The organism is Pseudonocardia sp., assembly GCF_035305885.1.
Taxonomy (GTDB): Bacteria; Actinomycetota; Actinomycetes; order Mycobacteriales; family Pseudonocardiaceae; genus Pseudonocardia.
This window is the reverse complement of record NZ_DATGOP010000058.1, coordinates 1-56,700: the sequence shown is the minus strand read 5'-3', so window position 1 is coordinate 56,700 and position 56,700 is coordinate 1. Positions and strand designations below refer to the sequence as shown.

The window sequence follows — 56,700 nt, the reverse complement described above, 5'->3', positions numbered from 1 at the left end:
GGTGCTCGGCCTGGGCCTGCTGGGAGTCCGCGGCGGGGCGCCCGCGGTAGTAGCGCGCGATCTGCACGTGGACCCGCAGGTCGTCGTAGGAATCGATCAGGTACGGGTTGCGGCACGGGACGACGGTGAGCCGGTGGAACTGCGCGTCGAGCTGGTTGAAGCTCACGATGTCGAGCTCGGGCGCGGCCGCGATCCCGTCGAGCTTCGCGAGCACCTGCCGGATCTCGTCGATGTCGGATGCGGTCGCGAGGCGCACGCTGCGCTCGAGCGCCCCGAGCTCGATGACCCGGCGGGCCTCCAGCAGCTGGCGCAGGCTCTCGGCGTCGAGGAGGGGGGTGACGCGGAAGCCCTTGTAGGGCTCCAGCGTGACGAGCTTCTCCGACACGAGGCGGTTCAGCGCCTCCCGCACCGGCGTGTGGCTGACCCCGAGCTCTTTGCTGAGGCGGTCGATCTGGAGCCGCTCTGCGGGCGCGAGCTGTCCGTCGAGGATGCGTTCGCGGAGGGTCTCGTACGAACGGTCGGTCAGACCGTCGCGGGGGACGCCGGAGCCAGTCATGTTTTATATATCTTCCATAATCCATGATCGGATGCAACCGGTTCGCGCTGGTTGATCGATCGGTGGCCTCGTGCGACGATCCAGTCCGCTTGGCGGTCAAGTGTCCGAACAGTGGACACCATGGCGCGACCGCCGGCCGAGGTGGACGCGGGAGGCAACGTGGCGGCGGTCCGGACGGGGTTGTGGCAGAAGGTCGCGCTCTTCGGCCCGGGGCTCGCGCTCGCGGCGACGAGCGTCGGGGCGGGCGACCTGGTCAGCGCGCTGGAGGGCGCCGGGTCCTTCGGGATGGGCCTGGTGTGGGTGGCGGTCGTGGGCGTCGTCATCAAATACGTGCTCACCGAGGCCAGCGGCCGGCTGCAGCTCAGCGGCCCCACCACGCTGATGGCGAAGATCGCCTCGATCCACGTCGGCTTCGCGTGGCTGTTCACGGTCGCCGTGGCGATCATGACGACGCTCTACGGCGCCGGGCTCGGCTCGGTCGCGGCGCTCGCGCTGGAGATGATGATCCCCGGGCTGCCCGCCGTCCCGACGACCATCGCGATCATCCTGGTCGCCGGGGCGATCGTCTACGCGGGCAGGTACGACTTCTTCGAGAAGTACATGGTCGGCTTCTCGATCGTCATGTTCCTCGGGGTCGTCGTGATCGCGGTGCTGGCGGCGGGCGCGATGGAGGAGCCGGCCACGATCGTCGAGACGCTCACGATCTCGATCCCGGGCGGGTCGCTCCCCGCCGCCCTCGCGATGATCGGCGGCGTCGGCGGGTCCGCGACGATCGCGATCTACGCCTACTGGGTGCGCGACAAGGGGTGGACCGACCTCGGACACCTCGCGGAGATGCGCAAGGACGCCGCGGTGAGCTACGGCGCGATCCTGGTCTTCGTGCTCTCCCTGAGCGTGGTGGGCACCGCGCTGGTCCACGGCACGGGCGTCACGATCTCCGACAGCGCCGAGCTGGAGGCGCTGGGCGGCCCGCTCGCGGCGATGTTCGGCCAGCTCGTGCGCATCGGGTTCTTCGTGACGTTCTTCGTGGTGGTGTTCTCCTCGATCGCCGGCGGGTTCAACGGCTTCTGCTACATGCTCGCCGACTGCATCCGGGTGGTGCGGCGCATCCCGGACTCCCAGGCGGACGCGTTCATCGCGCCGCGGCGGCCGCTCTTCACCGCCGTGCTCGCGTTCCAGGTGGTGGCGCCACTGGTCATCATGTTCACCGGACGGCCGGTCCAGCTGGTGCTGGCCTACGCGATCTCGGGGGCGTTCTTCCTGCCGCTGCTGGTCGTGGCGTTCCTCGTCCTGCTCAGCGGCCGGCGGGTCGCGCCCGAGCTGCGCAACCGGTGGCCGGTCACGGTGGTGCTCGTGCTGTCGCTGGTCCTGTTCGGGGCGCTGGCGATCAGCGAGACCGTGCGCCGGTTCGGGGGGTGAGTCCGGCAGGCGGCGGGCCGGATCCGGCCCCTCGGGGCGACTGCACAGGCCGTGGGTGTGCTTCACACACCGCCGGCGCCGTGCGAGGTGCACTCCGGGTGGGCGAGGTCGCTCGTGCGAAGTGCAGCGCCGGGGCCGCCGGACGGATGTCCGCCCAGCGGCTCCGGTCGCTCGCCGCCGCTACGCCGTGGCCGGGGCGCCGCGCCGCAGCGAGGCGCCGTAGGGGTCGGGCGACAGCAGCGCCGTCACGATCGTGATCATCACCATCGCCGACATGTAGAGGGCGATGAGGTGGTAGCCGCCGGTGGCGCTGAACAGCGCGGTCGCGATCACCGGGGCCAGGCCGCCCGCGAACACGCTGGCCGCCTGCGCCCCGATCGACGCCCCGCTGTAGCGCACCTCCGGCTCGAACAGCTCGGAGAAGTACGCCGGCTGTGGCCCGTAGACCCCGCTGTTGCCGACGTTCACCGCCACCACGGTGGCCAGCACGATGAGCGGCAGCGAGCGGGTCTCGATCGCCCAGAAGTACGGCCAGCTCATCGCGAGCAGCACCAACGACCCCCACAGCACGACCGGCCTGCGGCCGAACTTGTCGGAGGCCCAGCCGTAGAACGGGAGGCTGATCAGCCCGACCGCGGACGAGACGATCACCGCGAGCAGCAGCTGGTCACGCTCCATCCCGAGCGTGGTGCCGTAGGTCAGCACGAACGTGGTGTGGATGTAGAACGTGCTGTTCTCGGCGAACCGCAGGCCGGCCGCGCGCAGCACGTTCACCGGCTGGCGCCGCAGCACCGCGAGCACCGGCAACCGCTCGATCCGGCCCGCCGCCCGCGCCGCCTCGAACACCGGCGACTCGTGCACCTTGAGCCGGATCACGATGCCGACGACGACCAGCACGATCGAGGCGAGGAACGGCAGCCGCCAGCCCCAGGACAGGAACGCCTCCTCCGGCATGCTGCGCGACATCACGAGCATCGCCAGGTTCGCGGTGAGCATGCCCGCAGGCACCCCGACCTGGGGCCAGCTGCCGAAGAACCCGCGCCGGTGCGGGGGCGCGTGCTCGACGGCCATGACCGCCGCCGCGCCCCACTCGCCGCCGATGCCGATGCCCTGGACGATGCGCAGCAGGACGAGCAGGATCGGCGCCGCCGCCCCGATCGTCTCGGCCGACGGCAGCAGGCCGACGGCGAACGTGCCGCCGCCCATCAGCAGCACCGACAGCACCAGCATCGACTTGCGCCCGATCCGGTCGCCGAAGTGCGCGAACACGACTCCGCCCAGCGGTCGGGCGACGAAGCCGACGCCGAACGTCGACAGCGCGAGCAGCGTGCCGGTGAGCGGGCTCGCCGACGGGAAGAACAGCTTGCCGAACACGAGCGCGGCGGCCGCGCCGTAGATGAAGAAGTCGTACCACTCGATGGACGTGCCGATCAGCGTGGCCAGCGCGACCCGACGGGTGTGGACGGGGTTGGTCTCGGACACGGACGGAGCAGGATGCATCGGTGAACCCCCGGCGTTCCGCAGTGCGGAAATCTCCGATCATTTCCGGAAAGTCGCAGCGTAAGTGCGATCCGGTGGGTAGGGGCAGCCCGCTGCGCCATTCCCGGGACAAATGTCTCTGTGCGCCCCGCCGTCGCCGCCGCGCGAATCGTCGGAATCGCGCGATGTTCGCTTTCCGGACAGCCCTCGGCTGCGGCGGGCCGCCACCCGGCGGGGATGATGCCCGTCGACGCGCCACGGGAGAGGAGCCGACGTGACCGCTCGGGTGCCGGTCGACGCCGTGGTGCGGCTGCTGGAGGCGGCGGCCGCTGAGCACGGCGACCGGGAGGGCGGGCTGCGCGCGGTGCTCGCGGGCCTCGACCTGCCCGACGCGGACGCCGCGCGGCTCGGCGCCGCGGCGCGCCAGCTGCACGCGAGCTCCGAGCGGTGGCGGCGGCGCGGGCGCGAGCTCGCCGCGCTGTTCTCCAGCGCCCGCGAGCTCGCGCAGCTGCGCGACGTCGACCAGCTGCTGGACCGGCTCGTGGAACGCGCCCACGACCTGGTCGGCACCGACGTCACCTACCTGTCGGAGTTCGACGCCGACACCCACGAGCTGCGGGTGCGGACCACCCTCGGCACCGTCGCGCCCTCGTTCCGCGGGCTGCGGGTGCCGCGCGGGAAGGGGCTCGCGAGCCTCGTGGTGGAAAGCCGCAGCCCGCGGTGGACGCCCCACTACGGCGCGATGACGCAGGCCCCGCACGACGAGGCCATCGACGCCGCCGTCGCCGCGGAGGGCCTCGTGTCGCTGCTCGGGGTCCCGCTGCTGGCCGGGGACGAGGTGATCGGCGCGCTGTTCGCCGCGAACCGGTTCGAGCACGTGTTCTCCCCGGAGGAGATCTCGCTGCTGTCGGCGTTCGCCGACCACGCCGCGATCGTGCTGCAGACCGCGCGGCTGCTGGCCCGCAGCCGGGAGGCCGCGGAGGAGGCGAGCCGGGCCTACGCCGAGCTGGCGCGCCACGTCGAGGCGATGGAACGCGCGAGCGACGTGCACAACGACCTCACCGCGCTCGTGCTGGAGGGCGGCGGCGCCCCCGACGTCGCCGCCGCCCTCGGGCGGGCGCTGCAGTGCCGGGTCACGATCCTCGACGAGGGCCTGCGCCCCACCGGCGGTGCCGAGGCCGACCCGCCGGACGGGCAGCGCGACGCGTTGCGCGCCGCGGTCGAGGAGAGCCGCCGCAGCGGCCGCTGCGTCCCGTTGCCCGGCCCGCGGCGCGGCGTCGTCGTCGCCGTGGTCGCCGGGCAGACGTTCCTCGGCGCGCTGGTGCTGGAGCAGGGCGGCGTCGAGTTCGGGCCGGTGGAGCAGCGCACCGCCGAGCGGGCCGCCCAGATCACCGCGCTGCTCAGCCTCAAGCAGGACGCGCTGATCGAGGCCGAGCAGCGCGTGCGCGGCGACCTGCTCGCCGACCTGCTCTCCGGCGACCCCCAGCGCACCGCCCGCGTGGCCGAGCGGGCGAGGGCCCGCGGGGTCCGGGTCAACGAGCTGCACGCGCTGGTGGTGCTCGCGGTGCCGGCCGAACAGCGGCGCCGCGCGATCCGGTCCGCCACCCGGGCGGTGGCGCCGGGCGGCCTCGTCGGCGAGCACGCCGACCACGTGGTCGCCCTCTGCGCGCAGCGCGACCCGGCCGCCGCCGCCGAGTCGGTCCGCGCCGCGGTGCGCCGCGAGCTCGGCCCGCCGGTGCTCGCGGTGGCCGCCCCGCTGGACCACGGGCCCGGCGACGTGCCCGCCCGGGTCGAGGCGGCGGTCGCGTGCATCCGGGTGCTCCCGGCGATCGGGCTGGCCGACGTGGCCGCGACCACCGACGAGTACCTGCCCTACACCGCCCTGTTCGGCCCGGGCGAGCCCCGGGTGGGCGCGTTCGTCCGCGCGGTGCTCGGCCCGGTCCTCGACCACGACGCCGACCGCGGCGGCACGCTCGTCGAGACGCTCGCGGCCTACCTGGACCACCGGATGAGCCCGGTGGCCACCGCCCGCGCGCTGCACGTGCACAAGAACACGGTCCTGCAGCGGTTGGAGAAGATCTCCGAGGCGCTGGGGCCGGGCTGGCAGGAGCCGGACCGGCTGTTCCGGCTCGGCGTCGCCGTCCGGCTGGCCCGCCTCGGCGCTGTTGGGCGGTCCGCTGGGCGATCGGCACAGTGACCATGCCCAGCAGTGGACCGTCCGTCCATCCCGTCCGGCCTGCCCCGTCGCTACGGTGCCGACGCAACGCAAGCCAGGCTGATGTCAGACCACAGCGACGTGGAAGGGGAACTGTGTCGCCCACGAGTCGTATCCCCGGTCTCCGGGACCGCCCGGTGGAGGCCCGGCGCGCGGTCGTCGCCGAGAGCGCCGGGCTCGACCCGCAGCGCCTCGCGGCGTTCGACCCGCACCAGGGCCTCGACCCGGGGCAGGCCGACCACATGATCGAGAACGTGGTCGGGGTGCTGGGCGTCCCGCTCGGGATCGCCACGAACTTCGTGGTCAACGGCCGCGAGGTGCTGGTGCCGATGGCCACCGAGGAGCCGTCGGTCGTCGCCGCGGCGTCGAACGCGGCGAAGGTCGCCCGCGAGCGCGGCGGCTTCACCACGTCCTCGACCGACCCGATCATGCAGGCCCAGGTGCAGATCGTCGGGGTCGGTGACCCCGAGGCGGGCCGCGTGCGGCTGCTCGAGGCGCGCCGGGAGCTCATCGAGCTCGCCAACGCCCAGGACCCCCGGCTGGTCGAGGTCGGCGGCGGGGTCCGCGACATCGCGGTGCGCGTCGTCGGCTCCCGTGCGGGCACCTACGTCGTGGCGCACCTGCAGGTCGACGTCCGCGACGCGATGGGCGCCAACGCGGTCAACACGATGGCCGAGGCCGTGGCCGACCGGGCCGGGCAGATCGCGGGCGGGCGGCCGCTGCTGCGGATCCTCACCAACAAGGCCGACCTGCGGCTGTCGCGGGCGCGCGCCGTGTTCGCCGCCGACGCGCTCGGCGGGGAGGCGGTGGTGGACGACATCGTGCACGCGGCCGCGCTGGCCGAGGCCGACCCGTACCGGGCGGCCACCCACAACAAGGGGATCATGAACGGCATCTCCGCCGTCGTGCTCGCCACCGGCAACGACACACGGGCGGTCGAGGCCGGGGCGCACTCGCACGCGGTCTCCGCCGAGGGCCGCTACACCTCGCTCTCCCGGTTCGAGAAGGACGCCGCGGGCGACCTCGTCGGCACGCTCGAGCTGCCGATGCCGGTGGGCCTCGTCGGCGGCGCCACCACGGTGCACCCGGCCGCGCAGGCCGCGGTCGCGCTGCTCGGCGTCGGCACCGCCGCCGAGCTCGCCGAGATCATCACGGCGGTCGGGCTCGCGCAGAACTTCGCCGCCGTGCGCGCGCTCGCGACCGAGGGCATCCAGCGCGGCCACATGTCGCTGCACGCGCGCAACATCGCCACCACCGTGGGCGCGACCGCCGAGGAGCTGCCCGCCGTGGTGGCCCGGCTGGTGGCCGACCGGAAGGTGCGCGTCGACCACGCCGAGCGCGTCCTCGCCGAGCTGCGGACCGGGGGTGCGACGTGAGCGGGCGGCGCGAGCAGCTCGCCGAGGTCTGGGGCGACGTCGTCGACGTGGCCCACCTGTGGTGGTCGGTGGTGCTGGGCTGCGCGCTCGGCCTGCCGGCGTACCTGCTCGCCGGGCAGCTGTTCGCGCGTTTCACCGAGCCTCAGCTCGCGCGGACCTACGCGCTGCTGGTCGGGCTCGTCGCGTGCCTGGTCGCCGGGGCGATCTGTGCGCGCCTGTTCGCCCCGAAGCGCGACCTCGTCGAGCAGCAGGTCGACGACGCCGCCCGCGGCGAGGCGGTGGCCGAGCTGGTCGCCGAGTCCGGCGTGCTCGGCGACCTCGCCGACCTGCCCGAGGCGACCCGCCGCGAGCTGCGGGAGCTGGGGATCGACGGGCTGTTCACCGACCAGCGCCCGGGCGAGCCCGTGCCCGAGGCGGAACAGGCGGTGCGGAGATGATCTCGACGATCCTGCTCGCGCTCGGGATGGGGCTGCTCGGGGCGGTCGTGTTCTCGGCGATCGGCCTGGTGTCGGGCACCGACGAGACCGCCACGCTGGCCCCGCTCACGCTGCTGGTCGTGCTGGTCGGGGTGCCGCCGGCGGGGGTGCTGGCGTTCTTCCTCGCCGGCGCCGTCGCCAAGCACATGACGCACATGGTCCCCACCACGCTGCTCGGCATCCCCGGCGACACGATGGCGGTGCCGCTGCTGCGCGAGGCGGACCTGCTGCGCCGGCTCGGGGTGCCGCACATCGCGCTGCACAAGGCGCTCTCCGGGGCCGCGATCTCGGCGCTCATCGCCGTCCCCGTCGCGGTCGGCGCCGCGGCGCTGATCGCGCCGTTCGCCGACCAGGTCACCGCGGTCGCGCCGTACGTGTTCCCGGTGGCCGCGGCCGTCATCGCCTACTTCTCGCGGGGCCGGTGGGCCGCGGTCGCGGGCCTGGTGCCGATGGTGCTGGTCATCGCCGCGCTGCAGGCGTTCGTGAAGCCGATCAACGGCTCGGCGCTGTCGATCAGCTTCTTCCTCGGCATCGCGATCGGGCCGCTGGTCGCGGATCTGTTCCGCATCTCGTCCCCGCTCGCGAGCGGGTCGATGCGCCAGCAGACCCGCCGCTCGTTCTTCCTGGCCCCGGACGTCAAGAGCTGGCAGGGCTGGTTCCCCAACCCGCTGTCGGTGCTCGACCGGTCGCAGAAGGCCGCGACCGGCGCGGGCGCCGTCGTATCGAGCCTGACCTTCGTGCTCAGCCCGGTGGCGATGACGGTGCTGGTCGGCGAGGCGGTCGGGGCGCGGATCAAGCACGCCTACCACCGGCTGACGTCGGTGATCGCGGTGAAGAACGGCGTCACGGAGTCGACCTACATCGCCGAGACGCTCATCCCGCTCGTCGCGATCGGGCTCCCGCTGAGCCCGGTGGCGGCCGGGCCGGCGGCGCCGCTGTTCAACGCGCCTCCGGTGTTCACCGTCGACGCGGGCGGGGGCGGGACGCACAACCTGCACGACCTGCTGTCGACGGGGGAGTTCCTCGGCTACGGGCTGCTCGCCGTCGTGCTCGGGGTGGTCGTCGCCTACCCGTTCGCGATGAACTACGCGCGCCCGGCCGCCGCGTGGGTGGTCCGCAAGCTGAGCCAGGAGGCCGTGATCGGGACCTTCGCGGGCCTCATCCTCGTCATCTCCGTCTACGAGGGAGGCCTGCTCGGCCTGCTCGTGGCGGTGACCATCGGGATCTTCGGCGGGCTCATGAACCGGCTGCTCGGCATGCACGCCGGCGTGCAGTTCATGGCCTACTACACCGCGGCCCTGTTCATCCCGACGCTTCTGGGCTGAGTCCCTCGCGGGCGCGGAAGGCCGCGTCCACCGCGGCGGCGAACGCCTCCATCGAGGGGTATTCGGCGCCGTAGGAGAACTCGCCGCCCGGCTGGGGGGTGGCACCCCAGCCGGGCCGGTCGTGCCTGCGGTTGATCCAGACCGAGTCGAGCCCGTGCCTGCGGGCGGGCACGTGGTCGTGGAACAGGCTCTGGGCCACGTGCAGCAGCTGCTCGGGGGTCGCGCCCAGCCCGGGCAGCGCCCGCTTCAGCGCCTCGAAGTGGTTGTCGGCCGGCTTGTACGCGCCGACGTCCTCCGCGGTGATCACCGCCGCGAAGTCGCCCTGCAGCTGCGTGTTGCTGCCGGCGAACCCGGCACGGTGCACGTTGGAGACGATCACGAGGTGGTAGCGGCGCGCCAACGCCGCGAGCGCGTCCCGCGAGTCCGGGAACGCGGGCCAGCTCGGCACCGACTCCCCGAGCCGGGTGGCCCACTCCGGCGAGACCGGGCGCCCGAGCGACTCCCCGACGGCCCGGAAGGCGGCGGCGAGCACGTCGGGGTAGGGCGCGGTCGGCCGGGTGCGCGCGACCTCGGCCTCGGCGTCGGCGTACGCGACGAGCAGCTGATCGTCGTCGAGGGCGAGCCCCTGCTCCTGCGCCCACGGCCGCAGGACGGCGGCGATCCCGCTCTCCCAGTCGATGAGCGTGCCGTAGACGTCGAAGCTGAGCACGCGGTACTCGGTCAGGTCACGCACGAATGCCACTCCTTCCGCAACGTTCGTTGCAGTCTGTTACGCGTCGGGGTCGGGGAACAGCCCGTACCGGTCCCACAGCGCCTGGATGCCGTCGCTCGCCCGCCGTGCGGCGGCGGGGTCGAGCGCGACCACGGCGGCGACCACCGCCTGCACCACGGTCGTCGCGGCCACCACGGAGGGGAACATGCCGGCGCCCTCGCTGGGCACCTGAACCAGCTCGGTGGCCAGGTGCGAGAACGGCTCGCCCGCGCGGTCGCTCACGACGACGACGCGGGCGCCGCGCTCGCGGGCCACCCCCAGGGCGTCGAGGACCTCCCGCGGCGTGCGCCACAGGAGCATGGCCACCACGCAGTCGCCCTCGCGCAGCAGCGAGACCGCGTTGAGCAGGCCGGTGCCTCCGACCTGCTGCAGGCGCACGTCGTGGCCGAGCGTCTGGGCGAGGTGGGCGAGCTGCAGGCCGGGCGCGGCGAAGCTGCCGGAGCCGAGCACCAGCGTCACCCGGGCGTCGACCAGCAGCCGGGCCGCGCGACCGATCTGCTCCTCGTCGAGCACCGCGGACAGGTCCCGCAGGTTCGCCAGCTCCCGGCGCAGCGTCGCGCGCGCCGGGCCGTCGTCGGTGGCGTGCTCGGTGAGCACCTGCGACGCCGAGAGGCCCGCCAGGTAGCGGGAGCGGATCTCGGCCCGCAGCGCGGGCCAGCCCGAGAAGCCGAGCAGCTGCGCGGCGCGCACCACCGTCGCGACGTTGACCTGCGCCGCCCGCGCGGCGGCCGCGGTGCTCGCGTACGACATCCGGCGCGGGTCCGCGGCGAGCGCCCGCAGCACCTTCGCCACGCCCCGGCCCGGCTCCCGCCCGGCCAGGCGCCGCTCGACCCAGGCCGGCACCCTTGCGCCCTCGTCGCCCACGCCGCGAGTATTGCAACGAACGTTGCGATCGGTGAGAGGGGCGGCGGATGGCCGACGGGCGGTCGGGTGCGCTGGTCGTGCGGGGCGGCACCGTGGTCGACGTCGAGGCGGGCGTCGCGCGCCGCGGTGACGTGCTCGTGGTGGACGGGCGGATCGCGGAGGTGGCCGAGCGGGTCGCGGCCCCGGGCGGTGCGGCCGAGCTCGACGCGAGCGGCCGGTACGTGGTGCCGGGCCTCATCGACTGCCACGTCCACGTCACCGCGGGCAGCGCCGACCTCGGCGCGGTGGCCGAGAGCTCGCCGTACTACGTCGCGGCGCAGGCGAGCGCGGTGCTGCGCGGGATGCTGCGGCGCGGCTTCACCACCGTCCGCGACGTCGGCGGGGCCGACTTCGGGGTGGCCGCGGCGGTCGAGGACGGCCTGTGGGAGGGCCCGCGGGTCGTGTTCGGCGGCAAGGCGCTGTCCCCGACGGGCGGGCACGCCGACCTGCGCGGCCCGGGCCGCACCGCCCTGGACCAGCACGCCTGCTGCCCGGGCCTCGGCCGCGTCTGCGACGGGGTCGACGAGGTGCGCCGGGCGGCCCGCGACCAGCTGCGGACCGGCGCCCACCACGTGAAGGTCATGCTGTCGGGCGGCGTCGCCTCGCCGACCGACCGCATCGACTCCCTCCAGTTCTCCGCCGACGAGGTCGCCGCCGTCGTCGAGGAGGCGACGAACGCGAACCGGTACGCCACCGGGCACGCGTACACGGCGGCGGCGGTCAACCGCGGCCTCGCGCTCGGCGTGCGGTGCATCGAGCACGGCAACCTCATCGACGACTCCAGCGTGGCGCTGTTCGTCGAGAAGGGCGCCTACCTCGTGCCGACGCTGGTCACCTACGAGTACCTGCGCCGCGAGGGCGCCGCGGCGGGCCTGCCCAAGGCGAGCCAGGACAAGGTCGGCGTCGTGCTCGACGCCGGGCTCGAGGCGCTCGAGCGCGCCTGGAAGGGCGGGGTGAAGATCGCGTTCGGTACGGACCTGCTCGGGTCCATGCACCGCCACCAGAGCGACGAGTTCCGGATCCGGGCCGAGGTGCAGCCGCCCGCGGAGATCCTGCGCTCGGCCACGTTGGTGGGCGCCGAGCTGATCGGCCGCGCCGGCGAGCTCGGCACGATCGCTCCCGGCGCCGTCGGCGACCTCCTGCTCGTCGACGGCGACCCGCTCACCGACGCCACCGTCCTCGCCGAGCCCGACCGCCACCTGCGCGCGGTGGTCACGGCCGGCCGCGTGGCGTGGGCCGGCTGATCGCGTAGCCGGCCGCCGCTTCCGCCACGGCCGGGCGCTCGGCGCCGCACCCGGGCTCCCACCTGCGCCGGAGTGCGACCGGGACCCTCGATTGACCCTTCGGCATACCTATGTATACAGTCGCACACCGTTGTTCCCGACAACGGAGATGGGATCCGATGCCGACCACCGCCAAGCCCGCGCACTCCCGCTCGATGACCCGGCGCGTCATCACCGCGTCGTTCGTCGGCACCGCCGTCGAGTGGTACGACTTCTACCTCTACGGCACCGCATCGGCGCTGGTGTTCGGCACGCTGTTCTTCCCCGACTTCGACCCGCTGGTGGGCACCCTCGCCGCGTTCGGCACGTTCGCCGCCGGGTTCCTCGCCCGCCCGATCGGCGGCGTCGTCTTCAGCCACTTCGGCGACCGCGTCGGGCGCAAGACCATGCTCGTCTACAGCCTCCTCGGCATGGGCGTCGCGACGTTCCTCATCGGGCTGCTCCCGACCTACGACCAGGTCGGCGTGCTCGCGCCGGCGCTGCTCCTGCTGCTGCGGCTGGCCCAGGGGTTCGCCGTCGGGGGCGAGTGGGGCGGCGCGGTCCTGATGTCCGTCGAGCACGAGCAGCACGGGCGCCGCGGCCTCGCCGGCAGCTGGACCCAGGCCGGTTCGCCCGCCGGCCTGGTGCTCTCGACCGTCGCCTTCGCGCTCACCGCCCTCATGCCCGCCGACCAGTTCGCGGCGTGGGGCTGGCGGATCCCGTTCCTGTTCAGCGCCGTGCTCGTGGCGCTTGGCCTGTTCATCCGGCTGCGCGTGATCGAAAGCCCCGAGTTCGAGCAGGTCAAGAGCTCGGGCGCGACGGCGTCGGTCCCGGTGCTCGAGGCGATCCGGGAGCACCCGCTCAACATCTTCCTCGCGGTCGCCACCTGCCTCGCACCGTTCGTGAACTTCTACCTGTTCGCCACGTTCGTGCTCACCTGGGCGACGCAGTCGCTGGGGATGCCCCGGGGCGCGGTGCTCACCATCGTCGCGGTCGCGGGCGTCGTCGAGCTCGTCACGATCCCGCTCGCCGCGGCGCTGTCGGACCGGGTCGGACGGCGCCGGGTGTTCCTCACCGGGGCCCTGCTGTTCGCGCTCTACGCCTACCCGTTCTTCCTCGTCAACGCCGCGCTGCCGGGGACGGCCACCCTCGCCGTCACGACGGTCGTCGGCCTCGGCCTGATCCACCCGCTCATGTACGGGCCGATGGCCACGCTCTTCGCCGAGCTGTTCCCGCCGCGCGTGCGCTACAGCGGTGCGTCGCTCGGCTACCAGGTCGGCGCGATCCTCGGCGGCGGGTTCGCCCCGCTCATCCTCACCTCGCTGCTCGCCGCCGGGTCGGCCGTGGTGACGATCCCGCCGTACATGATCCTCGTCTCGGTGCTGACCTTCGGCGCCGTCTGGTGGGCGACGCAGCCGGGGCGCCGGTTCGAGGACGAGGGCCTCGCCCCCGCCACGAGCCGGGGTGGGACCGCGTGACGGTGACCGCGACCACCGGCCTGGCCGCCCTGAGCGGCCGCGTCGACGAGTGGCTGCAGACCGCCCGCGAGGACGCGCAGCTGCGGGCGTTCGCCCGGTCCGCGGACGTGCGGCTCGGGTTCGACGACGGGGCCACCCGGGTCTGCGTCGAGGTGCGCGACGGCGACCTGCGCCCCGGCGCCGAACCCGAGTGCGTCCTGGTCGCACCGGAGCGCGCGTGGGCGGACCTGCTCTCGAGCGACCCAGCGCCGACCACGCACCACTTCCTGGCCATGCGGATGCGGGTGGCGGGCACGCGCGTCGACGGCGACGAGGTGCGCTTCGCCCAGCACGCGCACGTCGTGCGCCGCCTGCTCGAGATCGCGCGGGCCGTCGTCAGCGGGCCGGTGCGGCGCGCCCCCGACCCGGTGCTGGACCGGCCCGCGATCACCGGCCGCTACGTGCCGGTCGAGCTGCGGGGCGCGCGCCTCGACCTGTACGTGGAGTCGGCGGGCGCGGGCAGGCCGCTCCTGGTCCTGCACACCGCGGGCGCCGACTCGCGGCAGGCGCACCCGCTGATGGCCGACCCCGAGCTCACCGCCGGGTACCGGGTCGTCGCGTTCGACCTGCCCGGGCACGGCCGGTCCGACGCGCTCCCCGGGCCGCTGGGCTCCTGGTCGCTCGACGGCGGGCTCTACGGCGACGCGATCCTCGCGGTGGTCGACGCGCTCGCGCTCGACCGCCCGATCCTGCTCGGGGCGTCGATGGCCGGCGAGGCCTGCCTGTTGATGGCGCACCGCGCCCCCGACCGGCTCGGCGGCGTCATCGCCTGCGAAGCGGCCGACCACGTGCCCGGCCGGGTGACCCCGTGGGCGGGTCACCCGCGGGTCAACGAGGCCACGTTCGTGCCGGAGTGGATCGAGGGCCTGATCGGGCCGCGCGCCCCGCAGGCCGCGCACGACGCCATCTGGCGCACCTACTCCCAGGGCGGGCACCGCACGTTCGCCGGGGACATCGACTTCTACAGCGGCGGCTGGGACGGCCGCGACGTCGTCGGTGAGATCGACACCGCCCGCTGCCCGGTCGTGATGATGACCGGCGAGTACGACTACTCGTGCACCCCGGCGATGAGCGAGGCCACCGCGCGCCGCATCCCGGGCGCCACCTTCTGGACGATGCCCGGCCTCGGCCACTTCCCGATCTGCGAGCACCCCGACGCGTTCCGGCCCCACCTGCAGCGAGCCCTCTCGATCATTGGAGCAGCCCGTGCCTGACCGCACCGCCGTCCCGGTCGTCCCGGACCCGCGGATGCTCATCGGCGACGAGCGGCCGGCCGTCGCCGGCGACCGCCGCATCCGCGTCACCAGCCCCATCGACGGGCGGCACCTCACCGACGTCGCCGACGCCTCCCCGCAGCAGGTCCGCGACGCGATCACGGCCGCGGAGTCCGCGTTCGCCGCGTGGCGGCGCACCAGCGGGCTCGAGCGTGCGCGGCTGATGCACCGGCTCGCCGACCTCATCGAGCGCGACGCGGACGACCTGGCCCTGCTGGAGACGACCGACAACGGCAAGCTGCTGCGCGAGACCGCGAGCCAGGCCCGGTTCGCCGCGCGCAACTACCGGTTCTTCGCGGGCCTGGCCGACAAGATCTACGGCCGCACGATCCCGCTCGACGCGTGGGACACCTTCGACTACACCCGACGCGAGCCGGTCGGCGTGGCCGCGCTGATCACGGCGTGGAACTCGCCGATGCAGCTGCTCGCCAACAAGCTCGCGCCCGCGCTCGCCGCCGGCTGCACCGTGGTCGTCAAGCCGAGCGAGATCGCGCCGCTCACCACGCTGCGGCTGGCCGACCTGGTCGCCGAGGCCGGGTTCCCGCCCGGCGTGGTCAACATCGTGACCGGCGGGCGGGAGGCGGGCGTCGCGCTCACCACCGACCCGCGGCTCGGCCGCATCAGCTTCACCGGGTCCGTCCCCACCGGCCAGGCGATCGCGCGCGCCGCCGCCGACACCCTCGTGCCGGTGACCCTGGAGCTCGGCGGCAAGAGCGCCAACATCGTGTTCGCCGACGCCGACCTCGACCGGGCCGTGCCGGGCGCCGTCGCCGGCATCTTCGCCGCCGGGGGCCAGACCTGTATCGCCGGCAGCCGGCTGCTGGTGGAGGACCGCGTGGCCGACGAGATGGTCGGGCGGATCGCCGAGATCGCGCGGGGGATCGTCGTGGGTGACCCGCGGGACGCCGCCACCCAGATGGGTCCGGTCGCCTCCGAGGCGCAGCGCACCCGGATCCTCTCCATGGTCGACGCCGCCGCGCGCGACGGGGCGACGCTCGTCGCCGGGGGCACCGACGTGCCGGCGTCGGCGCTGCCCGGTGGCTCCTACCTCGCCCCGACGGTGTTCACCGACGTCGACCCCGCCTCGCCGCTGGCCCGCGACGAGGTGTTCGGCCCCGTCCTCGCGATCACCCGGTTCTCCGGCGAGGAGGAGGCGATCGCGCTCGCCAACGGCACGGAGTACGGGCTCGCCGCGGGGGTGTGGACCCGCGACGTCGCGCGCGCCCACCGCGTCGCCCGCGAGCTCGTCGCCGGGACGGTCTGGGTGAACACCTACCGCTACAGCGCCGCGCAGGCGCCGTTCGGCGGCGTGAAGAAGTCCGGCTACGGCCGCGAGCGCGGCATCGAGGCGATCGACGAGTACCTGCGCACCAAGAACGTGCTCGTGGACCTGTCCGACGAGGTCCGCGACCCGTTCACGATCAAGTCCTGATCGACGTCCGAGGGAGATCCGTGGAAGCCACCACCGTCGGCCTGGTCGGGCTCGGCCAGATGGGCCTGCCCATCGCGGGCAGGCTCGCCACCGCGTTCGACGTCGTCGCGTTCGACGTCTCCGCCGAGCGCCGCGCGCTGGCCGCCGAGCACGACCGCGTCACCGTCACCGACGAGCTCGCCGGCCTCGCCGGCTGCCGCGTCGTCGTCCTCTCGCTGCCGACGCCCCCGATCTCGCGTTCGGTCGTGCTCGAGCTGGGGCCGCGGCTGGCCGAGGGCGCGATCGTCGTCGAGACCAGCACCGTGCTGCCCACCGACGTCCGGGAGGCGGCGCAGGCGCTGGCGCCGCACGGGGTCCGCATCGTCGACGCGGCCGTGCTGTCGGGTGTCGCACAGATGGACAACGGCGCGGCCACCCTCCTCGTCGGCGGCAGCCCCGACGACGTGGACGACGTCGCCGACGTGCTGCGCGTGATCGGCGCGGCCGGGGTGACGCGGTTCGGCGGGCTCGGCAGCGGCATGGCCGCGAAGGTGGTCAACAACGGCGTCGCCCACGCGGTCATGGTGGTGCTCGTCGAGGCGATGGCGATGGCCCGCGCCGAAGGGCTGGACCTGGCCGAGATCACGCGGATGCTCGAGCGCCCCGACGGCGGGCTCATCCGCCCGCTGACCCACCGCGTCGCCGAGCGCGTCGCGCGGGGCGACTTCGACGGCGGGATGCCGCTGGACGCGGCGCGCAAGGACTCGACGCTCGCCCTGGCCATGGCGCAGCGCAGCGGGGTGCCGCTGTTCGCCACCCAGGCGGCGCAGACCGTGTACGACATCGCGGTGGCTGCCGGGCGCGGCCGCGCCGACTACTCGGTGATCGCCGCGCTGTGGGAGGGGTGGACCGGCCAGGAGCTGCGGTTCGACGCGGGGGAGCGGTCGTGACCGCCCGCGGCGTCCACGCCCTGCGCTACGCCTACCGCACCGAGTCGGTCAAGGGCGAGCACTTCTACGGCCACCCCGAGGACTGCACGGCCCCGTGGCCGATCCACTACTTCACCTGGGTGGTGGTCGACGAGGACGCGGTCACGGTCGTCGACGCCGGCTTCACCCGCGAGGAGGCGCAGCGCCGCGGCGCCCGCACCTACCTCGGCTCGCCCGTCGAGCTGCTCGGCGAGCTCGGCGTCGACCCCGCCGACGTGGACCACCTGGTGCTCACGCACCTGCACTACGACCACACGGGGCACCTGGGCGACTACCCGAACGCCCGGCTGTGGGTGCAGCGCCGGGAGCTCGACTTCTGGAACGGCCCGTTCGCCCACCGCGGCGCGAACGCACACCTGCGGCCGCACGAGGACCTGGAACGGCTCGGCGCGCTGGTCGACGCGGGCCGGGTCACCCTGCTCGACGGGGACGCGGCGATCACCGGGCGGGTGGGCGTGCACCTCGTCGGCGGGCACACGGCCGGGATGCAGGTCGTGCGCGTCGACGGACCCGACGGGGTCGTCGTGCTCGCTTCCGACGCGAGCCACTTCTACGCGAACCACGAGCAGGACCGGCCGTACGCGATCGCCCACGACGTCCCGGCCATGCACGCCGCTTTCGACCGGCTGAGCGAGCTCGCGGGCGCCGACGGCGTCGTCGTGCCGGGCCACGACCCGCTCGTCGGCGAGCGGCACGAGCCGGTGCCCGGCAGCGGCGATCGCATCATCCGGCTGCGGCCCCGGGAACGACAGGAAGGCAGGGCATGACCAGGACGGACGCGGCCGACGTGGTCGTGGTCGGCGGCGGCAACGCGGGCTTCTCGGCCGCGCACGCCGCGGCCGAGCGCGGGCGGAGGGTGGTGCTGCTCGAGCGCGGCACCGCCGACACGGCCGGCGGGAACAGCTACTACACGGCGGGCGCCACCCGCATCGCGCACGGCGGGCTGGACGACCTGCGCGACCTCGTCGACCCCGACGAGCGGCACGCGCGGACCGAGGTCCCGCCGTACCCGGAGGAGGAGTACCTCGCCGACCTGGTGAAGGTCACCGAGGGCCGCACCGACCGGGCGATGGCGGAGGTGCTCGTGCGCGAATCGCACGCCGCCGTCCGCTGGCTGCACGGGCTCGGGCTGCGGTACCGGCTGATGTACGAGCGCCAGGCCTACCGGCGGCCCGACGGCTCCTACCTGTTCTGGGGCGGGCTGCACGTGGGCAACACCGGCGGGGGAGAGGGGCTGATCGCCGACCACACCGCCGTCGCCGCGCGGCTCGGCACCGAGGTCCGCTACGGCGCGCGGGCCACCGGCCTGCTCACCGACGGCGGCCGGATCACCGGCGTGCGCTACGAGACGGCCGACGGCGAGCACGAGATCACCGCCGACTCGGTGGTGCTCGCCGCGGGCGGGTTCGAGGCCAACCCGCGGTGGCGGCGCGAATACCTGGGCGAGGGCTGGGACCGCGCGGTGGTGCGCGGCACGCCCCACAACCAGGGCGACATGATCGCGGCCGCGTTGGAGCTCGGCGCGGCGCGCGGCGGCGACTGGTCCACCTGCCACAGCGTCCAGTGGGACGCGGCCTACCCGGACAACGAGAGCAACCGGGAGCTCACCAACCGCCTGACGCGCCAGAGCTACCCGCTGGGGATCATCGTCAACGCCGAGGGGCGGCGGTTCCTCGACGAGGGCGCCGATTTCCGCAACTACACCTACGCCAAGTACGGGCGGGAGATCCTGCGCCAGCCGGGCGCGATCGCCCACCAGGTCTTCGACGCCACCCTGCGTCCCCTGTTGCGGCCCGAGGAGTACGACATGCCGGGCATCGCGCCGGTGGTCGCCGACACCCTCGAGGACCTCGCCGACGGCATGGGCGTCGACCGCGACGCGTTCGTGAAGACGGTGGCGGAGTTCAACGGGTCCATCGCCACCGACCGCGCCTTCGACCCGACGGTGAAGGACGGCCGGGCGGCCCGCGTCGACCCGCCGAAGAGCAACTGGGCGGTGGCGATCGAGACGCCCCCGTTCTACGCGTACGCGGTGACCTGCGGGATCACGTTCACGTTCGGCGGGCTCAAGGGCGACCTCGACGGGCGGGTGCTCGACCGGTCGGGCCGGCCGATCCCCGGCCTCTTCGCCTGCGGCGAGATGCTCGCGGGCCTGTTCAGCGGCAACTACCCGGGAGGGGCCGGGCTCGCGGCCGGGTGCGTGTTCGGCCGGCGGGTCGGACGCGCCGCCTGAGGGTGGCGTAGGTCACACCGCTGCGGGCCAACCCGAACCGCGGGCCGCCGCGTCCAAGGGCCATGAGGCTGCTCCGATCGTCACTGCTCGCCCTCGCCGGCCTCCTCGCGCTGGTGCTCGCCGCCGGGACCGCGCTGGCCGGAACCGGCGACGCCGACCCGGGCGGGGGTCTCGTCGGCCGGTGGCTTCCGGCCGACGGCGCGGCCGCGGGACGCGCGTTCGTCGAGTTCGCCGCCGACGGCACGTGGACCGGCTCCGACGGCTGCAACCGCACGCGGGGCACCTGGGAGCTCGGCCCGGACGGTGGCTTCGCGGCCACCGCCGGGCCCAGCACCATGATCGGCTGCGAGAACGTGCCGATCGCCCGCTGGCTCGCCGACGCCGCGCGCGCCGAGTTCGACGGCGCCACCCTGGTCCTGCGGGACGCGGGCGGAGCGGAGACGGGCCGGCTCGTCCGCGCCCCGTGAGCGTCAGGCGCGCACGACCGGCTGCTGCAGCTCGGTGACCCAGTCGGTCTGGGGCTCCGGCTCGGAGCGCAGGTAGAGCTCCCGGCACGGGCCCGAGGGGGTGTAGCCGCGCGCGACGATCTCGGCGTGCAGCGCCTGCCAGGTCTCGGCGATGCGGTCCATCGCGCCCAGGTGCACGCCGCACATCGCGGTCTGCACCGCGGGCAGCTCCACGATCTCGAACCCGTCGCGGGCGGGCCCGTCGTAGGGGAAGCCCGCGACGAGGTGCATCCCGGACTCGCCGACGTCGTACTGGGCCACCGCGGGCGCCTTGCCGAGGTCGGGGCCGAGGGCGGCGGCGACGCGGCCGTAGATCGGGCCGATCACGTCGGACACCTGCTCCTGGTCGGCGACGGTGGCCGCCCCGGCGGCCAACCGCACGGCGGGCAGGGGCTTCTCGACGATCTCGATGCCGGACATGGACTTCCCCTTCTCGATGAGGCGGAGCCTCCGCTCCACGTCGACGAGCCGCGCGGCCGCGACGCGGTAGTCGCGTTCGACCTCGGCCCGGCGCGCGCGCAGCATCCGCGCGATCCGGTCGGCGTCGACGCCGTCGTCGAGGAAGGCGGCGATGTCGTCGAGGCCGAACCCGAGCTGCCTCAGCGCGACGATCCGGTGCAGCCGTTCCAGCTGCGACGGGTCGTAGGAGCGGTAGCCGCTGGCCTCGTCGACGCGGGCGGGCACGAGCAGGCCGGCCGCGTCCCAGTGCCGCAGCATGCGGTGGGAGACCCGGCCGATCCGCGCGAAGGCTCCGATGGACAACACCGCACCGTTCTCCCGCCTGCCACCGTGTCAGGGTCAAGTCCTCGCGCGGGATTCTGCTTGCCAACGGCGACGGGCACCGGCGGGGAGCCCGCCGGTGCCCGTCCGATCACCTCGTCCGCCCGCTACTCGGCGAGCACGAACCCCTCGTAGCCGTTGCGCGCGACCTCGTCGCACTTCTTGCGGTACTCCCCGACGCCGCCGGCGTACGGCATGAACACCCGCGGCTTGCCGGGGACGTTCGCGCCCATGTACCAGGAGTTGGCCTTCGGGTAGAGGGTGTGGCTCGCGATCTCGTTGACGTGGTCGACCCAGGCGTCCTGGGCCTCGGGGCTGGGTTCGATCGTGGTGAGGCCCCGCTCCTGCAGGTGGGCGATGGCGTCGCACACCCAGTCCACGTGCTGCTCGATCGACACCATCATGTTCGACAGCACCGACGGGCTGCCCGGTGCGGTGATCATGAACAGGTTCGGGAACCCGGCCGTGCCGATGCCCAGGTAGGTCCGCGGGCCCGCGCTCCAGGTCTCGGCGAGCGAGGCCCCGCCCCGGCCGCGGATGTCGACGTTCGTGAGCGCCCCGGTCATGGCGTCGAAGCCGGTGGCGTAGACGATCACGTCGAACTCGTACTCGCGGGCCTCGGTGCGGATCCCGCGCGCGGTGATCTCGACGAGCGGCTCGCGGCGCAGGTTGACCAGCGTGACGTTGTCGCGGTTGTAGGTCTCGTAGTAGCCGGTGTCCAGGCACGGCCGCTTCGTGCCCACCGGGTAGTCCGGGCAGAGGTCGTCGGCGGTCTGCGGGTCGGCGACGATCGAGCGGATCTTGTCGTGGATCCAGCGCTTGGCGAGGTCGTTGGCCTCCTGGTTGGTGGCGAAGTCGGTGAACGTGGTCAGCAGGTTGACCAGGCTCCCGCTCTCCCAGGCCTCCTCGAACGCCGCGTTGCGCTCCTCCTCGGTGGCCTCCAGCGCCGACTTCGTGGGGATCTTGGTGGGGATGCCGAAGCCGGACTCCTGCTGCGCCTTCCGGTAGGCCCGGTAGCGGGCCTTCATACCGGCGATCTCGTCGACGGTGAGCTTGCGGTTGCGCGCCGGCAGGCTGTAGGCGGGCGTCCGCTGGAACACGGTGAGGTGGTCGGCCTGCGCGGCGATGACCGGGATCGACTGGACCCCCGAGGAACCGGTGCCGATGATCCCGACCCGCTTGCCGGTGAAGTCGACGCCCTCGTGCGGCCAGTGCGCCGTGTGGTAGGTGTCGCCCTCGAACGCGTCGATGCCGGGGATCTCCGGCAGCTTCGCCGCCGACAGGCAGCCGGTCGCCATGACCAGGTACCGCGTGGTCACCGTGTCGCCGCGGTCGGTGCGGACCGTCCACGACCGCTTCGCCTCGTCGTAGTGGGCCGCGGTGGTGCGGGTGCCGAAGACGATGTCGCGGCGCAGGTCGAACCGGTCGGCGACGTGGCGGGCGTAGGCGAGGATCTCCGGCTGGGTGGGGTAGCGCTCCTGCCACTCGAAGCGCTGCTCCAGGTCGGGGTCGAACGAGTAGGAGTAGGCGAGGCTCTCGACGTCCACGCGGGCGCCGGGGTAGCGGTTCCAGTACCAGGTGCCGCCCACGTCGTCGCCGGCCTCGAACACGACGGCGGACATCCCCGCGTTGCGGAGCTTGTGCAGCAGGTACATGCCGGAGAAGCCGGCCCCGACGACCACGGCGTCGACGGTCTTCGGCACGTCGCGGCGCTCGGCGCGGGTGGGTTCCGAGCTGATCGATGGGGTGATCGACATCTTTCGTCCTCCTCAGGCCCGGCTCGCGGCGAGCTCGTCGATGGCGGCCACGACGTGGTCGATCCCCGCGGCGCTGCCCGGCAGGAGGTTGACCATCGTGAAGAAGCCGTGCATCTGCCCGTCGAACCGGCGGTGCTGCACCGGAACCCCGGCCCAGGCCAGCCGGCGCGCGTAGGCCTCTCCCTCCTCGCGCAGGACGTCGTGCTCGGCGGTGAGGACGACGGCCGGGGGCAGGCCGGCCAGGTCGGGCGCCTTGATGGGGGAGGCGTCGGGCTCGGCGCGCACGGCCGGGTCGGGCGCGTAGTGGTCCCAGAACCAGATCATCGCGTCCCGGGTCAGCATGAGTTGGTTCGCCGGCTCGAGGTAGGTCTCGTTGTCGAAGTCGGCGTCGGTGACCGGGTAGACGAGCACCTGCAGGTCGATCGCGGGCCCGCCCGCGGCCTTCGCGCGCAGGGCCATGACCGCGCTGATGTTGCCGCCCGCGCTGTCGCCGCAGACCACCAGCGGTCCGGACGGCGCGAGCTCGGCCCGGTTCGCGGCCACCCACTGCAGCGCCGCCCACGAATCGTCGACGGCGGTGGGGTAGCGGTGCTCGGGGGCGAGCCGGTAGTCGATGAGAACGGTGGTCATGCCGGTGCGCTCGGCGAGGACCCGACCGAGGGTGTCGAACTCGTCGATCGCGCCGATCACCCACCCGCCACCGTGGTAGTAGACGAGCACGCCGCGCGGGCTCTCGGTCGGGGTGAGCACCCGGACGGCGATGTCGCCGCCGTCGACCGGGACCCGCAGGTCGCGCACCTGCTTCATCTGCGGGCCCGGGCCGTACAGGCCGCGCAGCGTCTCCCCCAGGCCGCGGGCCTCCGCGGGGGTCATCTCGTGCAGCGGCTTCGCGCCGGATTCGGCCATCTGGGCCAGGAAAGCGGTGGTGGCGTCGTCCAGTGCCATGCACATCACCTCGGTGTGAGTGGGCGGAGGGAACCGAGCCGCCGCACCAGGCGGCGGGTCGGGAAACGCGGCCCGCGGGGGGCGGGGCCGGTGTGGGGGACGGACCGAGCATCACCCGGCGCCGTGGCGGGGGTCACCGTTCATCTGGCTCGCTTCCGAGCCAAATGGCGCACCGCGCCACCTTCTCGACGGCCCTCGCGCGTGCGAGGCTGACGACCTCGGGTCGGCGCGGACGCGGTGGGAGGGCGCACATGACGACATCCGACCTGCCGGTCGGGCGGGTCGAGGTGCTGCGCCTCCTCGACGACCTGCTGGTGCGCCACCCGCCGCTGGAGCAGGCGGTCGGTGAGGTCGCGCGCCGGGCGGGTCGCGTCGTCGCGGTCAAGGCGACCGAGGCCAGGACCGTGGTCGCCGACCCGGGCGGCGGGACGTCGACGCGGTGGCCGGACGACGTGGTCGCCGAGGGCGCCCCGCGCGGGGTGGCGGTGGCCCTGGGCGCCCCGACCACGCCGGACGACCCGCTGCTGCTGGAGCGCCTCGCCGTGCTCGCGGTCGTGCTGCTGGACCGGGAGGCCCTGACGGTTCCCGGCCGGTCGGAGTCGGAGCAGGTGGCCGTGCTGATCGACCGGGCGGCCAACCCGGCGCTGCGCAACCAGGCCCTGCTCGCCCTCGGGCTGCGCCCGACGACCCCGGTGCGCGCGTTCACCGCCGCCGGCCACGGCTCGGCGCTCGCGGCGTTCGTCGCCCACCTGGCGGCCACCGGCACCCGCGTCCTGTCCACCACCCGCGCGCGGACCACGGTGTTGCTGCGCGTGGGCGACGCGGACGACGTCGGCCGGCTGGACGTGCCGCGCGGGCTGCAGGTCTCGGTGAGCCGCCTGCACCCGGCCGGTGAGGCGGTGCAGGCGTGCCGGGAGGCCGACGGCGCGTTCCGGTTCACCCAGCCCAGCCCCCGCGACCGCGGCCCGTACCCGCTGGAGGAGGGGGTGCTGGTCCCCACCGAGGCGGTGAACGGCTACGACATCCTCGCCGACGCGCTCACCCCGGAGCAGATCTCGTGCATCGGCGACGTCCAGGCGCTCGACCAGGTACTCGCGGTCGGGGGACCGGACATGCTGGCGACCCTGGACGTCGTCGCCACCGGGTCGATCCGGCGGGCCGCTCGCGCCCTGCGGGTGCACCACAACTCGGTGCTGCACCGCGTCGCCCAGGCCGAGCGGCTGTTCGGCTTCGGGCTGAACGACGCCTACGGCCGCAACCGGCTGTTCCTGGCGCTGACCCTGCGCCGAATCCGGCAGACCCACGGCATGGTCTGAAGACGCGAGGCGCGGCCGCCCGCGGCCGGCACGTGCGCGCCGGCCGCGGGCGGCCGCCGTCACACGCGCGCGGGCTCGTCCTGCGGGCTGAGCTCGAATCCCGCGTAGCCCGCCTCGGCGACCTCCGCGAGCTTCTGCCGGTAGGCGCTGTGCCCGGCCATGTAGAACATGACCGCGTTCTTCTTCCCCGGGATGTTCGCCCCGAAGATCCACGACTCGGCCTTCGGGAACAGCGTCGCGTTCGCGATCTCCCGGCAGGTCTGCGTCCAGCCGTCCTCGGCTTCCTGCGTCGGCTCGACCGTGCGCAGGCCGTCGCGCTCGGCGGTGGCGATGAGCCCGCTGATCCAGTCGACCTGGGCCTCGATGCTGGGCGGCAGGTTGGTGAACGGGCCGTTCGGGCCGAGGATCATGAACATGTTGGGGAACCCGGCCTTCGACAGCCCCAGGTAGCTGGTGGGGCCGTCGGTCCAGTGGTCGTTGATGTGCCGCCCGCCGCGCCCGCGCAGGTCCATCGCCCGGTAGTTGCCGTCGACGGCGTCGAAGCCCGTGGCGAGGACCAGGATGTCGAGTTCGTGCTCGACCCCGTCGGCGGTGCGCACGCCGGCCGGGGTGATCCGTTCGATCGGGTTCTCCTTGATCGACACCAGCTCGACGTTGTCGCGGTTGAAGGTCTCGTAGTAGCCCTCGTTGCACAGCGGGCGCTTGGCGTACAGGTCGGTCGGGGTGAGCTTGCGCGCCGTCTCCGGGTCCTCGACGATCTCGGCGATCTTCGATCGGATGAACGCCGCGGCCGCCGCGTTGGCCTCCGGGTTGGTGGCGATGTCGCAGAACGTGCCGAACATGAACCGGAAGCCGTTGCCCTTGTCCCAGTTCTCCTGGAACACCCGCCTGCGCTCCTCCTCCGAGACGCTCATCGCCTCGACGGTGCTCTCCTCGAACCCGAACGCGACCACCGAGCCGCGGACCTGCTCCCAGATCGCGTCGAAGTTCCGCTTCACCTCCTCGACCTCGGAGCGGTCGACGGGCCGGTTGCCCGACGGCACGACGTACTGCGGCGTGCGTTGGAAGACCGTCAGGTGGCGTACCACCTTCGCGGCGGCGACGATGAACTGGGTGCCGGTCGAGCCGGTGCCGATCACCCCGACCCGCTTGCCGGTGATGTCGAGGTCCTGCGGCCACTCGTTGGTGTGCACGAGCGTGCCTGCGAAGTCGTCGAGCCCGGGGATGTCGGGGATGTTGGTCTTCGCGAGCAGGCCGAGCGCGGTGACGAGGTAGCGGCAGGTGAGCCGCTCGCCGCCGGCCGTGCTCACCGTCCACAACGCGGCGTCCTCGTCGAACGCCGCGCCGGTGACCTCGGTGTTCAGCCGGATGTCGCGCGCGAGGTCGTAGCGGTCGACGACGTGCTCGAGGTAGGCGAGCACGTCGGGCTGGTCGAGGTAGCGCGTGTGCCAGTCCCACTCCTGCAGCAGGTCCCGGTCGAAGGAGTAGCGGTAGACGAAGCCCTCGGTGTCGGACTTGGCGCCGGGGTAGCGGTTGAAGTACCAGGTGCCGCCGACGCCGCCGCCCTTCTCGAAGGCCTTCACGGTGAGGCCGAGCTCGTCGCGCAGCTTGTGCAGCATGTAGATGCCGCCGAACCCGGCGCCGATGACGATCGCGTCGAGGTCCGGGGTGCGGGTGGTGCTCATGGGTGTCTCCCGTGGTGTCGATGGGGTGGACGGGGTCAGGCGCGGTACCAGGCCGCGATCGCGGCGATCTCCGCGTCGGCCTCGGGCGCGTTGCCCGCCATGAACGGGAAGACGTGCTGCATGCCGTCGACGACCGAGAGCGTCACGTCGACCCCGGCCGCCCGGGCCCGGTCCGCGAGCCGGGTGGCGTCCGACAGCAGTGACTCCAGCGCGCCCGCGTTGACGTAGAGCCGCGGGAAGCCGGTGAAGTCGGCGTGCAGGGGGTTGGCGAGCGGCGTCCTCGGGTCGATCCGCCCGTCGGCGAGCACCCCGGCGATCATGCCCTCGAGCAGGGGAACGCTGACCAGCGCGTCCGTGGCGGCGTTGGTCACCAGCGTCTCGCCGGTGTTCTCCATGTCCAGCCACGGCGAGAACGCGATCACGCGGCCGGGCAGCGGCGTGCCCTGCTCGCGCAGCGCCAGCGGGATCGCCACGGCCAGGTTGCCCCCGGCGGAGTCGCCGATCGTGGTGATGTCGCCGGCCGCGATGCCGCGGTCGAGGAGCGCGGTGAACGCGGCGACCCCGTCCTCGACCTGCGCGGGGTGCGGGTGCTCCGGGGCGCGGCGGTAGTCGAGCACGAACGCGGTCACCCCGAGCGCCTTGGCCACGTGCGCGGCGAGCTTGCGGTGGCTCGCCGCCGACCCGACGGCGAAGCCGCCGCCGTGGGTGTAGAGCAGCACCTCGCCGGTGTTCGCGCCGATGGGCAGCGCCCAGATCCCCGGGACCCCGCCGAGGGTCTCCTCCCGGTAGGTCACGTCCTCCGGCTCGCGGGTGGGCTGGTGCCACTCGTCGAAGATGCTGCGGAACAGCCGCATCGTCAGGTTCGGCGTGGTGGCGATGATGTTCGCCCAGTCCGCGTAGAGCGCGCGCAGGGCGTCGGACTCCGCCGACAGTTCCGCGGGCCGAGTCGATGGCGCCGTCGTCATCCCCCGTGCCTCCTTGAGTGCTCTGGGTTGATGTGATCCAGGCCTCACTGTGCGGGGTGGCGGGGAGCCGCAGGTGTTCCGATCTGGAACAGCCCGGACGCGGCCCCGCTGCGGAACTCGACCGGACGCGGTACACATCTTCGCAGGCGGCGCCGCGCAACGCCGGGGAGAGCGCGCCGCCCGGGACGGACCGTGGGGCGACGATGCGCAACGAGATCCGGACTCGGCCGGCGCTGTCACCGGCCGAGCGCGCCCGCATCCGCAGGTGCCGAGAGGCGCTCGTGGAGGGCGGGTTGCTCAGCGCGCCCCCGGGCGCGACCGGCGTCCCGGAGCACATCGAGCAGAGCTGGCGCCGCTGCGTCGGCAACGACGTGCCCGCCGCGGGCGGCGAGATCGCCTACCGGGAACCGGTCGACGTGCTCCCGGAGCTGCGCCGGGCCGCCGAGCCGGTGCTCGACCGGCTCAAGGACAGCTTCGCGGACGTGCCGGTCGCCATGGTGCTCTCCGACGCGTCCGGGCGCATCGTGCTCCGCCACGCCGCCGTCCGCAGGCAGCGGGTGCTGATGGACCGGGCCTGCGCCGCGGAGGGGTTCGACTTCTCCGAGCGGTCGATCGGCACCAACGGGCTCGGCACGGTCCTCGTCGAACGCAGGCCCATGCTGGTCCGCGGCCCCGAGCACTACAACACCCTGCTCGAGGGGCTCACCTGCGCGGGCACCCCGATCGTCGAGCCGTTCACCGGGCGGCTGCTCGGCAGCTTCTCGCTGGCCTGCGCCGTGCAGGACGTGCACCCGCTCATGAGCGTCATGACCGGCGACATCGGGCGGCAGATCGAGGCGCGCCTGCTCGACCAGGCGGGGGAGCGGCGCCGCCGGCTCGTGCAGGCCTACCTGTCGCTGCACCGGGCGAGCTCCGCGGCGCTCGTCGTCGACGCCGAGACGGTGCTCGCCAACCGCCCCGGGCTCGTCCACACCGGACCCGAGCTGCATGCGCTGCTGTGGCGGTTCCTGCGCGAGCACGGGCCGGCCGGCCCGCAGCAGATGCGGGTGCCGCTGTCCGACGGCCCGCACGAGGCCGTCGTCGAGCCGATCGACGACGGCGGCGCGGTCGCCTACAGCGTGCGCCTGCTGCCGAGCCGCCCCGCCCGCCGCCGCGAGCGCGCCGCGCGCCCGGCGCGCCGCCGGACCGCTCCCCGCCGATCACCGGCCGCGGCACCCGCGCCCCTGCACGTGCTGGACCACGTCGCCGAGCAGCTCGAGACGGCGCTGCGCCACGGCGAGACCGTGGCCCTCACCGGGGGCGCGGGCACCGGGAAGCTGCGGACGGCGTTGCGCCTGCTCGCCCGCCGGGGCGCCGACGACCCGCTGGTGGTCGAGCCGGGCCGCGACCCGTCGTGGCTCCCCGCGGCGCAGGCCGCCGTGACCGGCGGCCGCGGGCTGGTGCTGCGCCGGCTGCACACCGCGGGTGCGTCCGTGCTCGACCCGGTGCCGGAGCTCCTCGACGCCGGCGCGCCAACCGCGTTGACGGTCGACCTCGACGCCGCCGACGACGCCGTGGTGGGGCTCGTGCGCCAGGTCGCCACCACCGTGCGGCTGCCCGCGCTCGCCCGGTACCGCCAGCACCTGCCCGCGCTGGTCCAGGAGCTGCTCGCGCAGCTCCCACCGCCCCGGTCGGCCACCCGGTTCTCGCCCGCGGCGTGGAACCACCTGCTGGCCTGGCACTGGCCCGGCAACCTCGCCGAGCTGCGCAACACCGTCACCCTGCTGGCCCGCCGGGCCGACGGCGGGATCGTCGGGGCCGACGACCTCCCGGACGAACTGCGCACCCCGCGCCGCGCCGGCGGGCTGCTGGAGAACGCGGAGCGCGAGGCGGTGGCCGAGGCGCTGCGCGCCGCGGGCGGCAACCGCAGCCGGGCCGCGGCCGCGCTCGGGATCGGCCGCAACACGCTGTACCGGAAGATGCGCGAGTTCGGGCTCGGTTGACCGCCCCGCCCGGATGGTGGCGCCGCGCAACCGCGCGCGGTATCACCGAGTGAGATGACGGACCGTCGGGTAGATCGTTCTGTCCGATCGGTCGTGGGGACGGGAGGGCGGTAGATGCGACACGAGTTCCGCAACGGCGAACGCGACACGCCGTCCGCTCAGCCACCGCGCCGGGCCACCGACACGCCGTGGCGCACCGAGGGCGTCCGGGACGGCGAGGGGTCGGGGGCGCCCCAGCGGGGGCCGTGGTGGCGCCTCGCGCTGTGGGTGCTGTTCGGCTACCTCGTCGCCTTCGGGCTGCTGAGCCTCCAGGACGGCTTGGTCGCCCCGCCGCAGGTGCCCTACACGGAGTTCACCGACCAGGTCGAGGCCGGCAACGTGAGCGAGGTCTTCGCCCGGGGCGACTCCATCCAGGGCACGCTGCGGCAGCCGCAGCCGCTGCCCGGGCAGCCGCCGGAGCGGACCTACCAGCAGTTCACCACCGAGCGGCCCACGTTCGCCCAGGACGACCTGCTCGCCGAGCTCGAGCGCACCGGGGTGACGGTGCGGGCCACGCCGGTGGTCGAGCAGCGAGGGCTGCTGTCGAACCTGCTCATCTCGTTCGCCCCGGTGCTGCTGCTCATCGCGTTCTGGATCTGGCTCTTCCGCCGCCAGCAGAACCTGCTCGGCGGGGGAGGGCTGCTCGGCGGCGCGCGGAAGAAGCCGGTCGACCCGGAGACCGTCCGCGTCACCTTCGACGACGTCGCCGGCATCGACGAGGTCGAACGCGAGATCTCCGAGATCGTGGACTTCCTCAAGGACCCGGAGAAGTACCGGCGGCTCGGCGCGCGCGTGCCCAAGGGCGTGCTGCTGGCCGGCCCGCCCGGCACCGGCAAGACGCTGCTCGCCCGGGCCACCGCGGGCGAGGCCGGGGTGCCGTTCTTCTCCGCCAGCGCGTCGGAGTTCATCGAGATGATCGTCGGCGTCGGGGCCCAGCGGGTGCGCGAGCTGTTCGCCGAGGCCCGCAAGCGGGCGCCCGCGATCATCTTCATCGACGAGCTCGACACCATCGGCCGGGCCCGAGGCGGCGTCCGCACCGTCGGCGGGCACGACGAGCGGGAGCAGACGCTCAACCAGATCCTCACCGAGATGGACGGGTTCTCCGGCTCCGAGGGCGTGGTCGTGCTGGCCGCGACCAACCGGCCGGACGTGTTGGACCCGGCGCTGCAGCGGCCGGGCCGGTTCGACCGCACGATCATGGTCCACCCGCCCGACCAGGAGGGCCGGGCGGCGATCCTGCGGGTGCACACCCGCGACGTCCCGCTCGCCCCCGACGTCGACCTCGAGCAGATCGCCCGCACCACGCCCGGTATGACCGGCGCGGATCTGGCCAACCTCGTCAACGAGGCGGCGATCCTGGCCGCGCGCCGCGGCCTCGAGATCGTGGGCACGCGCGAGTTCGGCGACGCGCTGGAGAAGGTCCAGCTCGGCACGGCCCGCAGCGTCGTCCTGCCCGAGGCGGAGCGGCGCCGCACCGCCTACCACGAGGCCGGGCACGCCCTGCTCGGGATGCTGCAGCCGGGCGCCGACCCCGTCCGCAAGGTCTCGATCATCCCCCGCGGCCGGTCCCTGGGTGCCACGGTGTCCACCCCGGAGTCCGACCGCTACGGCTACGACGAGCGCTACCTGCGCGGGCGGATCATCGGTGCGCTCGGTGGGATGGCCGCCGAGGAGCTCGTGTTCGGCGTGGTCACGACCGGGTCGGAGCACGACCTGGAGACCGCGACCCGCACCGCGCGCGCGATGGTGGGCCGCTGGGGCATGTCCGAACGCATCGGGCCGGTGTCGGTGCTGCCGCAGGAGGGCGACCCGCGGGCCGTCGCCTCCGACTCGATGCTCGCCGCGGTGGACGACGAGGTCCGGCGGATGATCGAGGAGTGCTACAGCGCGGCGCGCGACCTGCTGCGCGAGGAGCGCGCCCGCCTCGACGCCATCGCCGAGCGGCTGCTGGAGCGCGAGACCCTCGACGAGGCGGAGGTGTACGCCGCGGCCGGGCTCCCGACCGCAGGCCGGGAGGAACCGGCCGTCACCTCCTGACCGGGGTCGCGGTCACGCGATCCCGGCCAGCCGGGCCGCCTGGTCGACGTAGCCGTCCTGCACCTCGACCGCGTACCGGTCCGCCTGCACGTCGCGGCCGCCGGCGAATCCGCGGCGCCCGCGCGCGACCCGGTGGACGACGGCGCCGAACGCGGCGCCCCAGAGGGCGCCGATCACCGGGCTGGCGACCAGCACGGCGGGCCAGGCGGGGCCGAGGCCGGCCAGGCCCAGCAGGACGGTGACGAGCAGCGCGAACCAGGCGCCCGCGATCGCACCCGCGCCGGCGGCGCGGCGGCCCGTCATCCGGTCGGCGCCCTGCTCGACCACCCGGATGCCGGTGCCGACGATGCGGACCCGCTCGACGGGGAACCCGGCGTCGGCGAGCCGGTCCACGAGGGCCTGGGCCTCGTCGTAGGAGTCGAACTCGCGCAGGGTGCGGCTGTTGTCGGTGGCGGGGGTGAGGGTGCTGGTCACCGATCTCCTCCTGGCTGTCGCACTTTGGTTGGTCCACTCAAACCAACTAGCCATGTGGTTGGTTTGTTCCAACCAACGGTGTGAGTAGGATCGCCGCATGGACGAGGCGCGACGGGGCGAGGGGACCGACGACGGGACCCGCAGGATCCAGACCGCGGTGACCCGGATCGTGCGCTGGGCCGGGCGCAGCGACGTGCGACGGCGCCTGCTCGGGCCGGCCGGGGCCGAACTGTCGGTGGTGGACGTCAACCTGCTGCGCACCGTCACCGCCTCCGGGCCGCTGCGGATCTCCGAGCTCGCCGAGCGGCACGGCGTGGACAAGTCGACGATGACCACGCAGGTGCGCAGGTTGGAGGAGCGCGGCCTGGTCGAGCGCCGCCCGGACCCGAAGGACGGGCGCGGCGTGCTCGTGCGCGCCACCGCCCGCGGCCGCCGCGCGCGCAGCCGGATGGACGCGGCGGGCACGGCCGTCTTCACCGAGCTGCTGCAGGACTGGTCCGATGCGGACCGGGCGGCCCTCGTCGAGCTGATCGAACGGTTCGCGCTCCAGCTCGACGAGCGGCCGGTCGGTCACGCCCCGCCCGGGGGCGACTCCGCGGCGTGAGCGCCGCCGCCGGACCAGGTGTGCCGGGTCCGGTCGGCCTCCGGCGCGTACCTACAGTGGCCGGTCGTCGTCCCGACCGGAGAAGGAGTTGCATGCCCTCCAGCGAGCGCGCCGCTCACGAGCCCGAGAGCACCGTGGTCGCCGCGGACCCGTACCACCTCGACCCCGAGGGCGTCCGCGAGCCGCCCACGACGTGGGCCGGGTCGGTCCGCTTCTTCGGCCCCGGCCTCATCGTGTCGGCATCGATCGTCGGTGCCGGTGAGCTGATCACCGCGACGGCGCTCGGCGCGCAGGCCGGGTTCGTGCTGCTGTGGCTGGTGATCTTCTCCACGCTGGTGAAGGTCGCCGTGCAGGTCGAGCTCGCGCGCTACTCCATCGTCACCGGCCTGGGCGGCATGGAGGGCTTCACCCGGGTGCCGCCGCGGGTGGGCAACATCGGATGGGTCTTCGTGCTGTGGGCCCTGCTCGCGATCTCCAAGCTCGTGCAGACCGGCGGCCTGATCGGCGGGCTCGCGGCGGCGCTCAGCATCATGCTGCCGCTCGGGTCGGCGCCCCTGGAGCCGACGTCGCTCACGATCTGGGCGGTCATCGTCACCGCGCTCGCCGTCGTGACGCTCTACTCCAACCGCTACGGCCTCATCGAGAAGGTCGCGGTCTTCCTCACGATGGTCTTCGTCGTCGTCACGGTCGTGATCGCGCTCGGCCTGCCGATGACCGACTACGCGTACTCCGCGGGCGACCTCGCCTCCGGCCTGTCGTTCTCCCTGCCGGTCGGCGCCATCGGCGTCGCGATCGCGATGTTCGGCCTCACCGGGGTGGGGGCCGAGGAGATCACCGCCTACACCTACTGGTGCCTGGAGAAGGGCTATGCCCGCTGGTCGGGCCCCAACGACGGCTCCGCCGAGTACCGCCGCCGCGCCCGGGGCTGGATCGCCGTCATGCAGAAGGACGCGATGGCCTCGTGGGTCGTCTACACGCTCGCCACCATGTCGTTCTACGTGATGGGCGCCGCCGTGCTGCACCCGCAGGGCCTCGTGCCCCAGGGCAACGACATGATCCTCGTGCTGTCGGAGACCTACGCCAGCGTCATGGGCGACTGGAGCCGCTACCTCTACCTCGTCGGCGCCGTCGCCGCGCTCGGGTCGACGATCTGGGCGGCCGTCCCGTCGTGGTCGCGGTCCTGGGCGAACGCCCTGAGCATCGTCGGGGTCTTCGACTGGGCCGACGCGCGCAGGCGCAACGGGTGGATGCGCTTCTTCATCGTGGCGTTGCCCGTGCTGTGGCTCGCGACCTACCTGTGGATCGCCTCGCCGTTCATCATGATCCTCATCGGCGGGGTGGCGGGCGGCATCTTCCTCGCGGCCGTCGCCGTCGCCGCCTGGTACCTGCGCTACCGCTACGTCGAGCCGGAGCTGCGCGGCGGGTGGTTCGCCTCGATCGCGCTGGGGGTGAGCGCGGTGGCGATCCTCCTGCTCGGCGTCTACTCGGCGCTGAGCTCCGCCGGGATCATCGACGTCGGCTGAGCGCGCTCAGCCCTTCACCGCGCCCGCCGTGAGCCCCGCGACGATGTGCCGGCTCGCGAACGCGAACAGCACCATCGTGGGCAGGATGGTGAGCACCGCGGCCGCCGACATCGAGCCCCAGTCGATGTTGAAGCTGGAGATGAAGCCGTTGAGCGCGGTCGGCACCGTCTTGTTGCGGTCGCTGTTCATCAGCGTCACCGACAGGAACAGCTCGTTCCAGCAGTTGACGAAGTTGAAGATGAACGCGGCCACGATGCCGGGGCGCATCACCGGCAGCAGCACCCGGAACAGCGCCCCGAGCCGGGTCAGCCCGTCGATCATCGCCGCCTCCTCGAGCGCCTCGGGGACGTTGGCGAAGAAGCCGCGCAGCATGACCGTGCAGAACGGGATGCACATCGCGATGTAGACCAGGGCGAGCCCGAGCCGGTTGTCGACCAGGCTCAGGTCGGTCATGAGCAGGTAGAGCGGCCCGAGCGCGATGAAGGCCGGGATCATCTGCGTGACCAGGGCGGCCATCAGCACCGCCGACTTCGAGCGGAACTCGAAGCGGGCGAGCACGTATCCCGACAGCATGGAGATCACCGTCGCCGTCGCGGCGGCCACGGTGGAGACCACCAGGCTGTTGGCGAGGTAGACGCCGAAGTCGGCCTTGTCGAACAGGCCGCGGTAGTTCTCCAGGGAGAACGTCTCCGGCCAGTACGCGATGGGGTAGGCGAACACGTCGCCGGGCGCCTTGACCGAGGTGATCGCGATCCAGAACAGCGGGAACGCGGTGAACAGCAGCCACAGGCCCAGGAACGCGAACTTCGTCGTCCGGCCCGCCGTGGTCTCCTTGCCGATCACGGGCGCACCTCCCGCCGGTCCCGGGTGGCCATCAGGAAGAACACCGCGAACAGCGCGAGCCCGCCGACCACCAGCAGGCCGATGGCCGAGGCGCGGCCGTAGTCGCCCTGCTGCGTGATCTCGATCATCCACGTGGTCACGATGTGGGTCTGGTCGTCGGGGCCGCCGCCGGTCATCCCGAAGATCAGGTCGGGGAAGTTGAACGTCCAGATCACGCGCAGCAGCACGGTCAGCACCAGCGTGGTGCGGATGTAGGGGATGACGATCTGGAACAGCGTGCGCACCTTGCCCGCCCCGTCGAGCGCGGCGGCCTCGTACAGCTCGTCGGGGATGGACTGGAGCGCGGCCAGGATCATGATCGCGAAGAACGTGACGCCGTACCAGACGTTGGCGATCACGACGGCGACCATCGCCGTGCCGGGGGAGGCGAGCCACGGGATCGGCGCGTCGATCAGGCCCGCCTTCTGGAGCAGGTCGTTGACCGCGCCGAACTCGCTGTTGAACAGCCAGCGGAACAGGATGCCGATGAGGAAGCCGGAGACGGCCCAGGGGAAGAACACCAGCGCCTGGTAGAGGCCGCGGAGGCGGAACCGGCGGCGCAGCCACAGCGCGAGCGCGAAGCCGATCACCAGCTGGGGCACGATCGAGCCGACCACCCACACGACGGTGTTGGCGAGCACCGTGCCCCACGCCGGGTCGGCGAACACGTCGCGGAAGTTCCCCAAGCCCACCCACGAGGTGTCGGTGAGGTCGGTGAGCTTCCAGTTGCGGAAGGCCATCTGGCTGCCCGCGACCACCGGGTAGTAGGTGAAGATCGCGACGAAGACCGCGGCCGGGGCGAGGAACGCGGTGATGACGAGGCCGCGACGGGCGGTGAACTCCCGCCGGCGGCCCGGCGGCGGGCCGCCCGGCCGCGCCGGGGTCGCCCCCGCGCGCCCGGTGCGGCCCGCCACCGGTTCGGTCGGTGCCGTGGCGTGCACGCCTAGTTCTCCTGCTGCCACTTCTGGGTCCAGAAGGCGTCCCACTCGGCGAGCAGCTCGCTCGGCGCCATCTCGCCGAGCAACACCTTCTGCACGTCGGCATCGGCCTTCTGCTCCCACTCGGTCCACCAGGCGACGCCGCGCGGCTGCGTGACGACGAGGTAGGTGTCCGGGTTCTCGGTCATCGTCACGTAGCTCGCCCACGGGCCGGTCGTGTAGAACTCGTCCTCGCCCGCCGCGGTCAGCGTCGGCACGAGGCTGTTCTCCTTGGCGAAGGTCGCCGCCGCCTCGCCGCCGGCGAGGAACCGCACCAGCTCGACCGCCTCCGCCTTGTGCGGGCTCGAGGCCGCGACGCCCCAGCCGGCGCTGGCCAGCGGCTGCACGGTCTTGCCGCTCGGGCCGGTCGGCAGCGGGGCCGTGGTCCACTGGTCCTGCGAGATCGCCTGCGACTCGCGGACCGCGGCGATCACCTCGGGGTCCTGCAGCAGGAACGCGGTCGAGCCGTTGGAGAAGGCCTCGACCATCTCCGGGTAGCCCCAGGAGATCGACGACTCCGCCGACGCCTGGCGGAACAGCGCGAAGTAGGTCTCGACGGCCTGCTGCGCCGCGGGGGCGGCGAAGATCGTGCGCCCGTCGCGCAGCCGGAACCCGTTGTCGACGTCGATCTCGTCGGCGACGTAGGCGGAGATGGCGGCGGTGACGTTGCTGCTGCCGCGGGCGCCGCCGCGGAAGGCGTAGCCGTAGCGGCGCTGGGCCGGGTCGTGGATCGCCGAGGCCTGCTGCAGCAGCTCCTCCCACGTGGCGGGCGGAGTGCTGAAGCCGGCCTGGGCGATCAGATCCGTCCGGTAGAACAGGCTGAGCCCGTAGAAGCCGTACGGCACGTAGAAGACGCGGTCCTCGCTGTCGTGGGCGGCCTGCACGGCGTTCTCGGTCATGGCCTGCCAGCCGTCCCAGCCCTCCAGGTCGGCCTTCATGTTGTGCAGCCAGCCGTTGGTGGAGAACGGGCCGACGGTGATGTCGCGGACCTCGAGCACGTCGATGCCGCTGCCCGACATGAGCATCTGCTGCAGCTTCTGGTCGGCCTGCTCGGTGGGCGGCGAGACCAGGTTGACGTCGATGTTCGGGTGCTGCCCTTCGAAGTCGTCGATGAGGCGCTCGAGCAGCTGCGTGCGGGAGGGGTTGGTGAGGCTCTCCACCATGGTGAGCGTCACCGTGCCGCTGTCCCCGCCGCTGAAGGCGGAGCACGCGGGCAGGAGCATCGCAGCGGCCGCGCCGAGCGCGAGCGCTGCCGTCGTTCGTCTCGTCAACTGACCTTCTCCACTGGTTGAGCGGCCGCGCGTGCCCATTCGGCGAGGACGGGGACGCACGCCCTGGCGAACTGCTCGTACTCGGCGGCGGTGTTGTAGACGTGCGCGGACAGCCGCAGGTAGGCGGTGCCGCCGAAGCTGGTGAACGCCGCCTCGACGCCGAGCTCGGCCGCGACCCGGTCGCGCAGCCGGTCCGCCGCCTCCCGGCTGTCGGCGAGGCCCGAGGGCAACCGCACCAGCCGCATGCCGGGCACCGGCATGCCCACGTCGACGGGCCCCCGCTCGCCGGTGTGCTCGGCGACCGCGGCCCCGATGACCCGCTCGGCGTAGTCGGCGAGCTCGGCCATGTAGCGGCGGGCCCGCTCCCAGCCCCAGGTGCGCTCGACGAACGCGAGCGCCTCGGGTGCCGCCAGGTAGCTCGTGGCGTCGACGGTGCCCTGGTGGTCGAAGCGGTCGGGATAGGGCTCGGTGGCGCCCCACGAGTCGATCAGCGGGTACAGCTCGTCGCGCAGCGGACCGCGGGCGACGAGGGCGGCGGTGCCGCGCGGCGCGCACGCCCACTTGTGCAGGTTGCCGACCCAGAAGTCGCACGGCAGGTCGGCCAGCGGGGCGGCGATGAGGCCGGGGGCGTGCGCGCCGTCGACGAGCAGCGGGATGCCGCGGCGGCGGGCCTCGGCGCCGATCCGCTCCACCGGCAACCGGCGCGCGGTCGCCGAGGTGATCTGGTCGACCACGACCAGGTCGGTGGCGTCGGTGAGCTCGGCGGCCACCGCCTCGTAGGCCCGCTGCGCGTCGGCGTCGAGCGGGACGTGGGCGGTGCGGACCCGCCCGCCCCAGCGGCGCGCGAGCCGCTGCGCGCCCATCGTGACGGCGCCGTACCCGTGGTCGGTGACGACGATCTCGCCGCCGCGGCGCCTGCGGAGCGCGGCGTAGACGGCGCTGATGCCCGCGCTGGCGTTCGGGACCAGGGCCAGCTCGCCGGGCTCCACCTGAAGGAAGGCGGCGATCTCGACCCGCGCGGCCGCGATCCGCTCCGGCAGCTGCGGGAACCACACCACCGGCGCGCGCTCCATCTCCGCCCGCAGCAGGTTCTGCCGCTCCTGCGCCGGGAGCGGGACCGCGCCGAACGAGCCGTGGTTCAGGTGGGCGATGGCGGGATCGAGCGACCACGCGGCGGCGGCCGGCCTGCCGTCGGCCAGCCGCATCGGGCGCGGGGCGGTGCGGCCCTCGGGGGTGTTCACCTGGCTCCACTTCTCGTCGATGTCATCAGATGACTCTTCGGCAGCGTGGGATGACTTGGCACGATTGCAGCTGATCGGGTGGTTCGCAAGGGGGCGCAACGAGAAAGTCATCCAATGACTTTGTGCCTCGCCGATCGAGAGTGTCGATGACTCGCTACAGTGCTCGGGTCCGCCGGGGTCCACCCCGCCGGCCAGGAAGGGATCGGATGTCGGCTGTCGAGAAGGCGTTCCACGGCCTGCGCCGGATGATCGCGGGCGGTCGGCTCGGCGCGGGCGACCGCCTGCCGCCCGAGGGCGACCTGTGCGCGGAGCTGGGCGTGTCGCGCGGGTCGCTGCGCGAGGCGGTGCGGATGCTGGCGGCCCTCGGCGTGCTGGAGCCCCGGCACGGCTCGGGCACCTACGTCTCGCCGCTGCGGCCCGAGGACGTGATCGGCGGCCTGTCGCTGACCTTCGAGCTCCTGCCGCTGTCCGGGCTGCTGGAGATGTACGAGATCCGGCGGGTGCTGGAGGCGCACGCCGCGGCCATGGCCGCCGCCCGGCGGGACCAGGAGACCGTGGACACGCTGTTCGGGCTCATCGAGGCGATGGAGGCCACCGACGACCCCGCGGAGGCCTCGGAGCTCGATCACCGCTTCCACTCCGAGATCGCCCGCAGCGGCGGGAACGCCGCCCTCGCCTCCCTGCTCGCGGTCTTCCGCTCCCGCTCCCGCAAGTACCAGATCTTCACCCTGCCCGAGGGGCCGGACCTGCGGCGCCGCAGCGACGCCGACCACCGGGTGCTCGCCACCGCGATCGCCGACCGGGACCCGGGCGCGGCCGCGAGCGCGGCCGAGGCGCACGTGGCGCAGACCGAGCGGTGGCTGCGCGCCCTCATGCCGGCGGTGGAGGACGACCAGCGACCCGCCTGACGGGGCGCGGTGCGTGGGATGGGTCGTCGTCCTCAACCGCTCGGCCGGTCTCTGGGCGGGCGTCGCGCTCGTGCCGGGGGTCGTGGTCGCAGCGCGCTCCGCCGTCGATCCCGCGGCGTGGCTCGCCGTCGGCACCGCTGTCTTCCTCGCGATCGACGTCCGGGTTGAGCTCAACCCGCCCTTGGCGTCGTTCGTCGGGGAAGCCCTCCTGGACCCCGACGGCTGGACCCCGACGTGGGCGCGCCTCGCGGCCCACCTGTACCGCTACGGGTGGTTCGCGGTGGTCGAGACCGCGCTGAACCTCGCCAAGCCGTGGCTGCTCTCGGTCGTCCCGCGGTGGATCGACCCGCTGGCGGCGCCGGGGTACGACGGCTTCGCGTCGCTGCTCCTCGCCGCGGTGGTCCTCACGGGTGTGACGGTCACGATCCTGCTGCTGGGCGCGGTGCTCGCCCGCTGCCCGGGCGCGCGACGGCTGATGGCGTGAGGGGAGGTCCCAGCCAGGCCGGTCCTCAGACCGCGTCCTCGCCTTCGCGCTTGGCCGCGCGCAGCTCCTTGAGCACCGCGACCCAGATCACGGCCAGGACGCCGATCGTGAGCGCGGGCCACATCAGGATGTAGATCGCCAACCAGACGGTTCCCATGAGGTTCCTCCCCGCCCGTCAGGGCGTCCGTCCCGGCGCGGCACCGGTCGTACTCTGCTCCTCCTGGAACCGGCGCACTCGCTGCCCGATGAGCGCGAAGTCGAACTCGTTGCGGCTCGCGAGGCTGATCGCGACGCACACGATGGTGCTCACGCCGTAGGCAAGCAGCGAGCTGAGCAGCACGACGTGGTCGCGCAGGAACCCGGCGCACAGCGGGATGAGCACGAGCGCGGCCACCGTGCCGACGCCGGCGCCGACCCGGGCGCCGAAGAAGCCGAAGGCCATGAGGCCCAGGACGACCCCGCCGCCCACGGCCGCGATGGTCTCGAGCCCGAGCGCGGTGATCCCGGTGAGCGGCACCCACTCGAACCGGGCGACGGTGAACACGGCCAGGGCGCAGACCACGGACCAGGTGAACGCCGCGTTCGTCACACGCTTCCAGTAGCAGCTGACGATCACCGGGAAGACGATCGCACCCCACAGCGCCCCGACGAACACCAGCATGACGAGGATGTTCAGGTTGAGGCTCGCGAACAGGACGCCGATGACGGTGGCGACGATCATCGTGATGCGCCCGAGTAGCAGCATGGTGCGCGGGTTGGCGCGGCCCCTCGCGAGGTTCTTCCCGTAGACGTCGGTCATGACGATCGCGGACAGGGCCGAGAGGTCGGAGTCCGCTGTGGACGACAGCGAGGCGATCACCAGGATGAAGAAGAGCGCGACGAACACCGCCGGCAGGTAGGACGACGCCATCTGCGGCACGATGTTGTTGGGGTCGCCGCCGACCGGCTGGACCCCGATCAACAGCGCCATCAGGCCGAGCATGCCGAGGCCTATGACGATCGAACCGTAACCGATCGTCGCCGTGACGAAGGTCGACTTGATGCGGTCGGGGCGTACGGCGAAGAGCCGTTGTGCGATGGTCTGGTTGCCGATCGCGTAGGCGAGCACGGCGACGAGGAACGGCGCCCCCTGCTCGAGGAACGCCGTGCCGGAGAGGGGGTCGAGCTGCTCGGCGGTGAGCTCGGGCAGCCGCGCGGCGAGCGCTGCGGGTCCACCGGCCTGGAACAGGATGATCGGGATCACCGCGGCCGCCACCAGCATCATCGCGCTCACCTGCGCGAAGTCGGTGTAGACCGATGCGCGAAAACCCGACCACAGCGTGTAGGCGAGTACGCCGGCGCCTGCGATGAGAACCCCGTGCACGAACGACAGCGGGGAGAGCACCGACACCAGTGCGCCCGCAGCGGTGAAGTTGACCATCAGGCTGATGCCGCTGCCGAGCAGGTTCGAGACCGCGAGGATGAGCTGGCTCGAGCTCCCGTGGCGGGCGTGCATGATCTCGCCGAGCGTGTGGGCGTGTGGCGCGAGGCTGCGGAAACGGCGGCCGAACGGGTAGATGAACAGGATCATCAGGGCGCCCCACAAGCCGTAGTGGACGGGGCCGGAGAGCCCGTACTGGTATCCGGAGATCGCCGACGCGTAGAACGACGCCGCCCACACCCAGGTGGCGGTCATGCTCGCGGCGGAGAAACCGAACCCCACCCGCTGGGTGGACACCATGTAGGCGTCGACGTTCTCGTCCCTGCGCCCGATGAGCAGGGTCAGCAGGAAGGTTCCGCCGTAGAACACCGCGAGCAGGACGAGGGTGACGGGGGTGGAGAACTGGACGAAGTCCTGCGCGGGCACGGCGCTCCCCTCGACGTCGATGGCGTGAGCGATCTTGGAGATGTTCTCTCCGCTGGGGAAATCAGCTGGGTCTCTCATGCGCTCAAGACCGCAGGTCCACCGCCCATCCCGGTCGCGTCACGGGACGACCTCGCTGGCCGAGACCGCGCCTCGGCAGCGCGACCCGGTGGGCCCTTGCGGCGCCGCGGCGTGCAGCGCTGCGACGGCGTCGCGGACGAGGCCCTCGACCACTTCGGCGGCAGGGCGCACTGCGTCGACCACGCCGATGCCCTCGCCCACGAGGATCTGCGCGACGTCGTAGTCGTTCGCCGCGGCGGCCCGCCGGTATTGCTCCCTCAGCTCGGGCAAGGCTGCGGCGAGCTCGCCGTCGCGGCCGTGCCAGCGCCGGACGAACGGGGTGGCGAGCACCCGGCTGGTGTATCCGGGGGGCCAGGTGTAGCCGCGAACCCGGTCGTAGACCGTGGTTGGGAGGGTGTCGTCGCCCGAGGCGCCGACAGCCCGCGCCTGGGCCTCCCCGGCGATGAGCGCCTCCCGGCAGGCCCAGAACCGGGTGCCAACCATGACCCCATCAGCGCCGAGGACGAGCGCTGCGGCAAGGCCGCGGCCGTCGCTGATCCCGCCGGCGGCGAGCACCGGGACGTCTCGCCCGCTTGCCGCGACCAGGTCCACGACCTCGGGCAGGAGCGTGAGGGTGGAGCGGCGGCGCACACCGTGGCCGCCGCCCTCGCCGCCCTGGGCGACGACCACGTCGGCGCCCACGTCCAGTGCCTGGCGCGCCTCCTCGGCGGTACCGACCTGGCAGATCAGCGGGATCCCCGCGTCGTGCACCCGCGGCGCGAACTCGCTCGGCTTGCCGAACGAGAGCGTCACCGCCGCCGGCCGGTGCTCCAGCGCCGCGTCGAGCAGCCCTGGTTCGGCGGCGAGCTTCCAGGTGATGAAGCCGCAGCCGACGCGGGCGTGGCCTGCTCGGGCGAACTCCCGCTCCAACCAGGCGCGGTCGCCGTACCCGACCCCGATCTGGCCCAGGCCGCCCCCGGCTGTCACCGCGGAGGCGAGCGCCCCACCGGCGACGGTGCCCATCGGGGCCAGCAGGATCGGGTGGGGCACCCCAAACCGGGTGGTGAACCGGGTGGACAGCGTCCCGGCCTGGGTCGGGGGCGGGGGCATCTACGCCGCGCCCCGTTCCTGCCCGCCGGCGAGCTGGGCCGCGGTCAGCGTGTTGCGCAGCAGCATGGCGATCGTCATCGGGCCCACGCCGCCGGGGACCGGGGTGATCGCGCTCGCGACCTCGGCCACCGCCTCGGTGTCGACGTCACCGCACAGTCCCGCGTCGGTGCGGTGGATCCCCACGTCGATGACGGCCGCCCCCGGCTTGATGTGGTCCGCGCCGATCATCCGCGGAACACCGGCGGCGGCGACCACGACGTCGGCGCGCCGGCAGACCCGGGCGAGGTCCCGGGTCCGGGAGTGGCAGATCGTGACGGTGGCGTTGCGCTGCAGCAGCAGCTGCGCCATCGGCTTGCCGACGAGGTCGGACCGGCCGATGACGACCGCTTCGGCACCCTCGAGCTGCACCCCCGCGTGCTCGAGTAGTTCGATCACACCCGACGGCGTACACGGTCGCAGTCCCGGGACGCCGAGCGCGAGCCGGCCCGCGCTGACCTCGGTGAGCCCGTCGACGTCCTTGTCCGGGTGGATGCGCGCGATCATGGCGGTTGCGTCGAGGTGGTCCGGCAGTGGCAGCTGGAGCAGGATGCCCGTGACGTCGGGGTCGGCCGACAGCTCGTCGAGCAGCGCTCCGAGTTGGTCTTGACGGACGTCGCCCGGCAGGTGCCGGTGCAGGTCGCGCATCCCGGCCTGCACGCACTGCCGGCGCTTGTTCGCCACGTACACCGCCGAGGCGGGATCGTCGCCGACCAGGATGGTGGCGAGTCCGGGTGCCCTGGGCAGGGCGGCGACCTCGTGCGCGACTTCGTCGCGCAGCCGGGCAGCGACGGCCTTGCCATCGATGATCGTTGCTGACAACGATGGTCCTCCTCGGGACGGCTGGGGCCGGCGGGAGCCAGCCTCCCGCCGGCCCCAGCGCAACCGGTGGGTCAGACGACGGCGAGGAACTGTCCGATCACGACCAGCACGACGCCACCCGCGAGCACCAGGTACGGCAGGTTGCCGGCGCGCTTCGTGGGCGCGACCAGGGTCCCGTCCACCGCGGTCTCGTACATCGAGTCCGGGAACCGCGCCTTGTCGCGGTAGTAGTGGCGGAAGGCGAACACCGGCAGGATCAGCGCGGCGGCCACGAGACCGGTCAGCAGCGCACCCTGCCCCCAGACGTTCGCACCCCAACCGAGCAGCAGCGCGTTGACGAACGCCAGCACGCCGCCGGCCGCGATGAGTACGGTCGGTGCCTTCCAGGGCCGATCCAGGTGGGGGTTGTCGAGACGGTGCAGCCACCCGGCGTTCAGGTTCAGGAAGTTGAAAATCATGTAGCAGACCGTGGACGAGGCGAGCACGAACACGTAGTCGCTCATGAGCAGCAACACCAAGTTGAACACCAGGTCGGTCCACATCGCCCTGGCCGGCGCGCCGTGCCGGTTGGCCTTGCCGAGGTAGCGCGGCAGCCAGCCGTCGATCGCCCCCTGGTAGAGCGTCCTCGACGACCCGGCCATCGTGGTCATGACCGACAGCAGCAGCGCCAGCAGGAGCATGACCACCAGCAGATTGCCGATGACTGCGCCCCCGCCGACCATCTCGACCATCGCAACGGCGACGCCGTTGCCGTCCACGATGTCGTCCTGCACAAGCCGGTCGACGCCCAGCGACCCCTGGAACGTGAGCGGCACGATCGTGTAGACCGCCAGGCACAGAAGACCCGCCCCGAAGATCGCCCGTGGTGTGTCGCGGCCCGGGTTCTTGAGCTCGCGCGTGTAGCAGACCGAGGTCTCGAACGCGTAGGCCGACCAGGCCGCGAGGAACAAACCGCCGGCCACGAGGGTCCACCCCTCGCCGTCCCACGCCCCGGACAGGGGAACGAACGGGGCGAAGTTCGAGCTCACGACGTCGCCGGTGAGCAGCGGCACGAGGCCGACGATCGCCAGGGGCACGAGCACCGCGACGCCGACGATCGTCTGGACACGGGCCGCGCGCAGGATGCCGTGGTGCTGCAGGGCGAACACCAGCAGTAGGAACGCGGCGGCGATGAAGAACTGGGCGTTGAGCCGCAGCTCCAGCCCGTCCTTCAGCGCGCTGAGGTCGACCAGGCTCAGCGACCAGGTGTTGATCGCAGCGTCGGGCGGGAACAGCGCGGTGAGCACGTAGCCCGCGCCGAGCCCGGAGCCGATGGTGAGCACCGGGGTCCAGGCGAGCCAGTTGCACCACACCGAGATCGGCGCGATGAACTTCGAGTACGGCATCCAGGCCATGGCCCCGTACACCGAGGCCCCACCTGCCTTGTGCGGGTACATCCCGGCGATCTCGGCCCACGTGAAGCTCTGGATCAGCCCGAACGCGACCGAGACGACCCACACCGCCACCGACGGCGTCCCGACCGTGGCGGCGATGGACCCGATGGAGAAAAGCACGAGGGCCGGGACGCCGCTCGCGATCCAGAACGCACCCGCCCAGCCGATGGTTCGTTGGAGGCCCGGGTCGGGCAGGGCTGCGACCGAGCCATGACCTTCAGGGGGAACTGCCGGACGTGCGGTGTCGGTCATCCGCCGACCTCCTCTAGCCGGACGCCACTGCGTCAGTGAAGTGGTTTCTCCCAGCCATCCAGCGTCGAGCGCTGGTAGTTGTCCCCGACCATCGCCGAGTTCTCGAGCCACGAGCCGAGCTCCGGCTGCGGGAACTTGGCGTGACGGCGCTTGAGCCAGACCCCGTACGAGTTGCCCTCCTGCAGGTGCTTGATCAGCACCTTGCGGGCGTACTCGTCCTCGCGTCCCTCCGGGATCTCGAAGTAGATCTTCAAGAACGCGTTGGTGTAGCGGTCGAAGACGGCCGGCACGCCGTCCTCGTGCATGAGGTGGATGTCCTCCAACCAGTTCAGATCCTCGCCCGGGGTGGCCGCCTCGAGGTCGATGTCGTCGACCAGCGAGCGGTCGAACTGGTAGGGGAACGTTCGCCCGGTCAGCTCCTCGGTGTCGATGCCCTGCTTGGTGGTCAGCTTGCGCTTGTTCGGGTCGAACGGCTGGACCTCGACCGGGACCGCCTGGGAGGCCTCAGACATCGCGCACCCCCCGCCCGTCGTTGGCGACGTGCTTCTCCAGCAGCCGCTTCATCTCCTTCAACGTCTGCTCCTCCGTGTGGCCCGGGATGTATGAGGTGCCGGCCAGCGGGACGCGTGCCATCGCCGCCGCCTCCGTGGTGAGCGCGCAAAGGTCCTCCGGCTCGAGGCTGTGAACGTTGGTCTTGCCGCAGGCGCGGGCGAGCATCTGCACCTCGAGCGTGAGCGTGTGCAGGAAGTTGTAGACACGCTCGGCGGCCTCGTCGACGACGAGCCGCTTGCGCAGCTCGGGGTCCTGCGTGGCGACCCCGACGGGGCAGCGGCCGGTGTGGCAGTGATAGCACCGGCCGGCGGGCACCCCGATCGTGCCCTCGTAGTCGGTGACGCCCGGGATCTCCTTGTTGCAGTTCAAGGCCATCAACGCGGAGTGGCCGATGGCCACCGCCTTGGCGCCGAGGGCGAGGCACTTGGCGACGTCGCCGCCGTTGCGGATGCCGCCCGCCACGACGAGGTCGATCTCGTCGGCCATGCCGACGTCCTCGAGCGCCCGGCGGGCCTCCGGGATCGCCGCCATCAGCGGGATGCCGGTCTCTTCCGTGGCGATGTGCGGGCCGGCGCCCGTGCTGCCCTCGGCTCCGTCGAGGTAGATGATGTCCGGTCCGCACTTGGCGGCCATCCGGACGTCGTCGTAGACGCGGGCCGCCCCGAGCTTCAGCTGGATCGGGACCTGGTAGTCGGTGGCCTCGCGGATCTCCTGGACCTTCAAGGAGAGGTCGTCGGGCCCGAGCCAGTCCGGGTGTCGGGCAGGGCTGCGCTGATCGATGCCCGGTGGCAGCGAACGCATCTCGGCGACCTGCTCGGTGACCTTCTGTCCCATCAGGTGCCCGCCGAGCCCGACCTTGCAGCCCTGGCCGATGAAGAACTCGACGGCGTCGGCGAGCATGAGGTGGTGCGGGTTGAACCCGTACCGGCTCTGGATCACCTGGTAGTACCACTTGGTGGACAAATCGCGCTCCGGCGGGATCATCCCGCCCTCGCCGGAGCACGTCGCCGTGCCGGCCATCGAGGCGCCCTTCGCGAGCGCCATCTTCGCCTCGAGCGACAGCGCGCCGAAGCTCATCCCGGTGATGTAGATGGGGATGTCGAGCTCGAGCGGGCGCTTCGCGAACCGGGCGCCGAGGACGGTTTTCGTCTCGCACTTCTCCCGGTATCCCTCGATGACGAACCGGGTGAGCGTGCCGGGCATGAACATCAGCTCGTCCCAGTGCGGGATCGGCTTGAACATCGAGAAGCCGCGCATGCGGTAGCGCCCGAGCTCGGCCTTCGTGTGGATGTCGTCGATAACTTCCGGCGTGAAGATCCGGCTCTGCCCGAGGACGTTCCGCGGCTTGCCGTTGGACGCGCTCATCTAAAGTCTCCTGGCGGTGGGCACCCCTGACCGGCAGGGGAGTGCGACAGATCGGGAAACGGACGACCGCTTCCGAACGAGCGTGCGCTCGATTTACAGGACGAGCTTCCGCTCGTTCGGCTCGAGGCTGTCGTAGTTCCAGAGCTTCTTTCCGCAGACGAACTTGCGGAACCGATCCGGCCGCTGCAGCCCGTAGATGCGGAACTTCCGGTCGATGAGTTCCTCGTCGGCCGGCGTCATCTCGGCCTCGACGCAGTCGACACCGAGCGAGGCGACCTTCCCGCCGACGTAGATCGCTCCGTCGTACATCGAATCGCCGAGCCCCGGACCGACGTCACCGCAGATGATCTGGCGGCCGCGCTGCATCATGAACCCGGTCATCGAGCCCGCGTTGCCGCCGACGATGATCGTGCCGCCCTTCTGGTCGATCCCGGTGCGCGCGCCGACGTGCCCGCGTACCACCAGGTCGCCGCCGCGGATCGCAGCTCCCGTGAGCGAGCCGGCGTTCTTGTCGATCACGACGACGCCGGACATCATGTTCTCCGCGGCCGACCAGCCGACGCGCCCGGTGATGTGGACCTCGGGACCGTCGATGAGACCGCAGGCGAAGTAGCCGAGGCTGCCGTCGATGCGGATCCGGCAGCGGGTCAGCAGGCCGACCGCGATCGAGTGCCGGGCGGCCGGGTTGCGCACCAGGACCTCGCTGATGCCCTCCTCGTAGAACAGCCGGCGCAGCTCGAGGTTGATCTGCCTGGTGGTCAGCTCCGCGGCGTCCAGTTCCGCGCGCTCGCCCGTGATGACGGCGGTCTTCGGTGCCGTCACGTCCGGCTCTGCGAGCCCTCGCTGGTCGACCCGGGGGCCGGTGCGCGTCTCCTCGGGGGCGGTGCTCGTCTGCGTCATCGGCTCCACACCAGCACTTCGCGCTCGTAGGGGTCGTAGGTGTCGATCTCGTGGTTGACCACTGCCCGGATGGCGATCTCCTCGGAGGCCAGCGCCACCATGTCGTCGGTCTCGTAGAGCACGAGCGGTTTGGCAGCCATTTCGTCCTTGGCCACGCCGAGCTGGGTGTCGGTCACGACGAGGTAGGTGAAGACGCCATCGAGGTCGTCGAGGCTCTGCTTCATCGCCGTCTCGAGCGAGAGCCCGTCCTCCATCCGCTGGGCGATGTAGACGGCGATGATTTCTGAGTCGCACTCGGACTGGAAGCGGTGGCCCTGCCGCTCGAGGCGGCGCCGCCACTGGTGATAGTTGGTGAGCTGGCCGTTGTGCACCACCGCGACGTCGGAGAACGGGTACGCCCAGTACGGGTGAGCGCCCGCGATGTCGACGTCGGACTCGGTCGCCATCCGGACGTGTCCGATGGCGTGGGTCCCGCGGAACCCGTCGAGGTGGTACTGGCGCGCAACGGTCTGCGCGTCACCCAAGTCCTTGACGATCTCCAGCGAGTGTCCGAGCGAGAGCACCTCCGCACCCGGCACGTCCTCGACGTAGTCAGCGAGCGGTTTGAGCTCGCCCGAGTACCGGAAGGTGGCCCGGTAGGCGTACTCCGATTCGCCCTGGACGCGGTCGATGGTGGCGCCGAGCTTGGCCAGCCGCGCCTCGACCTCCCGGCGGTTGCGCTCCAGGCGCTCGGTGAACTCGAAGTCGCGCTCGTCGGTGGGATCGGCGAGCTTGAAGCGCATCACCAGCAGATCGGTGGGTTCGCCGTAGAGCGCGAAACCGGTGGAGTCCGGCCCGCGGTGCCGCATCGACTGCAGCATCCGGGTCATGTCCCGGCCGACGTCCCCGGTTTTACCCCGGTAGATGATGCCGGCGATTCCGCACATCGGTCGTGCTCCCTTCCACTTACGGGAGGATGTCCAGGTATTCCTTGATGTCCCACTCTGTGACGGTGGCGCAGAAACGCTCCCATTCGTCGCGCTTGTAGTGCTCGAACACCGTGTACATCTCGCCCGGCAGCGCCGAGCGGACCACCTCGTCGCGAGCGAGGGCGTTCAGCGCGTCGCCCAGGTTCATCGGAATCTTGTGGGAAGCCTGCCCGCTGTTCACCTCGTAGCTGTTGCGGTTCTCCGGGGGACCGGGGTCGAGGTTGCGCTGCAGGCCGTCGCGCATCACCTGGATCAGGGCGGCGAACGACAGGTACGGGTTCACCGAGGAGTCGGTGGCCTTGTACTCGAACCGTCCGGGTGCGCTGACCCGCACGGTCGTGGTCCTGTTCTGGAACCCCCAGTTCGCGTAGACCGGAGCCCAGAACCCGGTGTCCCAGAGCCGGCGGTAGGAGTTCACCGTCGGTGCCGTTACGCAGACCAGCGCGTCGAGGTGCTCGAGGATGCCGCCGAGGGCGTTGAGGCCCACCTTGCCCGGCGTGCGCGGGTCGTCGCCCTCGGGGAGGAACATGTTCTGGTCTCCCTGCCACAGCGAGATGTTGTGGTGGCAGCTGTTGGCCGACACGCCCATGAACGGTTTCGGCATGAAGCACGGGAAGACGCCCATCTCCCTGCCGACCTGCTTGCAGATCTGCCGGTAGGTGGTGAGCCGGTCGGCGGTGCGCTCCGCCCGGTCGAACTGCCAGTTGAGCTCGAGCTGGCCTGGGGCGTCCTCGTGGTCGCCCTGGATCATGTCCAGGCCCATCGCCTTCGAGTACTCGATCACCCGGTGGATCACCGGCTGGAGCTCGGCGAACTGGTCGATGTGGTAGCAGAACGGCTTGGTCACGCCCTCCACGGAGGGGGTGCCGTCCCCGTTGAGCTTGAGCCACATCATCTCGGGCTCGGTGCCGACGCGCAGGTGCAGTCCGGTCTCGCGCTCGAAATCCTCGTGGATCCGCTTGAGGTTGCCCCGGCAGTCCGAGGTCAGGTACGCACCGGGGTCGACCTCCTCCTCACGGCCCCGGAACAGCGTGCAGAAGACGCGGGCCGTCTTGGGGTCCCACGGCAGGATCTGGAACGTGTCCACATCGGGCAGGCCGACCAGCTCCCAAGCGTCGGGGCTGTAGCCGATGTAGTCGCCGTTCCGGTCGATGAACAGGTTCGCGGTGGACCCGTAGACGAGCTGGAAGCCCGAGTGGCACATCCGCTCCCAGTGATCGGCCGGGACCCCCTTGCCCATGATCCGCCCGGTCACGGACACGAACTGGAAGTAGATGTACTTGACGTCGTTTTCGTCGATCAAGTGACGCACCCGGGCGATCTCGTCCTCTCGCCCGTCTTGTGCCAGGAACCGTTCGAGATCGGACTTCATTGGCCCCTCTCCTTCAGTGAGCGCCGCTGCTCTCTGGGGGACGTGCATCCACGGGCAGTAAACCGTGTCCCGCGTCACGAGACAAGCCCCACACTCTGCCGCGCCGGGCCCGTGCGTCTCGAACGGGCGGGGCGAGGGGTTACCGTTCCACTCACGTCGACGCAGGCGGGGTGGGGCCGCCACGCCGCCGACGAACCAGGACGTCGACATGGCGGGGGTGGAGATGGCCGTTGACGGGGTGAGCCCGAGGGTCGCGGGGGCCGAGGACGGCACCGCGGTCACCGGCGTCGAGGAGACGCTCGCGGCGGTCGTCGCCGAGCGCGTCCGGGAGCTGCGCCTGCGCCACGGCTGGACGGTGGGTCGGCTCGCCGACGAGTGCGGCCTGTCCAAGAGCATGCTCTCCAAGATCGAGAACGCGCAGTCCTCGCCCAGCCTGGGCACCCTCGCCCGGCTCGCCGAGGCGTTGTCGGTACCGGTCACCGCGTTCTTCCGCGGCCTGTCGGAGGAGCAGGACGTCATCCACGTCAAGGCGGGCGGCGGATTGGAGATCCAGCACCGCGGCTCCGCGCACGGGCAGCGCTACCAGACGTTGGGCACGATGCGCGCCCCGCACGACAACCTCGAGCCGATGCTCGTGACGCTCACCGAGCGGACCGACGCGTTTCCGCTCTACCAGCACGCCGGTACCGAGCTGATCTTCATGATCACCGGGAAGATGGAGTACTGCTGTGGCGATCGCCGCTACGTGCTCGAGGCGGGCGACACCCTGCAGTTCGTCGGCGAGGTCGCGCACGGCCCGGGTGCGCTGATCTCGTTGCCGATCCAGTTCCTCGCGGTGAAGGCGCTCGGCACGCGCAACTGAGGTCCATCCGGTCAATGTGTTGACTGAGGATGGACAGCGTTGACTCTCGTTGAGTATGGTCCGCATCACTGTCGCATCGGGGCGCCAGGGGTGCGCTCCGCTCCAGCGGACCCTTCGGGAGGCGTGTGCCTGTGTTCGGGAACAACCACCGGAACGGTTCAGCCAATGGGAGCAGGAAGCGTCGACCACCGAGGTACTCGGCGTTCAGCCTGATCAAACACGGCGTCGTCTCCACCGAATGGCCGCGCGCGTGGCGCACCTGCGATCTGCGTTCGAGCTACGACGTGGTGATCGTGGGTGGCGGTGTGCACGGGCTGGCGACGGCCTACTACCTCGCGCGGAACCACGGGATCCGCAACGTCGCGGTGCTGGACAAGGGCTACCTGGGCGCCGGCGGATCAGGCCGCAACACCGCCATCCTGCGGTCGAACTACCTGACCCCGGAGGGGGTCCGGTTCTACGACCGGTCGATGGAGCTGTACCGCCACCTCGCGGCGGATCTGAACTTCAACGTCATGTTCTCCCGCAAGGGGCACCTGACGTTGGCCCACAACGACTCGTCGCTGCGCACGATGCGTTGGCGGGCCGAGGTGAACAAACACGTGGGAGTCGACTCGGAGGTGATCGATCCGGCCCAGGTCAAGGAGCTCGTGCCGTACCTGGACGTCTCGACGGACACCCGGTACCCGATCCTCGGGGCGCTGTACCACCCGCCGGGCGGGATCATCCGCCACGACGCGGTGGTGTGGGGATACGCGCGGGCGGCGGACGCCCACGGCGTGCACCTGCACCAGCGGACCGAGGTCACCGGCATCGAGGTGCAGAACGGTCGGGTGGTCGGGGTGCGGACGAACCGCGGCCGGATCGCGACCCCGGTGGTGCTGAACGCGACCGCGGGCTGGTCGACGCTGATCTCGGACATGGCCGGCGTGCGCACGCCGGTGCAGACGTTCCCGCTGCAGGCGGCGGTGACCGAGCCGGTCCGTCCGTTCCTGCACGCGGTGGTCGTGTCGGGGTCGCTGCACGTGTACGTCTCGCAGACCGACCGCGGCGAGCTGGTGTTCGGCGCCAGCGTGGACCCGTTCGCGTCGTACTCGATGCGGGGGTCGCTGGAGTTCGTCGAAGGCCTCGCGGGGCACGTGCTGGAACTGATGCCCGCGCTGTCGAAGATGCGGTTGATGCGCCAGTGGGCGGGCCTGTGCGACATGACCCCGGATTACTCGCCCATCATGGGTGAGACCCCGGTGGAGGGCTTCTACCTGGATGTTGGGTGGGGCACTTACGGCTTCAAGGCCGGCCCGGTCTCGGGTGAGGCGATGGCCGAGACCATCGCGACGCGGCGCCGGCCGGAAATCATCGCGGCGTTCGGGTTGGACCGGTTCGCCGAGGGCGCACTGGTGGGGGAGAAGGGCGCGGCGGCGGTCGGCCACTAGGCGCTCGTCGATTCGTCCTCGAATTCGTGCTCGTCGGCACGTCCGGATCCCGAGGAAAGGATTCCGATGATTGAATTGCCGTGCCCGTGGTGCGGTCCGCGCAACGTCACCGAGTTCCGGTACTCGGGTGAGGTGTCGCCCCGTCCGGATCCCGCGACGGCGACCCCGCGGGAGTGGCGCGAGTACCTGTACCTGCACCGCAATCCGCGCGGTTGGGTGAACGAGACCTGGTACCACAGCGCAGGCTGTCGCCGGTTCTTCCGCGTGGAGCGGGAAACCGAGAGCAATCGCGTCCGGTCGGTGGCTGGAGGGGATCGATGACCATCGTGCAGTCCCGTCGTGCGGTGTCGACGGACCACCGGTTGGGGCCGCAGCCGGGTGAGGTGATCGACCGTTCCCGCCAGGTGCGGTTCACCTGGAACGGCCGCCCGGCGGTGGGATACGCGGGCGACACGATCGTCTCCGCGCTGGCGGCGAGCGGGGAGCGGGTGTTCTCGCGCAGCTTCAAGTACCACCGGCCGCGTGGTTTGCTGACGGCGACCTTCCACGACCCGGGCTGCATCCTGCAGGTCGGAGACGAGCCGAACGTGCGGGCGGCGCACCGGCGGGTTGCCGAGGGCATGCAGGTGTCGTCGCAGAACACCTGGCCGTCGCTGCGGTTCGACGTGAAGTCCGCCAACCAGCTGGTCGGGCGGTTCCTCGCGCCCGGCTTCTACTACAAGACGTTCATCAAGCCCGAGCCGCTGTGGCCGCTGTACGAGAAGGTGCTGGCGCGGTTCGCGCACGCGGGCTCGGTATCGCCGGACACCCCGCACGTGCACCGCGACAAGCGGTACGCGCACCCGGACGTGCTGGTTGCAGGCGGCGGTCCGGCGGGTATGGCGGCCGCGGTGGCGGCGGCTCGCGCCGGTGCGGCGGTGATGCTGGTCGAGGAGGAGCCCGAGCTGGGCGGGCACCTGCGCTGGGGAGGGCCGGCGGACCTGGCTCTGCTCGGGCAGCTGCGCGGCGAGGTCGCGGCCACACCGGGGATCGAGGTCCTCACCGACTCGGCGGTTCTGGGCCGCTACGACGACAACTGGATCGCGGTGGCCCAGCGGGCCGCGGACGGCTCGGAGAAGCTGATCAAGGCCCGCGCCGGCACGCTGGTGGTGGCCGTCGGCCTGATCGAGCGGCCGTACGTGTTCGCGGGCAACGACGTGCCCGGGGTGATGCTGTCGACCGCGGTGCGCCGGCTGATCAACCTGTGGGCGGTGCGGCCAGGGCAGCGTGCGGTGGTGCTGACGGCCAACCCCGAGGGCGATGCCGCGGTCGAGGACCTGCGCCGGGTCGGGGTCGAGGTCGCCGAGGTCGTGGACGCCCGCTGCGGCGGTGACGTCCGGCGGGTGCGCGGGCGGTCGGGGGTGCGCGCGGTCGAGCTCGGCGACGGGCGCAGCGTGGAGGCGGACCTCCTGGTGACCGCGACGGGCTGGACCGCGCCGACGGCGCTTCTGAACCAGTCCGGGGACCGGCCGGTGTACGTGCCGCGGGCGGCGCGGTTCGTGCCCGGTGACGACCTGCCCGAGCAGGTGATGGTCGCGGGCGGCATCGCGGGCGACGGCACCGCGGAGCAGTTCGTCGAGCACGCCGACGCGGTCGGGCGGGAAGCGGCGCGCCGTGCGCTGGCGCGGCGGGCGCGCAGGCTCGCCCAGCTGCCCACCCGCACCGGCGCGGCAGCGGGGACGGCGCCGAAGGCCGTCTCGCAGGAGCCGGTGGCGGTTCCGCAGCTGGGGCTCGACGAGCACCCGGAGCTGTTCCGCGGGCGCACGCACGGCATCGTGGACTTCTCCGAGGACGTGTCCTCGAAGGACATCCACACCGCGGTGGCCGAGGGCTACGACTCGGTCGAGCTGGTCAAGCGCTACACGACCGCCACGATGGGCCCGGCGCAGGGCAAGCTGGAGACGGTAAACACCGTCGCGGTGGTGGCCGAGGCGACCGGGTCCACGATCGCCGAGACCGGCACGACGACCTGGCGCCCCATGCACGTGCCGGTAACCCTGGGTGCGCTCGCGGGCCGCAGCTTCGAGCCCGTCCGGTACTCGCCGATGCAGCAGGCGCACGAACGCATGGGGGCGCGGCCGCTCGTGGCCGGGCAGTGGATCCGACCCGACCACTACGGCGATCCGGCCGCCGAGGTGCGCGCGGTGCGCGAGGCCGTCGGGATCATCGACGTGACCCCGATCGGGAAGCTCGACCTGCGCGGGCCGGACGTGCCGGAGCTTCTGAACCTGCTTTACGTCAACAAGTGGTCCAAGCTCGAGGTCGGCCGGGTGCGCTACGGCGTGATGTGCGCCGAGGACGGCGTCGTGTTCGACGACGGGGTCACCGGCCGGCTCGCCGACGACCGCTACTTGATGTCGACCACCTCCTCGGGGGCCGCCGCGGTCTGGGAGTGGGTGGAGAACTGGCTGCAGACCGAGCATCCCGAGTGGAAGGTGCACGTGACGCCGCTGACCACGGCGTACGCGAGCATCAACGTGGCCGGCCCGCGCTCACGGGAGCTGATCGGGCGCGTGACCGAGGGGGTGGACCTCTCGGAGGATGCGTTCGGATACATGAACGTGCGCACCGGCCGGGTCGCCGGGGTCGACGACTGCGTGCTGTGGCGGATCGGCTTCACCGGTGAGCTGTCCTACGAGCTGCACGTGCCGGCCTCCTACGGGCTGCACGTGTGGGAGCAGCTGCTGGAGCACGGCCGCGATCTCGGGGTGCGCCCGTTCGGGGTGGAAGCCCAGCGGATCCTGCGCCTCGAGAAGGGCCACCTGATCGTCGGGCAGGACACAGACGGGCTGACCCGTGCCTACAGCGCCGGCCTGGACTGGGCGGTCAAGCTCGACAAGGACGACTTCGTCGGCAAGCCGGAGCTCGTGTGGCAGCACGAGAGCGGCGGCGGGTCGCGGCTGGTCGGGCTGCAACCGGTGGACGGGGCGATCGTGCCGCCTGAAGCCAGCCAGATCGTCAGCGAGGGCCGCATCGTCGGCCGGGTCACCTCCAGCCGGATGTCGCCCACGCTGGGCCGCTCGGTGTGCCTCGCTCAGCTGGAGGCGGCGTTCGCCGCCCCGGGCACCGCGGTCACCGTGAAGCTGCCCGACCGGCGCACGATCACCGCGCGGGTCACCGAGCACCTCGCTCACGTCGATCCCGAGGGACGGCGCCTGCGCTCGGAGTCCGACGACCCGGTCGGGCCGGCTCGGGTGACCGCCACGCCGGTGGCACGCAGCCCGATCACGCTGCCGACCACCTCGTCACAGGGCGGGGCGGTGACGCTGTCGGATCTCAGCGCGCTGGCCAAGGTGCACGTGCGGGCGACGCACGACGGGCCGATGGCCGCTGCCCTGGGCCCGTTCGGCCGGGCCTCGCGCGACGAGACCGGTGCGCTCGTCGTCGGTTCGGGTCCGGGCGAGTGGCTGGTGCTGGATGCACCCGGCACCCAGGACGCGCTGATGAAGCGGATGGAGCAGCTCGCCGGCGCACCCGACGAGTTCGTCACGGTCGTCGACCTGACCCACGGCCGGGCGATGCTGCGGCTGGGTGGCGAACGCGCGCGCGACGTGTTGGCGAAGGTCTGCGCCATCGACTTCTCCGACGACGTCGTCCCGAACGGATCGGCGTTGCGGACCTCGGTGGCCAAGCTCGTCACCGACCTGGTGCGCGACGACGTCGACGGGGTCCCGAGCTACCTGCTGCACTGCGAGCGCTCGTCGGGTCAGTACCTCGCCGACGCGCTGATCGATGCGGGCGCCGAGTACGGCATCCGGTCCACGGCCAGCAACACCACACCCTAGGAGCCGACCGTGTCCTTCCCGAGTGACCTGGAGATCGCGCGCAACGCGCAGCTGAAACCCATCGAGGACGTCGCCGGCGAGATGGGCCTGGGCGCGCACCTGCTCGAGCCCTACGGCCGCGACGTGCTGAAGATCCGCCTGGAGGCGATCGACGAGCTGGCCGATCGTCCCCGCGCCAAGTACGTGGTGGTCTCGGCGATCACCCCGACTCCGCTGGGGGAGGGCAAGACGACCACGACGGTGGGGTTGGGTCAGGCGTTCCGCCACATCGGCAAGCGGGCGACG

Annotated in this window: 49 protein-coding genes (1 of these 49 only partly in view); 25 read left to right on the top strand and 24 right to left on the bottom strand. The window is 72.4% G+C overall.

The genetic code is table 11. The annotated features are described in order from the left end of the window. Positions 1-556 carry the 5' portion of a GntR family transcriptional regulator gene (locus tag VKZ81_RS11465; protein WP_324241475.1) on the bottom strand. The gene continues 119 nt to the left of window position 1, outside the view, so only the first 556 of its 675 coding nucleotides appear in the window; the start codon lies at positions 554-556; its stop codon lies off the left edge, out of view. 120 nt (positions 557-676) lie between these two features. On the opposite strand from VKZ81_RS11465, the gene VKZ81_RS11460 reads away from it, so the two are divergent. Next, positions 677-1,975, top strand: coding sequence for an Nramp family divalent metal transporter (locus VKZ81_RS11460; RefSeq protein WP_324241474.1), 1,299 nt, complete (start codon positions 677-679; stop codon positions 1,973-1,975). Between the two features lie 180 nt (positions 1,976-2,155). Here the strand turns inward: VKZ81_RS11460 and VKZ81_RS11455 are convergent, their stop codons facing one another. Further along, positions 2,156-3,457 (bottom strand): MFS transporter, encoded by a 1,302-nt coding sequence (locus tag VKZ81_RS11455; RefSeq protein WP_324241473.1) that lies wholly within the window; start codon positions 3,455-3,457, stop codon positions 2,156-2,158. A gap of 271 nt (positions 3,458-3,728) precedes the next feature. Between VKZ81_RS11455 and VKZ81_RS11450 the strand changes: the two genes are divergently transcribed. The 4 genes from VKZ81_RS11450 to VKZ81_RS11435 are packed head-to-tail and all read left to right on the top strand — an operon-like array spanning position 3,729 to position 8,846. Continuing rightward, entirely contained in the window at positions 3,729-5,651 is a 1,923-nt protein-coding gene (locus VKZ81_RS11450) for a helix-turn-helix domain-containing protein (RefSeq protein ID WP_324241472.1), read from the top strand. A 2-nt stretch (positions 5,652-5,653) separates the two neighbouring features. Next, positions 5,654-7,045 carry a hydroxymethylglutaryl-CoA reductase, degradative gene (locus VKZ81_RS11445; RefSeq protein WP_324241471.1) on the top strand — a complete coding sequence of 464 codons (1,392 nt, stop codon included), beginning with the start codon at positions 5,654-5,656 and terminating at the stop codon, positions 7,043-7,045. Beyond that, complete coding sequence (locus tag VKZ81_RS11440) at positions 7,042-7,482, top strand: hypothetical protein (RefSeq protein ID WP_324241470.1); 441 nt, start codon at positions 7,042-7,044, stop codon at positions 7,480-7,482. The genes VKZ81_RS11445 and VKZ81_RS11440 overlap by 4 nt, the downstream gene beginning before the upstream one ends. Further along, a complete protein-coding gene (locus VKZ81_RS11435; protein ID WP_324241469.1) occupies positions 7,479-8,846 on the top strand; it encodes a tripartite tricarboxylate transporter permease in 1,368 nt (455 codons plus the stop codon). Before VKZ81_RS11440 ends, VKZ81_RS11435 begins: the two co-directional genes overlap by 4 nt. Here the strand turns inward: VKZ81_RS11435 and VKZ81_RS11430 are convergent. Further along, on the bottom strand, positions 8,824-9,579 hold the full coding sequence (locus tag VKZ81_RS11430) for an HAD-IA family hydrolase (protein ID WP_324241468.1): 756 nt from the start codon (positions 9,577-9,579) through the stop codon (positions 8,824-8,826). The genes VKZ81_RS11435 and VKZ81_RS11430 overlap by 23 nt on opposite strands. A 36-nt stretch (positions 9,580-9,615) precedes the next feature. Further along, positions 9,616-10,482 carry a MurR/RpiR family transcriptional regulator gene (locus tag VKZ81_RS11425; RefSeq protein WP_324241467.1) on the bottom strand — a complete coding sequence of 289 codons (867 nt, stop codon included), beginning with the start codon at positions 10,480-10,482 and terminating at the stop codon, positions 9,616-9,618. Positions 10,483-10,529: 47 nt separating this feature from the next. Between VKZ81_RS11425 and VKZ81_RS11420 the strand changes: the two genes are divergently transcribed. The 8 genes from VKZ81_RS11420 (at position 10,530) to VKZ81_RS11385 (ending at position 19,674) form a co-directional block, all read left to right on the top strand. Further along, a complete protein-coding gene (locus VKZ81_RS11420) occupies positions 10,530-11,765 on the top strand; it encodes a metal-dependent hydrolase family protein (RefSeq protein WP_324241466.1) in 1,236 nt (411 codons plus the stop codon). Positions 11,766-11,923: 158 nt separating this feature from the next. Further along, a complete protein-coding gene (locus VKZ81_RS11415; protein WP_324241465.1) occupies positions 11,924-13,261 on the top strand; it encodes an MFS transporter in 1,338 nt (445 codons plus the stop codon). After that, positions 13,258-14,514 (top strand): alpha/beta fold hydrolase, encoded by a 1,257-nt coding sequence (locus VKZ81_RS11410; protein WP_324241464.1) that lies wholly within the window; start codon positions 13,258-13,260, stop codon positions 14,512-14,514. Before VKZ81_RS11415 ends, VKZ81_RS11410 begins: the two co-directional genes overlap by 4 nt. Next, a complete protein-coding gene (locus VKZ81_RS11405) occupies positions 14,507-16,006 on the top strand; it encodes an aldehyde dehydrogenase (RefSeq protein ID WP_324241463.1) in 1,500 nt (499 codons plus the stop codon). The genes VKZ81_RS11410 and VKZ81_RS11405 overlap by 8 nt, the downstream gene beginning before the upstream one ends. Before the next feature lie 20 nt (positions 16,007-16,026). Beyond that, complete coding sequence (locus tag VKZ81_RS11400; RefSeq protein ID WP_324241462.1) at positions 16,027-16,935, top strand: NAD(P)-dependent oxidoreductase; 909 nt, start codon at positions 16,027-16,029, stop codon at positions 16,933-16,935. Next, complete coding sequence (locus tag VKZ81_RS11395; RefSeq protein ID WP_324241461.1) at positions 16,932-17,741, top strand: N-acyl homoserine lactonase family protein; 810 nt, start codon at positions 16,932-16,934, stop codon at positions 17,739-17,741. Before VKZ81_RS11400 ends, VKZ81_RS11395 begins: the two co-directional genes overlap by 4 nt. Next, entirely contained in the window at positions 17,738-19,207 is a 1,470-nt protein-coding gene (gene tcuA / locus VKZ81_RS11390) for an FAD-dependent tricarballylate dehydrogenase TcuA (protein ID WP_324241460.1), read from the top strand. The genes VKZ81_RS11395 and tcuA overlap by 4 nt, the downstream gene beginning before the upstream one ends. 62 nt (positions 19,208-19,269) lie before the next feature. Beyond that, positions 19,270-19,674, top strand: coding sequence for an META domain-containing protein (locus VKZ81_RS11385; protein WP_324241459.1), 405 nt, complete (start codon positions 19,270-19,272; stop codon positions 19,672-19,674). Between the two features lie 3 nt (positions 19,675-19,677). On the opposite strand, the gene VKZ81_RS11380 is transcribed toward VKZ81_RS11385, so the two are convergent. The 3 genes from VKZ81_RS11380 to VKZ81_RS11370 form a co-directional block, all read right to left on the bottom strand. Further along, positions 19,678-20,478: a MerR family transcriptional regulator gene (locus tag VKZ81_RS11380; RefSeq protein WP_324241458.1), complete on the bottom strand. Its 801-nt coding sequence runs from the start codon at positions 20,476-20,478 to the stop codon at positions 19,678-19,680. Positions 20,479-20,600: 122 nt separating this feature from the next. Continuing rightward, on the bottom strand, positions 20,601-22,250 hold the full coding sequence (locus tag VKZ81_RS11375) for a flavin-containing monooxygenase (protein WP_324241457.1): 1,650 nt from the start codon (positions 22,248-22,250) through the stop codon (positions 20,601-20,603). 12 nt (positions 22,251-22,262) lie between these two features. Next, positions 22,263-23,195, bottom strand: a complete 933-nt coding sequence (locus VKZ81_RS11370) for an alpha/beta hydrolase (RefSeq protein WP_324241456.1) — start codon at positions 23,193-23,195, stop codon at positions 22,263-22,265. Between the two features lie 251 nt (positions 23,196-23,446). Between VKZ81_RS11370 and VKZ81_RS11365 the strand changes: the two genes are divergently transcribed. After that, positions 23,447-24,511, top strand: coding sequence for a helix-turn-helix domain-containing protein (locus VKZ81_RS11365; protein ID WP_324241455.1), 1,065 nt, complete (start codon positions 23,447-23,449; stop codon positions 24,509-24,511). 59 nt (positions 24,512-24,570) lie between these two features. On the opposite strand, the gene VKZ81_RS11360 is transcribed toward VKZ81_RS11365, so the two are convergent. Next, positions 24,571-26,196, bottom strand: a complete 1,626-nt coding sequence (locus VKZ81_RS11360; protein ID WP_324241454.1) for a flavin-containing monooxygenase — start codon at positions 26,194-26,196, stop codon at positions 24,571-24,573. 35 nt (positions 26,197-26,231) lie between these two features. Continuing rightward, positions 26,232-27,161: an alpha/beta hydrolase gene (locus VKZ81_RS11355; RefSeq protein ID WP_324241453.1), complete on the bottom strand. Its 930-nt coding sequence runs from the start codon at positions 27,159-27,161 to the stop codon at positions 26,232-26,234. 203 nt (positions 27,162-27,364) lie between these two features. Here VKZ81_RS11355 and VKZ81_RS11350 point away from each other — a divergent pair, with 203 nt between their 5' ends. Further along, positions 27,365-29,143, top strand: coding sequence for a sigma-54-dependent Fis family transcriptional regulator (locus tag VKZ81_RS11350; protein WP_324241452.1), 1,779 nt, complete (start codon positions 27,365-27,367; stop codon positions 29,141-29,143). Between the two features lie 114 nt (positions 29,144-29,257). Continuing rightward, positions 29,258-31,219, top strand: coding sequence for an ATP-dependent zinc metalloprotease FtsH (ftsH, locus tag VKZ81_RS11345; protein WP_324241451.1), 1,962 nt, complete (start codon positions 29,258-29,260; stop codon positions 31,217-31,219). A 12-nt stretch (positions 31,220-31,231) separates the two neighbouring features. Here the strand turns inward: ftsH and VKZ81_RS11340 are convergent, their stop codons facing one another. Further along, on the bottom strand, positions 31,232-31,693 hold the full coding sequence (locus VKZ81_RS11340) for a general stress protein (RefSeq protein ID WP_324241450.1): 462 nt from the start codon (positions 31,691-31,693) through the stop codon (positions 31,232-31,234). Between the two features lie 97 nt (positions 31,694-31,790). Here VKZ81_RS11340 and VKZ81_RS11335 point away from each other — a divergent pair, with 97 nt between their 5' ends. After that, positions 31,791-32,297, top strand: coding sequence for a MarR family winged helix-turn-helix transcriptional regulator (locus tag VKZ81_RS11335; protein WP_324241449.1), 507 nt, complete (start codon positions 31,791-31,793; stop codon positions 32,295-32,297). A gap of 92 nt (positions 32,298-32,389) precedes the next feature. Then, positions 32,390-33,820 carry an Nramp family divalent metal transporter gene (locus VKZ81_RS11330; RefSeq protein WP_324241448.1) on the top strand — a complete coding sequence of 477 codons (1,431 nt, stop codon included), beginning with the start codon at positions 32,390-32,392 and terminating at the stop codon, positions 33,818-33,820. Between the two features lie 6 nt (positions 33,821-33,826). Here the strand turns inward: VKZ81_RS11330 and VKZ81_RS11325 are convergent, their stop codons facing one another. From VKZ81_RS11325 to VKZ81_RS11310, 4 genes are read right to left on the bottom strand one after another with little or no spacing between them, the layout of a single operon-like run. Beyond that, positions 33,827-34,663 carry a carbohydrate ABC transporter permease gene (locus VKZ81_RS11325; RefSeq protein ID WP_324241447.1) on the bottom strand — a complete coding sequence of 279 codons (837 nt, stop codon included), beginning with the start codon at positions 34,661-34,663 and terminating at the stop codon, positions 33,827-33,829. Next, entirely contained in the window at positions 34,660-35,643 is a 984-nt protein-coding gene (locus VKZ81_RS11320) for a carbohydrate ABC transporter permease (RefSeq protein WP_324241446.1), read from the bottom strand. The genes VKZ81_RS11325 and VKZ81_RS11320 overlap by 4 nt, the downstream gene beginning before the upstream one ends. 2 nt (positions 35,644-35,645) lie before the next feature. Next, positions 35,646-36,950, bottom strand: coding sequence for an ABC transporter substrate-binding protein (locus tag VKZ81_RS11315; RefSeq protein ID WP_324241445.1), 1,305 nt, complete (start codon positions 36,948-36,950; stop codon positions 35,646-35,648). Further along, the gene (locus VKZ81_RS11310) at positions 36,947-38,191 is read right to left on the bottom strand and encodes an aminotransferase class V-fold PLP-dependent enzyme (RefSeq protein WP_324241444.1); all 1,245 of its coding nucleotides are present in this window, start codon (positions 38,189-38,191) and stop codon (positions 36,947-36,949) included. Before VKZ81_RS11310 ends, VKZ81_RS11315 begins: the two co-directional genes overlap by 4 nt. Before the next feature lie 206 nt (positions 38,192-38,397). Between VKZ81_RS11310 and VKZ81_RS11305 the strand changes: the two genes are divergently transcribed. Further along, positions 38,398-39,099, top strand: coding sequence for a FadR/GntR family transcriptional regulator (locus VKZ81_RS11305; RefSeq protein WP_324241443.1), 702 nt, complete (start codon positions 38,398-38,400; stop codon positions 39,097-39,099). A 13-nt stretch (positions 39,100-39,112) separates the two neighbouring features. Continuing rightward, positions 39,113-39,583, top strand: coding sequence for a hypothetical protein (locus VKZ81_RS11300; protein ID WP_324241442.1), 471 nt, complete (start codon positions 39,113-39,115; stop codon positions 39,581-39,583). Positions 39,584-39,608: 25 nt separating this feature from the next. Here the strand turns inward: VKZ81_RS11300 and VKZ81_RS11295 are convergent, their stop codons facing one another. The 10 genes from VKZ81_RS11295 to VKZ81_RS11250 all read right to left on the bottom strand — a co-directional run bounded on the left by VKZ81_RS11295 (position 39,609) and on the right by VKZ81_RS11250 (position 50,296). Continuing rightward, positions 39,609-39,740, bottom strand: coding sequence for a putative transporter small subunit (locus VKZ81_RS11295; RefSeq protein WP_324241441.1), 132 nt, complete (start codon positions 39,738-39,740; stop codon positions 39,609-39,611). Positions 39,741-39,758: 18 nt separating this feature from the next. Next, positions 39,759-41,507, bottom strand: a complete 1,749-nt coding sequence (locus VKZ81_RS11290; protein WP_324241440.1) for a sodium:solute symporter family protein — start codon at positions 41,505-41,507, stop codon at positions 39,759-39,761. Positions 41,508-41,546: 39 nt separating this feature from the next. Beyond that, positions 41,547-42,596, bottom strand: coding sequence for an NAD(P)H-dependent flavin oxidoreductase (locus VKZ81_RS11285; RefSeq protein WP_324241439.1), 1,050 nt, complete (start codon positions 42,594-42,596; stop codon positions 41,547-41,549). Beyond that, positions 42,597-43,454, bottom strand: a complete 858-nt coding sequence (gene folD / locus VKZ81_RS11280; protein ID WP_324241438.1) for a bifunctional methylenetetrahydrofolate dehydrogenase/methenyltetrahydrofolate cyclohydrolase FolD — start codon at positions 43,452-43,454, stop codon at positions 42,597-42,599. A gap of 71 nt (positions 43,455-43,525) precedes the next feature. Beyond that, a complete protein-coding gene (locus tag VKZ81_RS11275; RefSeq protein WP_324241437.1) occupies positions 43,526-45,139 on the bottom strand; it encodes a trimethylamine N-oxide permease in 1,614 nt (537 codons plus the stop codon). 32 nt (positions 45,140-45,171) lie between these two features. After that, positions 45,172-45,651: a hypothetical protein gene (locus tag VKZ81_RS11270; RefSeq protein WP_324241436.1), complete on the bottom strand. Its 480-nt coding sequence runs from the start codon at positions 45,649-45,651 to the stop codon at positions 45,172-45,174. Then, complete coding sequence (locus VKZ81_RS11265) at positions 45,644-47,056, bottom strand: FMN-binding glutamate synthase family protein (RefSeq protein WP_324241435.1); 1,413 nt, start codon at positions 47,054-47,056, stop codon at positions 45,644-45,646. Before VKZ81_RS11265 ends, VKZ81_RS11270 begins: the two co-directional genes overlap by 8 nt. 93 nt (positions 47,057-47,149) lie before the next feature. Continuing rightward, the gene (locus tag VKZ81_RS11260; protein WP_324241434.1) at positions 47,150-47,956 is read right to left on the bottom strand and encodes a GltB/FmdC/FwdC-like GXGXG domain-containing protein; all 807 of its coding nucleotides are present in this window, start codon (positions 47,954-47,956) and stop codon (positions 47,150-47,152) included. Beyond that, a complete protein-coding gene (locus tag VKZ81_RS11255; protein WP_324241433.1) occupies positions 47,953-48,882 on the bottom strand; it encodes a class II glutamine amidotransferase domain-containing protein in 930 nt (309 codons plus the stop codon). Before VKZ81_RS11255 ends, VKZ81_RS11260 begins: the two co-directional genes overlap by 4 nt. 19 nt (positions 48,883-48,901) lie before the next feature. Next, a complete protein-coding gene (locus VKZ81_RS11250) occupies positions 48,902-50,296 on the bottom strand; it encodes a glutamine synthetase family protein (protein ID WP_324241432.1) in 1,395 nt (464 codons plus the stop codon). 208 nt (positions 50,297-50,504) lie between these two features. Here VKZ81_RS11250 and VKZ81_RS11245 point away from each other — a divergent pair, with 208 nt between their 5' ends. The 5 genes from VKZ81_RS11245 to VKZ81_RS11225 form a co-directional block, all read left to right on the top strand. Then, positions 50,505-51,158, top strand: coding sequence for a helix-turn-helix domain-containing protein (locus VKZ81_RS11245; protein WP_324241431.1), 654 nt, complete (start codon positions 50,505-50,507; stop codon positions 51,156-51,158). Between the two features lie 125 nt (positions 51,159-51,283). After that, the gene (locus VKZ81_RS11240; RefSeq protein ID WP_324241430.1) at positions 51,284-52,591 is read left to right on the top strand and encodes a sarcosine oxidase subunit beta family protein; all 1,308 of its coding nucleotides are present in this window, start codon (positions 51,284-51,286) and stop codon (positions 52,589-52,591) included. 66 nt (positions 52,592-52,657) lie between these two features. Next, a complete protein-coding gene (locus VKZ81_RS11235) occupies positions 52,658-52,912 on the top strand; it encodes a sarcosine oxidase subunit delta (RefSeq protein ID WP_324241429.1) in 255 nt (84 codons plus the stop codon). After that, positions 52,909-56,415 (top strand): 2Fe-2S iron-sulfur cluster-binding protein, encoded by a 3,507-nt coding sequence (locus VKZ81_RS11230; RefSeq protein ID WP_324241428.1) that lies wholly within the window; start codon positions 52,909-52,911, stop codon positions 56,413-56,415. The genes VKZ81_RS11235 and VKZ81_RS11230 overlap by 4 nt, the downstream gene beginning before the upstream one ends. A gap of 9 nt (positions 56,416-56,424) precedes the next feature. Next, positions 56,425-56,700: formate--tetrahydrofolate ligase (locus VKZ81_RS11225; RefSeq protein ID WP_324241427.1), on the top strand; the 276-nt coding region annotated here is incomplete at its 3' end.

What these genes read in the sequence shown, in the direction of transcription:
- VKZ81_RS11335 (WP_324241449.1), top strand. Translation starts at nt 31,791, where the DNA reads ATGGACGAGGCGCGACGGGGCGAGGGGACCGACGACGGGACCCGCAGG.
- VKZ81_RS11435 (WP_324241469.1), top strand. Translation starts at nt 7,479, where the DNA reads ATGATCTCGACGATCCTGCTCGCGCTCGGGATGGGGCTGCTCGGGGCG.
- VKZ81_RS11250 (WP_324241432.1), bottom strand. Translation starts at nt 50,296, where the DNA reads ATGAAGTCCGATCTCGAACGGTTCCTGGCACAAGACGGGCGAGAGGAC.
- VKZ81_RS11365 (WP_324241455.1), top strand. Translation starts at nt 23,447, where the DNA reads ATGACGACATCCGACCTGCCGGTCGGGCGGGTCGAGGTGCTGCGCCTC.
- VKZ81_RS11270 (WP_324241436.1), bottom strand. Translation starts at nt 45,651, where the DNA reads ATGTCTGAGGCCTCCCAGGCGGTCCCGGTCGAGGTCCAGCCGTTCGAC.
- VKZ81_RS11245 (WP_324241431.1), top strand. Translation starts at nt 50,505, where the DNA reads ATGGCGGGGGTGGAGATGGCCGTTGACGGGGTGAGCCCGAGGGTCGCG.
- tcuA (WP_324241460.1), top strand. Translation starts at nt 17,738, where the DNA reads ATGACCAGGACGGACGCGGCCGACGTGGTCGTGGTCGGCGGCGGCAAC.
- VKZ81_RS11420 (WP_324241466.1), top strand. Translation starts at nt 10,530, where the DNA reads ATGGCCGACGGGCGGTCGGGTGCGCTGGTCGTGCGGGGCGGCACCGTG.
- VKZ81_RS11385 (WP_324241459.1), top strand. Translation starts at nt 19,270, where the DNA reads ATGAGGCTGCTCCGATCGTCACTGCTCGCCCTCGCCGGCCTCCTCGCG.
- VKZ81_RS11235 (WP_324241429.1), top strand. Translation starts at nt 52,658, where the DNA reads ATGATTGAATTGCCGTGCCCGTGGTGCGGTCCGCGCAACGTCACCGAG.
- VKZ81_RS11265 (WP_324241435.1), bottom strand. Translation starts at nt 47,056, where the DNA reads ATGAGCGCGTCCAACGGCAAGCCGCGGAACGTCCTCGGGCAGAGCCGG.
- VKZ81_RS11230 (WP_324241428.1), top strand. Translation starts at nt 52,909, where the DNA reads ATGACCATCGTGCAGTCCCGTCGTGCGGTGTCGACGGACCACCGGTTG.
- VKZ81_RS11285 (WP_324241439.1), bottom strand. Translation starts at nt 42,596, where the DNA reads ATGCCCCCGCCCCCGACCCAGGCCGGGACGCTGTCCACCCGGTTCACC.
- VKZ81_RS11460 (WP_324241474.1), top strand. Translation starts at nt 677, where the DNA reads ATGGCGCGACCGCCGGCCGAGGTGGACGCGGGAGGCAACGTGGCGGCG.
- VKZ81_RS11360 (WP_324241454.1), bottom strand. Translation starts at nt 26,196, where the DNA reads ATGAGCACCACCCGCACCCCGGACCTCGACGCGATCGTCATCGGCGCC.
- VKZ81_RS11370 (WP_324241456.1), bottom strand. Translation starts at nt 23,195, where the DNA reads ATGGCACTGGACGACGCCACCACCGCTTTCCTGGCCCAGATGGCCGAA.
- VKZ81_RS11350 (WP_324241452.1), top strand. Translation starts at nt 27,365, where the DNA reads ATGCGCAACGAGATCCGGACTCGGCCGGCGCTGTCACCGGCCGAGCGC.
- VKZ81_RS11255 (WP_324241433.1), bottom strand. Translation starts at nt 48,882, where the DNA reads ATGTGCGGAATCGCCGGCATCATCTACCGGGGTAAAACCGGGGACGTC.
- VKZ81_RS11275 (WP_324241437.1), bottom strand. Translation starts at nt 45,139, where the DNA reads ATGACCGACACCGCACGTCCGGCAGTTCCCCCTGAAGGTCATGGCTCG.
- VKZ81_RS11355 (WP_324241453.1), bottom strand. Translation starts at nt 27,161, where the DNA reads ATGACGACGGCGCCATCGACTCGGCCCGCGGAACTGTCGGCGGAGTCC.
- VKZ81_RS11330 (WP_324241448.1), top strand. Translation starts at nt 32,390, where the DNA reads ATGCCCTCCAGCGAGCGCGCCGCTCACGAGCCCGAGAGCACCGTGGTC.
- ftsH (WP_324241451.1), top strand. Translation starts at nt 29,258, where the DNA reads ATGCGACACGAGTTCCGCAACGGCGAACGCGACACGCCGTCCGCTCAG.
- VKZ81_RS11445 (WP_324241471.1), top strand. Translation starts at nt 5,654, where the DNA reads ATGCCCAGCAGTGGACCGTCCGTCCATCCCGTCCGGCCTGCCCCGTCG.
- VKZ81_RS11415 (WP_324241465.1), top strand. Translation starts at nt 11,924, where the DNA reads ATGCCGACCACCGCCAAGCCCGCGCACTCCCGCTCGATGACCCGGCGC.
- VKZ81_RS11295 (WP_324241441.1), bottom strand. Translation starts at nt 39,740, where the DNA reads ATGGGAACCGTCTGGTTGGCGATCTACATCCTGATGTGGCCCGCGCTC.
- VKZ81_RS11290 (WP_324241440.1), bottom strand. Translation starts at nt 41,507, where the DNA reads ATGAGAGACCCAGCTGATTTCCCCAGCGGAGAGAACATCTCCAAGATC.
- VKZ81_RS11375 (WP_324241457.1), bottom strand. Translation starts at nt 22,250, where the DNA reads ATGTCGATCACCCCATCGATCAGCTCGGAACCCACCCGCGCCGAGCGC.
- VKZ81_RS11260 (WP_324241434.1), bottom strand. Translation starts at nt 47,956, where the DNA reads ATGACGCAGACGAGCACCGCCCCCGAGGAGACGCGCACCGGCCCCCGG.
- VKZ81_RS11305 (WP_324241443.1), top strand. Translation starts at nt 38,398, where the DNA reads ATGTCGGCTGTCGAGAAGGCGTTCCACGGCCTGCGCCGGATGATCGCG.